Genomic DNA, 57,671 nt, shown 5'->3' with positions numbered 1-57,671 from the left:
GAAGCTCGGGGAGCACCATGCCTGCCAGGCCCGTGCCGGAGCGACGTCGCGGACGGGCCGGGGCGGATGTGGGGGTGTCGCCGGCGGCCTGGCCGTCGGAGAGGAGTTCGGTGGTGTCGCTCAACTAAGGGTCCTTCCCAGGGGTCGGGCGCCAGAATCGTGCGTCCAGGCGTCCCGGTGATGCGACCCGGCGGGACAGACCGGGTCGGGCTTCGCGAATCTCATGTGTCGGCGACCCTCGGGATTCGCGAGCGGTAGGTGCCCGGGGGCGATCCCCCGGATTGCCGCCACCGACCAGATGTCTTGGTGGTTCGAACGCGCATGTCTCCGAGCGCGCCGCCTCCGGTCATGCCACCCGAGGGTGTGCCGACTGGAAGAAACGGTTTCGGGGAAATCGCCTTGCCCGCGTCGCGGGACGCGAGACGAAGTGCAGCGATGTGCGAATGACAAGCACGCACCCAACACGGGGGCACCTGGTGCGGCTATCAGCCTAACATCACCAGCGCGCACAGCTATTCCCTGAAGGTCGAAGAAGTATCAGCGTGTCTCGGGAAACCGAACGAACGCACCAGACGGGTCGACGTTCATTGGCTGGATGTGCCAGTCATTACCCACTTCTGCCGCGATCAAATCCTTGGCATCCGTTGTCGTCAACGCGAGCACCGTCGGACCTGCCCCCGAGACGACGGCGGGCACCCCCGCCGTACGGAGCCGTCGCACCAGGTCGGCGGTGCGCGGCATCGCCGGCGCTCGGTACCTCTGGTGCAGGCGATCCTCGGTGGCGGCGAGCAGGAGGCCGGGTTCCGGTCTCTCCGTGAGCGCCGCGACGAGCAGAGCCGCCCGCCCCGCGTTGGCCGCCGCGTCCGAGTGCGGTACGTCCTTCGGCAGCAGCCCCCGTGCCTCCTCCGTGGACAACCGGAAATCCGGGATCAACGCCACCGGCCGGACGTCCTCGTGCGGAGTCAGTTTCACCATACTCGCCGCCCCCGACTGGTCGGTCCAGGCGATGGTGAGCCCGCCCGCCAGGCAGGGCGCCACGTTGTCGGGATGCCCTTCCAGCTCGGTGGCCAGCGCGAACACGTCAGCGTCCGGAAAATCTTCCGCGCCGCGCCCCCGCGCGAGGGCGCGGGCGGCGAGGATGCCCGCGCAGATCGCGGCGGACGACGAGCCGAGCCCCCGCGCGTGCGGGATCCGGTTGCGGCACCGCAGTTCGATGCCGCCGGGCTGGGCGAACCCCATGCGGTCGAAGGTCGCGCGCATGGTCCTGACGACGAGATGGCCCTCGCCGTCGTCGAGTTCGCCGGCGCCCTGACCCTCCACCGCGATCCGCACGCCGGGCGAGTCGGAGATCGCCGCCTCAACCTCGTCGTACAGGTCGAGGGCGAGGCCGAGGCTGTCGAAGCCCGGGCCGAGGTTGGCGCTCGTCGCGGGCACGCGTACGACGACGCCGTGACTGTCGGTCAATTCGTCACCTGGAGATGTGCTGAGTGTCAGAGGGAGGGTCAGGCGAGTCCCAGCGCCGCCGCGGCCGCGTAGGCGTCGGTCGGGATCGTCACCGGAGCGGGAGCGCCGGAGATGGCCCAGTCCGGGTCCTTCAGGCCGTTGCCGGTCACGGTGCACACGACCCGCTGTCCCGGCGTGAGCAGGCCCTGCTCGTGGGCCTGCAGCAGGCCGGCGACGCTCGCGGCCGAGGCGAGCTCGACGAAGACGCCCTCCTCCTGCGCGAGCAGCTTGTACGCCGCGGCGATCTGGCGGTCGGTCACGGCCTGGATGTCGCCCCCGGACTCGTCGCGGGCGGCCTCGGCGAGCCGCCACGAGGCGGGGTTGCCGATCCTGATCGCCGTGGCGATCGTCTGCGGATGGGTGACCGGCGAGCCGCCGACGATCGGCGCCGCGCCGCTGGCCTGGAAGCCCAGCATGCGGGGCCGCTTGGTGGCCACGCCGTCCTCGGCGTACTCCTTGTAGCCCATCCAGTACGCCGAGATGTTGCCGGCGTTGCCGACCGGGATGCAGTGGACGTCCGGCGCGTCGCCGAGCGCGTCGACGATCTCGAAGGCCGCCGTCTTCTGCCCCTGCAGGCGGTGCGGGTTGACGGAGTTGACCAGCGCGATGGGGTAGGTCTCCGCGAGCTTCCTGGTCATCTCCAGGCAGTCGTCGAAGGAGCCCTCCACCTGGAGCAGCTTCGCGCCGTGGACCAGCGCCTGGGCCAGCTTGCCCATCGCGATCTTCCCGCGCGGCACGAGGACGGCGCAGGTCAGCCCGGCCCGTACGGCGTACGCGGCGGCCGAGGCGCTGGTGTTGCCGGTCGAGGCGCAGATGACCGCCTGGGCGCCCTCCTCGACGGCCTTGCTGATCGCGAGGGTCATGCCGCGGTCCTTGAAGCTGCCGGTGGGGTTGAGCCCCTCGACCTTCAGATGGACGTCACATCCCGTGATCTCGGACACCCGCCTGGCGGGGACGAGCGGCGTACCGCCTTCGAGCAGGGTCACCACGGGCGTCGTCGCGGAGACCGGCAGACGGTCGCGGTACTCCTCGATAAGGCCACGCCAAGCCCTGAACATGGTTGCTCCTCCCACGCGTGCGTACGCGTGTCACCAGGGGTATCGGTCACCGAGTCTACGGCCAACCGTTTGACGTGCGGACTCCGTTGTCCACCGACTGGACATATTGGGCGTCACCTTAGGGAACCGTCAGTGGCTTTCGCTAGTGTGGGCGAGCCCTTTGACCATCGCTGTGAAGGATGAGGCGTGGCCCACCTGACGGGCGTCGAGCCCCGGCCGAGGATTCGCCACAACGACTACTCTCCGCTCACGCCGCCGCCCCTCGGCGGTTGGAGCCCCACGCTCGGCGCGAGTGTCGTGATCCCCGCGCACGGCGGGCAGCACCGCCTCGATCTGACGCTGGCCGCGCTGGCCGCGCAGACCTATCCCGCGCACCTCACCGAGGTGATCGTGGTGGACGACCGCAGCGATCCCCCACTGCGCCTGCCCGAACTGCGGCCCGAGAACACCAGGATCGTCTCCGTGCCGGACGGCGGGTGGGGCGCCGGGCACGCGATGAACGCCGGCATCGCGGCGGCCGAGGGGGAGATCGTGCAGCGTCTCGACGCCGACATGGTGATCTCGCGTGAGCACCTGGAGGCGCTGTTCCGCTGGCACCACCTCACCGACTACCTCGTCACCATCGGCGGCAAGAGGTTCGCCGAGGAGCCGGCGCTCACGCCCGGCCAGGTCCACGACGCCGTACGGCACGGCTCGCCGGAGGACCTGTTCGACCCGTCGGCGCTGGTGTCCAGTTCGACCGAGGAGACCATCCGCCGCCTCGACGGCCTGCGGGCGAGCAAGAACCCCTACCAGGTCTGCACCGGGCCGACGGTCTCCCTGCGGCGGGCCCTGCTGGACGAGGTGCGGGGCTTCGATCCCGAGGTCGTGCGCGGCCAGGACACCGAGTTCGCCTACCGGCTCGCCCAGGCGGGGGCCGTCTTCGTCCCCGACCCGGAGGCCCGCGCCGTCCACCTCGGCCTGCCCGCGCAGCGCGGCGAGCACGGCAGGGCGATCGTCCGGCTGGTCGAGGCTCATCTGGCGCACCGGGTGCCGCTCCGCCGCGATCTGCGCAAGGAGCCCGGCAGGCGGTGGCGCGTGCCGTACGTCGAGGTCGTCTTCGACGTGACCGGGGCGGACGAGCCGCGGATCGTCGCGGCGGTCGACGCCGTGCTGCGCGGCACGCTCATAGACGTCGCCGTGACGCTGACCGGCCCCTGGACGCTGCTCGACGGGGGCCGCAGGTGGGCGCCGGGGACGGAGGCGTTCGACCTCGCCCTGGTGCGGGCGGCGTTCGGGCACGACGCTCGGGTGCGGTTCGCCGAGAGCGCGGCGCCGACGGCCGCGCCCGTCCCCTTCCGCTACACCGCGCCGATCGACGCGCCGCCCGCCCCGGCGCTGCTGGAGCGAGCGGTCAAGGCGATGCTGGAGGAACGCATCGGCCTGCTGGTGCTGGAGGCGCCCGACGGCCTTACGGCCACGCTGGAGCGCACCGAGGCCGCGGCCCGCGCCCGCCTCCTCGCCGCGCCCGGAGAGGCGATCGCCGACGTGATCGCGCAGACCCACGGCGTACGGCACGCCGCGCCGGGCGAGTTCGACGGGGCCTCGACGACCGGCCGTGAACCGGCCGCGCGACCAGCCGCCCGATCCGCGCAGCCCGCCCAGCCCGCGCAATCCACGCAGCCCGCGCAGTCCACACAGTCCACGCAGCCCACGCAACCCGCCGGGACGGCGCGGGCGGGGAACGGCACGCCGGGCGGGAGCGACGGCGCGGGCGGGAACGGCGCGGCGCGACCGGAGGACCGGGCGCCGCGGCAGCGCCGCGGTCTGTTCCGCCGCTCCTGACCACCGCGCGTCCTGCGCCGTTCCGCCGCGCGGCGGATCAGCGGGCGGCAGTTCGGCGGGCGGCAGTTCGGCGAGCGGCAGCCCGGTGGACGACGGCTCGACACGCGACGGCTCAGTGGGCGACGGCTCGGCGGGCGGCAGCCAAGCGGGCGCGGCGGTTCAGCGGGCGGCGGTTCTGGAGGCGGATCAGCGCGGCGGGGGCCGCGGTCAGGACTTCTTGAAGGTGAAGGGCCGGCTCAGGCCCCGGGCGATGCCGCGCAGGCCCTGACCCTGGTTCTGGCCCTGGGCGCGGCGCAGCGCCGAGATCTGCTTGCGCAGGGCGCCGATCTCCCGGCGGAACTCGACGGCCGACTTGCGCCACCGCCCCGCCTCCTCGCGCCACTTGGCGACCTGACCGCGCAGCCGCTCGACCTCCTTGGTGAGCCGCTCGACCTCGGCCTGCGCCGACACCCTGGCCCGGTAGGCCGCACGGGGGTTCAGGTACGGCGCGGCCTCTCCGAAGGCGCTGAAGCCGAAGCTCTCACCGTCGACCCAGTAGGTGCCGAACATCTCGTCCACGAGGTCGTCGGCGTTCTCTCCCTCGGCCGCGATCAGAGCGGCGCGGGCGAAGGCCTCGGTGCGCTCCAGGCGGGCGGCGACGATCCCCTCCGCGTCCTCGGCCAGGAGCACGCTGACCAGCCCGCGCTCCCGCCCGCGCAGCACTTCGAGCAGCCGGCCCAGGGTGTCCTCACCCGGCGACCAGCCCGGCGGGACGCGCAGGCGGTACGGCGACGTGGTGTCGGGCGGCGTCGTGGCGAGCCGTACGCGGCCCTCGTGCGCGTAGTGCGCGCGCAGCAGCACCAGATCCAGGCGCGGGTCCCTGAGCGGCGCGCGCTGCTCGGGCGCGAGTTCGTCCCACGGTCCGGTCATGACCACGGCGAGGTCGGTCACGGTGCCGGCCAGCACGCCGTCCACGGTCGCCCGGACCTCGTCGTACGACCCCGCCGTCGCGTCGACGACGACCTCGACCTGCGGGACCTTCCACTGCCGGGAGGGATGGGTGCGCAGCCACCGGTAGCCGGGGACGCGGTCGGTCACCAGGGCGTGGCTGACCCGGTTGATCCGCTCGCTGTCGCGCATGCGCATGGACGGCCCGAGGTGGTACGCCCTGGCCTCGGGGTCCGGGATGAAGACCGCCCCCGCCTGCGCCAGCCGGTAGCCCATCTCGGTGTCCTGGCCGAGGATCATCTCGGGGTCCATCGCCCCGGCCCGCTCGAACAGCCTGACGTTCGCCGACGACGCACCGCCGATGTGGATGCTGAACGGCCGCGGCGAGCGGGTCAGCCCCTGCGACCGCGCGACCAGGTCCTCGATCCAGGCGTGCGGCTCGGCGGGCTCGAAGAGCCCGGCCAGGTCGTCCGCGCCCACGACCTCCTCGGGAGCGGGCAGCGCCGCGGTGCTGAAGCGCAGATAGGAGGTGACCGACAGGTACGGCGCGAGGTGGTGCCAGCGCATGTGGGCCTCCACCTCCGCACGCTCCGGCACCACGTCGGAGTCCATCCAGTGGATGACGTCCCCCGTCGCGGCGGCCAGGCCGGCGTTGCGCGCCCTGGCCCGGCCCGGCGCCTCGCAGACCAGCAGCCGCGTGCCGCGCGGCCGGATCTCCGGCAGGCGCAGCGGCGGGTCGCTGCCGTTGTCGACGACGATCACTTCGAGCAGGTCGGCCGGGTACGTCTGCGCGGCCAGCCCGGCGAGCGTGAGGTCGAGCTTCGCCTGGGCGCCGTACGCCGGGATGACGACGCTCGCCCGCAGGCTCGGCGTCCACGCCGATCCGAGCGCGGGCGGCTCCAGCACGGTGTAGTCGTTTCCCCTGATACGTGGCGTCATGGCGTGTCCAGCAGCAGACTCGGGCGAAAGCCGCGCCATTGGTTCGTCGCGACTCGCAGGAAGTGGGCAAGGGGAAGGTTCCAGGTGTGGTCGGCGCTGAGGGACCGCCGCAGGACGTAGCCGAGGCCGTGCGTGCGGTAGATCCGCCCGCCCGCCTCCTCGACGGAGCGCCGCAGGTGGGCGTCCTCACCCCGGTCCTGCGGACCGAAGCCGCCGACCTCCTCCAGCAGGGCGCGGCCGAGCAGGATCGTGCCTCCCGCGACGTGGTCGGTCCACACCTCGCTGCTGTAGTCGGTGCGGCGGATCGTGACGTCCAGAGGCTGGAGGTAGAAGAACTCGGGAGCGGTCCCGACCAGGTCGGCGCCCGAGTAGGTCATGGCCAGCAGCAGGTCCGACAGGTGTTCGGGGCCGTACCAGTCGTCGTCGTCCCATTTGGCGACGATGCCGGTGGACGCCCGCGCGGCGGCCTCGTTGAGGACCGTTCCGAGCGCTGTCTTCTCGGCGGCCTCGACCACGGTGACGGGGCGGGGGAACTCCTCGATCGCGGACCGCACCCGCGCCGCGGGGAAGCCGTGCAGCGCGACGACCACCTCGAAGTCCACCCCGCGCTGGCGGGCCATCTGCCGCAGCGCGTCGCCGACGTACTGGGGCCGCCGCGTGGCCATGACGACGGTGACCGGCGCCGGGTTCACGGCCACTCCCCCGGCGCGCAGCGCGTGCCTGCGCAGGCGCACGCTGTGCTCCTCCCGGCGCAGGTCGGCGACCGACGCCGGAGTGCCGTCACCGGGCTCGGGCGTCCAGGCCGCGGCGAGCCCGGCGAGGACCGGATCGGCCTCGCGTACCCAGGCGGGCGGGTCCGGGCAGGTCAGCGGCACTCCCGCGGCGGCGAGCGCGATCACCGGCTCCAGGGCCGCGGCGACGGGCTGCGCGGGCCACTCCACCGTCAGCCCGCGCAGCGGCCGCAGCTCCTCGACGTCGGCGGGCCGCGGCGGGCCGGGCAGCGGGCGATCTCCCACCGTCCAGCCGCCACCGCTCCAGGACAGCGTGGCGGACTCCTGGGTGGGACTGCGGGTGAAGCCGTACGGCGAGCACATCTCCGTCGCGACCGTCACGTGTCCCTCCCGCTCGTCTCTTTACGAGGTTTGTGGACTTATATCATCAGAAGCTGGTAAGAACCTGTGACTTTGAGTACTCGGACCGTCTCTCACATGTCGTCGGGGACCGGCCAGACCTTTCCTCCGACGAGGTCGCCCAGCGCCCTCACCTGGATCTTCCCGGCCTTCCGCTGCCGCGCCACCCAGTCGACGAAGGCGGCGAACTCCTTCGGCGCGGTCGCGTACTGGTCCCGCGGGTTGTTCTTGATCTCGTGGAAGACGAAGGTGACCAGGCCGCGGCCGCCCTCCTCCTGCGCCCGGGTGACGAAGCTCTCCAGCGTGCGGGCCGTACGCGGCAGGCGGGTCTGGCTCGTGGCACGCACGGCGGCGAGGTCCACCGGCGGCAGCTTCTCGGCGATCGGGCACGATTGGCAGCTGTCGGGCCGGTACAGGCCATTGATGCCGCGTGCGGTGGTGTAGCCGCACCGCATGGCGAGCTGCTTGGTGGTCTCGTCGTAGTCGCCGAAGGGATAGGCGAACGAGCGGGGGGCGAAGCCCAGCTTCAGCAGCGCCCGCCTGTCGTCGCAGATCTCGCTCTGCTGCACGGCCTCGGACTCGTCCGACAGGTGCGGATGACGGAGGGTGTGGCCGCCGATCTCGTGCCCGGCCCGCGCGATGGCGCGCAGCGCCGGCACGCTCAGGTATCTGCCGGAGGTGCCGAGGCGCGCGCTGTTGACGTAGAAGGTGCCCTTCAGGCCGCGTTTGCTCAGCATCTTCGCCACGGCCAGGTGGTCGGCCGTCCCGTCGTCGAACGTGAGCGCCACGATGGGCACCGCGCTCCTGGCCGCCTTCCGCGTGCCGTGAGCGGGGGCGGCCGCCTGCCGGGCGGCGTGCGCGGCCGCCTGCCCCGAGGAGGGAACGCCGGCCGCCCCGGCGGGGGCCTGCTGAAGCCCCGCGACCGACGCCGCGGCGACGAGACAGACCGGTACGAGTCTCTTCACCGTAAGTCGCATAGGCGAAGACTTTACTTGCATCGGGCAATTACTTTGCCGTCACCCTGACGATCGGGTATCGCCCCGGCGGTCAGTCTCCGCCCCGGCCCCGCTCGAACAGCGCGACGGTCAGACCGGGGAGTTCGGCGGAGTGCCAGGCGCTGGACAGGCGATATCCCGCCGCGCGTACGGCCGCCACCCGCCGGATCTTCGTACCCTCCAGGCCCGCCTGTTTCGTCCCCCGCCAGACGACCCAGACCCGGCGGCGCCCGGCCAGGGCGCCCGCGAGGCCGGGCTTCTCCGCGTACTCGAAGGCCGGGCCGGGCCCCGCGAGGAGCACGTCGTCCGGGAGCCCGTCACGGCCGTAGTAGCGGAAGCCGGTGCGCAGCCTGCTCTGGCCGTACACGACGGCGTCGCCGGGGCGCAGCTCCGCCCTGATCACCTCCACCGCTCCGGGGAAGTCCTCGTAGTGGCCGTTCTGCCGCCGGTAGTCGGCCTGCGCGGGCAGCCCCAGCGCCGCGACGGCCAGTACGGAGGGCACGGCCACCAGCGCGGCGGGGAGGGCGGCCGGGCGCACGGAGGCCAGGGCCACGCCGGCCGAGAGCGCCAGGGCGGGCGCCGCGACGAACACGTAGCGGTCCACGTAGGCGGGGGTCACCAGCGCGTCGACCACGAGCAGCAGCAGCGGCGGGAGGACGAGCCATCCGCCGACGAGCACACCCCAGGGGACGGACGCGCGCAGCAGGATCACCACCCCCGCGACGGCGAGGGCGAACAACACCGGCCCGGCGAGATCGGAGCCCGCGACGTGCTTGGGCACCTTCAGCAGCACCTCCGGCCCGTGCGGCTGAATCCAGCTGATCGCGGCCCGCTCGCCCCATCCCACCAGCCCGAGAACCACGACGGGGACGCACCCCGCCGCCATGGCGGGGACGACCCTGGTCCACGCCGTACGGCCTGGCAGCGCGAGCAGGGCGGCCAGGAGCTGGGCCGGGAGCACCAGGACCGAGAACAGGTGCGTGCAGCCGAGCAGGGCCACCGCCGCCGCGTACCCGCCCGCCCGGCCCCAGGTGGGCGACTCGGCGACCCGGTGCAGCGCCCAGGCCGAGACGACGGCCGCCGCCGCCGCGAACGCGTACGGCCGGGCGTTCGCTCCGTGGAAGGACACCGACGGCAGCACCGCGAACAACGCGGCGGCCACGATCCCGGCCCACGGACCGGCGAGCCTGCGGCCGAGGTCGGCGAGGAAACCGGCCGCGACGCCCGCCGCCAGGGCCGACGGCAGGCGCAGCCACCACTCGGCCTCACCCAGGAAGGACCAGAGGTGGATGAGCAGGTAGTAGGGCAGGAAGTGGCCGTCGACGTGCTGGACGAGCACCAGCAGGCCGCTCAGCGGCCGGGCCACCGCGGCACTGTAGGTCGCCACCTCGTCGCCCGACAACGACGCCGTACCGCCCGACACGGCCACGCCCGTGGTCACGACGCCCGCGACGAGCGGCGTCCACCGCGTTCGCCCTGTCCACCGCGTTCGCCGGGGCCGTCCGGACCATCCTGTCGCGGCCTGGGCCGCGCCGTCGTCGGCAGTACGGGCCACTTCGCCCGTAACCGCGCTCTCCCCCGAGGCAGCGATCATTTCTACGAGATTAGGGTCATCCCGTTTCCACCGCCGCGAAGATCCAACTGGTCGTTACCGGATCGAGTCGTGCCTCAGAGGCCGGTCCCCCGAGGGCATCCGCCGGACGGATTCCGAAGACGGGATGGGACACAAACTGTTTGATTGTTATAGTCATATGCAAACAGTCGGAGGTGGTCCCATGAACGGCTACCCGCACCGCGACGCCGGTTGGCTCCGTCGGTTGATCCTGACCGTGGCGTCGCCGCCCCTGATCCTTCTCGTTCCGTTGCTGCTCTTCGCGGTCTTCCGGGACCGGCTGCCCCACCTGGCGTACGTTCCGGGTGCCACAGGAGAGCACAGCTCCGAATGGGGCCGATGGCTGCGAATGGCGCTGTTCCCCGTAGTGTTCGCCGAGGTGGTGTTCGTCGCCATGTTCGCGCACTACCAGCGCTGGCCGGAGCTGCAGCGCCTGCTGGCCGTCTTCGGCTTCAGCCAGAGCGTCCTGGCGGCGGCGGGGAACGGCGTCGCGGTGGCGGCGCTCATCGACGCGGACGGCCCGGCTTCCCAGCCGTCGTGGGCGATTCCCACGGAGATAGTGCTGGCGGTTCTCGCGGGAATCGCCGCCTGGCGTCTGTCGGGGCCGCTGCCCCCTGCCGCGCCCGCGTACGGCACGCCACCCCCGGACGTCCCGCTCCTCCCGCTGGCGCCGGGCCAGCGGGCCGTCTACGCGGTGTCCGGCTGGAACCGTCTCACCCTGTTCCAGGGGGCGGTGTTCCTCGCCTTCGCCTGGTTCTCCGCGCCCGACTTCGCGGAGCGCTGGCAGGCGACCACGATAGCCGCGCTCCTGGGGATCTTCCTGATCCTGCAGGCCCGCAGCCGGCTCCGGATCGACGGACGGGGCGTGGAGGTGAGCCTGCCCTGGCTCGGAGGGCTGCGGCGGGCCGTGCCGTACGAAGCGGTGGTCTTCGCCTCGGTGCGGCTGAAGACGTCCGGCAGGGGGCTCGGCGGCATGCTCGGCGGCAGCAGAGGATGGGGTTACGTCGGCGGCGGGGATCCGGTGCTGGCGCTGCGGCTCACCGACGGCCGGGAGTTCCTCTACTCGGCCCGGGACGCCGAGGCCGCCGCGGCTCTGGTCAACGGGACCCTCACCCGCATGCGGGCAGGCACCGGATGCTGATCGTCGTCGACCCGTCCTCGGTCCAGCCCCTGGCCGACCAGGTGGCGGCCTCGGTGCGCGGGGCGGTCGCCAGGGGCGAGGCGGTCCCCGGCGACAAGCTGCCCTCGGCGCGGGCCGTCGCCGCCGCGCTCGGCATCAACCTGCACACCGTGCTGCGCGGCTACCAGCAACTGCGCGACGAGGGCCTGGTCGAGCTGCGCCGGGGCCGTGCGGCGACGATCACGGAACTCGCCGCACAGGGAGGTCGCCTGCACCTGCGCGAGGCCGCCGAGGAGTTCGCCGGCGCCGTGCGGCAGCTCGGGGCCTCCGAGGAGGAGGCCCTCGACGCGGTCCGCCGAGCCCTGGCGGACCGCTGACCCGCCGTCCACGAGGCCGATACGGGGCGTACGGCGTGCCCGCTCGGGCCGGGCAGGCCGCCGGGTCAGGCCGCTTCGCCGCGCATGGGACGGCGGCGGAACCGGCGCAGGCCGGCGACCAGGAGCCCCGCCGCGGCCACGGCCGCCGCGCCGCAGGCCGCGAGAACCGGCACCGAGGGACCGTTGTACGCCGCCGCACGCTCACCGGCCGCGGGGAAGGTGATCGTGCCGGTGGCCGTACGGCTGACCCGGCCGCTGCGCAGGGTGAGCCGGAACCTCCAGGGCCCGGCGGGCAGGTCGTGGCCCAGCAGCACGGTCACCCGGCCGTGTCCGCCGGGAGGCAGGGTCGTGGCGCGGGCGCTGCGGAACGGCCCGGCGCTGAGCGCGCTCGGCCCCTCCGACAGCCGCACCTCGCCCTCCAGGTCGACGGCGCGCTCCCCCGTGTTGCCGACCTCGGCCACCAGGCGCGGGGTCGCGTCGTCGGTGCGCCCGGCGGTCACCTCCCCGATCCGGAAGCTCGTCGGCGGTTCGCCGCCCGGGCCCACGTCGAGGTAGGTGCGGACGCCCACCCGGTTGACAAGTGCGACGTTGCCCGACGGGCCGGGCGAGGCCGAGGAGATCTCCGCCCAGATGACGGCGTAACGCTCGCCCTTGGAAGCCGTCGGCGGCACCGCGACGGTGGCCGTCACCGGGACGTGGCCGTGCGGCGGCAGCTCCACGGCGGTCCGGTCGAGCCTCATCCAGGAGGTCAGCTCGTTGGGCGTGCGCGCGGGGGCGAACCTGAATCCGGCGTCGCCCACCTGTGCCGCCGCGGCGTAGAGGTCCACGTGCTGCCGCGAGGAGGAGGTGCTGAACACCTCCAGGCGCCTGGTGAAGGTCGTGCCGGGATTGACGTGGTCGACGATGAACGCGTGCGAGCGCGGGTCGTCCAGGCGGTTCTCGGGAATCTCCAGCAGCCGGATCCCGAACCTCCCCTGGCGGTTCCCATGGGCGTCGTCGCCGGTGGCCGCCGCGGCGGCCACCGGCGCGAGCACCGCGGTCACGAACAGGCCGGCGGCGGCGAGCCCCCGGAGACGGCTAGGCAACGGAGTGGTTCACCGTTCCGGTGTAGGTGCCCGCCACGGCCGCGGCGGGCACGTTGACCACGATGGTCGGATTCCAGGTCGCCGAGTTGTCGCCTGAGCCGCTCGTCTTGCTGAACGCGGTGCGCGGCACGTCGAGCGACTGGGCGGCCGCCGCGTTCGCCTGACCCGGCACGAACGTGCCGGTGCCCGTGGTGGACGTCGCCGCGCCGGACCAGTAGAGGACGGCGCTGTTGGGAACGGTCTCGGCGGCGGTGCCGCCGCCGGTGGTGAAGCCTCCCGAAGCGGCCGACACCGTGGCCACCCATGTCGCGGTGAGCGCGGCGCGCTGGTCGGACACCGTGACCGGACCCAGCAGGCCGCTGATCTGAGTTCCCGGCGCGCCGCTGCCGATGTTCACCGGCCCGTCGGGGACGGTGATCGTCAACCCGTCAGGGGCGGTGACAGTGAAGGTGACGGTCGTGGGACACGTGGTGGACGCCGGACACGTGGCCGCCGCGGCGGGTGACGCGGCCGACGCCACGGACAGCGCCGCCGTCAGCGCCAGCACTGCCACGCCCGCCGACGGCGCGGCGACACTCCTCTTGCACACAGCCGATCTCCTCCGTGGATACGCCGCCCCGTCCGGGCCGCGGTCGGTGACATAGTGGCCGGTCGGCGGCTCGCGCCGAGATCACGCCCAGCGGCGTCTGGAAAGCCTTTGTGATCAAATGACGAGCGGCGGGGACGCGTGGCCCGACGCCCTGCGGTCACGTGGCGTCACGGCGTGGCGACGGCCGCGGGCCGCGCCGATGACCTAGCCTGCCGTGGATCGTTCACGGCGAAGATCGGCCGCACGGAGGCGACTCATGCGGCAGGGGCGGCGAGGAAGGCCATATGCGCAAGGTCCGTGCGGATGCCCTGGTCGTCGCGGCGCTGGCCGCGTCGGCCGCACTGCCGATCGCGCCGCCGATCGCACTGCCGATCACGACGTTCAACGCTCCGCTCGCGCTCGCCGCCGGGCCCGGCGCACGACAGGCGGAACGAGACGGCGTGGGTGGAACCGGGCTGGTCGCCGTGCGGGTCGACCCCCTGACGATCACTGTGCCGGGCTCGGCCAGCCTCGGCAGCGGAGCCCGGGGTGGCACCATCAGCGCCTCCATGGGCACGGTGACCGTGGCCGACCAGCGCAACGGCATCCCTCCCTGGACGGCGACCGTGTCCGCGACGAGCTTCACCACCGGCAGCGGCACTCCCGCGCAGACCATCACGACCGCGAACGTCGCCTACTGGTCGGGGCCGGTCACCGCGTCGTCGGGCGCCGGAACGCGCTTCCCGGGACAGCCCACCGCCGCCGACCGGGTGCCCCTCACCTCTCCGGTCGTCGCCTTCAGCGGACGCAAACAGGTGCCGCCGATGTCGACGAGCTGGCAGCCCACTCTGGTCATCACCATCCCGTCCGGCGCCGCCACCGGCGTCTACACCGGGACCATCACCCATTCGGTGGCCTGACCACCCCGATCCGTCCAGGAGTTGGGTCTCCCGTGACCCGCCACGGACGCGGCGGAGCGGCCTCCGGCGAGGCGGCTCGGACATAGTGAGGCCTCGCCCCCGGCCCCTCATGTCTCCGCTCAGCCGAAGGGATGCCATGCCCCGCTTCTCACGACACCTCCGCCGTCCACTCGCGGCGATGGCGCTGGCTCTGGTGACGGCCGCGCCGTTGTGCAGTGGCCCGCCCGCCACCGCCGACACTCCGGGCCAGCGTCCCAAGCCGCTGCCCCCGTGGGTGCTGATCTGCAAGAAACTGAAGCGGATGCCGGAGCACCGCCACATGCGGTGTCCCGTCCAGCGGCCGCGCCCGCCCGTCCGGCCGTTCCGGTCCGGCGACGTCACGAGGGTTCCGACCGTGACCGAGTTGAACATCCCGACCGGCACCTCGGGCCCTGTCGGCATCACCTCGGGTCCGGACGACGCGCTGTGGTTCGCCGAGAACTACGCCGGCCAGATCGGCCGCGTCACCACGGACGGCGACTTCACCGAATACGCCGTGCCGACCGAGGACGCCGAGCCCGCCCACATCGCCACCGGCTCGGACGGCGCCCTGTGGTTCACCGAGTCGGCCGCCGACAAGATCGGCCGCATCACCACCTCCGGAGTCGTCACGGAGTACGCGCTGCCCAACACGGGGTCCTTCCCCTGGGGCATCACCGCCGGCCCCGACGGCGCCCTGTGGTTCGTCGAGATGACCGGCAACAAGATCGGCCGGATCACCACGTCGGGGACCATCACGGAGTACGCCCTGCCGACGAGTAGCGCCTTCCCGGTGCGGATCACGACGGGGCCGGACGGCGCCCTGTGGTTCACCGAGTCGTTCACCGGCAAGATCGGTCAGATCACCACGTCGGGGACCATCACCGAGTACACCGTCCCCTCCTCGGGGGCGACGCCCATCGGGATCGTCACCGGGCCCGACGACAACCTGTGGTACACCGACGCCAACGGGAAGGTCGGCACCGTCACCACCGGTGGCGACTTCACCGAGTACCCGCTGGACGACCCCAACGCCTTCCCGTGGGGCATCACCAGCGGATCCGACGGCAGGCTGTGGGTGGCCGAACAACTCGGCAACGCGGCCGCCACCGTCACCACCTCGGGGATCATCATCGAGTACAACATGCCGACCGTCCTCGCCGGGCCGTTCGACATCACGAGCGGACCGGACGGCAACGTCTGGCTCACCGAGGACTACGTCGACCAGATCGCCAAGGTGACCCTCTGACCGGCCGACCCGGTCCCCGACGGGCCGCCGCCGGGAGCGGCGGCGGCCTCCGCGGTCTCACGACCGCTCAGGGCGCCTCGTCGCCCTCCACGCGCATCACGCTGGCGACCGCCCGGACGGTGTTCAGTTCGCGCAGATCCTCGATCGTGCCGGACAGGGCCGCGTCGCTGGCCCGGTGGGTGACCAGCACGAGCCTGGCGTCGTCGCCCCGCCCCTCCTGCCGCACCGTCTGGATCGACACGTCGCGCCGGGCGAAGATGTCGGCCACCCGGGCGAGCACGCCGGGCTTGTCCGCCACGTCCAGCGACACGTGGTAGCGGGTGACGCTGTCGCCCATCGGGTGGACCTTGAGGTCGGCGTACGTCGACTCCTCGGGGCCGCGGGTGCCGGCGAGGCGGTTGCGGGCCACCGCGACGATGTCGCCCAGCACGGCGCTGGCGGTCGGCGCGCCGCCCGCGCCCGCCCCGTAGAACATCAGCCGCCCGGCCGACTCGGCCTCCACGAAGACGGCGTTGTACGCCTCCCGGACCCCGGCCAGGGGGTGGGACCTCGGGATCATGGCGGGGTGCACGCGGACGCCGGCCGACCGGCCGTCCTCGGAGCGGGCGCAGATGGCCAGCAGCTTGATGACGTACCCCATGCCCTTGGCGGAGGCGACGTCGGCCGCGGTGATGTCCGTGATGCCCTCACGGTAGACGTCGGCCGCCGTCACCCGGCTGTGGAAGGCGATGCCGGCGAGGATCGCGGCCTTGGCCGCGGCGTCGAAGCCCTCGACGTCCGCCGTCGGGTCCGCCTCGGCGTACCCCAGCGCCTGGGCCTCCTCCAGGGCGTCGGTGAACGAGGCGCCGGTGGAGTCCATCTTGTCGAGGATGTAGTTGGTCGTGCCGTTGACGATGCCCAGCACCCGGCGCACCCGGTCACCGGCCATCGACTCGCGCAGCGGCCGCAGCAGCGGGATGGCCCCGGCCACGCTCGCCTCGAAGTACAGGTCGGCGCCGTTCTCCCGGGCGGCCCGGTGGATCGTCGCGCCGTCCTCGGCCAGCAGCGCCTTGTTGGCGCTGACCACCGACTTGCCCCGCGCCATGGCGGCGAGGATCAGCGAGCGGGCGGGCTCGATGCCGCCGATCACCTCGACCACGATGTCGACGTCGTCACGGGTGACGAGGGCCTCGGCGTCGGTCGTGAGCAGCGCGGGGTCGACGTCGGCGTCCCGCTTGCGCCCCAGCCTGCGCACGGCGACGCCGGCCAGCCTCAGCGGCGCTCCGACGCGGGCGGCGAGGTCGTCGGCCTGCTCGCCGAGCAGGCGTACGACCTGCGACCCGACGACGCCGCAGCCCAGCAGCGCGACCCCGAGCGCCGGTTTGGCGTTACTCACGACCCCTCCTCGCTCCGCCGCCGGACCGCCGGCGGCGGCTGGTCACAGCTGCCCCCTGAGCAGGTCGTCCTCGGTCTCCCGGCGGATGATCACCCGCGCCTGGCCGTTGGACACCGCGACGACGGCGGGCTTGGGCAGATAGTTGTAGTTGCTGGCCAGGGACCGGCAGTAGGCGCCGGTGCCGGCGACGGCGATCAGGTCGCCGGGGGCCAGGTCGCCCGGCAGGTGCAGGTCGCGCACGACCATGTCGCCGCTCTCGCAGTGCTTGCCGACCAGGCGCGACAGCATCGGCGCCGCCTGGCTCTCGCGGGAGGCGAGCACCGCCGTGTACTCCGCGCCGTACAGCGCGGTGCGGACGTTGTCGCTCATGCCGCCGTCGACGCTCACGTAGGTGCGCAGGCCCTCCACGTTCTTGACGGTACCGGCCTCGTACAGGGTCACGCCGGAAAGGCCCGCGATCGAACGGCCCGGCTCGACCGTGAGGCGCGGCACCGGAAGCCCGGCCGCCTCGCAGACCTTGGTGACGATCTCCCGCAGGCCGTCCGCGATGACCTTGACGTCCAGGGACTCGTCACCCGTGACGTACGGGATGCCGTATCCGCCGCCGAGGTCCAGCTCGGGGAGCACGACGCCGTGCTCCTCCTTGATGTCGACCAGCAGGGTGGCGAGACGGCGGGCGGCGACCTCGAAGCCGCCGACGTCGGTGATCTGCGAGCCGATGTGCGAGTGCAGGCCGACCAGTTCGAGCTGCGGGAGCGCGAGGATGCGGCGCACCGCCTCCGCGGCGGCGCCGCCGCTCAGCGACAGGCCGAACTTCTGGTCGTCGTGGGCGGTCGCGATGAACTCGTGGGTGTGCGCCTCGACCCCGACGGTCACCCGGATCATGACCTTGGGCCGTACGCCGTGCTTCTCGGCGAGGAAGCCGAGACGGGCGATCTCCTCGTACGAGTCGACCACGATGTGGCCGACGCCGGTCTGGACGGCCCGCTCCAGCTCCGCGAGCGACTTGTTGTTGCCGTGCAGGGTGATCCGCTCGGGCGGGAAGCCCACGCTGAGCGCGACGGCGAGCTCGCCCGCGCTGCACACGTCGAGGCCGAGCCCCTCCTGGTCGATCCAGCGGGCGACCTCCCGGCACAGGAACGCCTTGGCCGCGTAGTGGACCTCTCCGTCGTGGAAGGCCGACCGGTACTCGCGGCAGCGGGAGCGGAAGTCCTCCTCGTCGACGACGTACAGCGGTGTGCCGAACTCCTTCGCCAGGTCGCGTACGTCGATGCCGCCGATGGTGACGGCTCCGCCGGTGCGGCCCGACGTTCGCGGCCAGATGGCCGGTTCGAGCGCGTTGAGGTCGGCGGGCGTGTGCGGCGGACGCTCCTCGGGCGGTCCGGCGGTCACGGCGACGATCGAGGAGGCGGCGTGCAGGTCGCCGGCTGGGTGGGCGAATCGACTCACCCGCACGAGGCTAGCCGACCCGGCGATTCTCCCGCGCCCACTGCTCACCCTGCGAGACAACGTGTGGAAGATATTCTGGATCCCAGGTCATCATACGTACTGTTTCCGGCTGTCTTCTGGTTTTGCTCACATTTTGCAGCCCTAGATTTGGCGGGGCGGGGTGAGGCCGAGTTCCCGCAGGCCCGTGGCGAGCACCGCGCGCACCGCGTCCCCCATCCGCACCCGCGCGGCGTGGACGTCCGACGGCTCCTCGTCGCCCCGGGGGATCGGCGAGGCGTGCTCGAAGGCGTCGTGGTAGGCCGCGGCCAGCCGTTCGAGATACGCCGGCCAGCCCGGATCACGGCTCTCCCGCCTGCTCGGCAGCTCCGCCAGGACCCGCAGCACCGCCCGGTCGTACGGGCCGGTCAGCCGTCCAGGCCGCACGCCGGCCCCGGTCGCGACGCCGAGATCGCGCGCCCAGCGCCGTACGGCCTCCGCCCGCGCGTACGCGTACCTGACGGCGAAGCCGGGGTTGTCCCACGTGCGGGGGAAGTCCGGCCACGGCCCCGCGCCGTCCGCCGGGCAGGACGGGGCCGTCTCCACGGGTTCGGTGGACGGGACGTCGTCGAGCACGTCTTCCGGTCCGGTGACAGCGATGACGAGGAAGCCGTTCGGCCGGACGTCCACCCGCCCGACCCCCGGGACGGCCCGGAGCCGTCCGGCCAACCGCTCCGCCGTCTCCTTCGTGGGCGCGCCGCTCCCCCGCAGCGCCGCCGCCGAGGCGAACGTCGCCTCCCGTTCCCACGACCCCTGGGGCACGGGCGGCGAGCCGAGGACGGCGGCCAGCGCCCTGACGATCATTCGCCGGCCTCCACGGGCGGCGTCCGGCGCCCGTGGTCTCGTTCGGCATGGCCGGCGGTGGTCATCGCGGCCAGCCTAACGCCGGAGCCGGGGGCGGTCAGAGCAGGAGGGCGAGGGGCTCGGCCGGGACGTACCCCTCCAGGCGCGCCGAGGAGAGCAGCGCGCCCTCCGCCGAGTCGCGGACGCAGACGTAGGAGTAGCGGTCGGCCGAGTAGACCCGCACCCCGTCCGTGCGGCACTGCCGCATCAGGACCTCGCCCCACTCCTCCGAGACGTCGGCGAGACCGAGGTCGGTGAGGGTCTGGCGGCGGGCCAGGACGGTGCCCCCGGCGACCTCCGGCAGGAACCGGTGCTCGGCCCCCGGCTGGCGGAGCAGCGTGGCCCCGGTTCCGGGCAGGTGCGCGTAGAAGGACGCCTTTCCCAGCACCTCGGCGTCGGTGGAGGCGAAGTGCCTGACGAGGTCGGCCAGGTAGTGCTCGCCGTACAGGTCCCTGGGGTCGAGCACCGCCACGTGGTCGCCGTCGGCCAGCCGGACGGCGCGGTCGAGGGCGGCGCCCCGGGTGATCGGCTCCTCGGTGACGCGGACCACGACGTCGAGGCCGGGGCACGCCTGGCGGACGGTCTTGTCCACCAGCCCGGCGTCCAGGCCCTCCGCGACGATCACGAGCTGGCCGGGCCGGTCGATCTGGCGGGAAACCTGGGCGAGCAGGTGGTCGAGCTCGGCCTGACCGGCGACCGCGGCGATCGCCGTGATCACGCCGCTGCCCCGCACGCTGGGCACGCCCAGCGTGTCGAGGATCGGGTCGAGCAGCGGCGTCACGCCGGCGCCGGCCCGCCAGGCCAGATGGGCCTCCCTGGCCAGCCGTTCGGCGTCCGCCATGAACATCTCGGCCGCCGCGACGATCTCCTCGCCCTTGGCCCCGGCCCGCACCTGGAGCACCGGGGTGCCGCAGGCCGTGACCTCTCCTATCGTCCTCGGCTCGGCGTCGGCGCCCGCGATCACCAGGGCCGGCTGCCGGTAGGCCGTCAGCACGTCGTCGTACGGCGTGTCGTCGTCGCCCTGACCGGCCAGCGGCCTCCAGGCGGCCGATCCGTCGCCGGGAGGGGTGACGGTGCCGAGGGTGACGATCTCCCCCGTACGGCCGCCCTCCGCCGGGATGGGGTTGTGCACCCGGGGCTGGATCGCGTGCGGGAGCACGCCGATCCGGTCGTGCCGCAGCGCCGAGCGCCACTCGCGGGCCCGGGCCTCGGTGGTGGTCAGCACCCACTCGAAGTGCTCGGCCGCCGGGACCCCCCGCGACACCGCGCCTCCGGAGTGCCAGAAGACCGTCTTGATCCCGCGCTTGCGGCAGGCCGCCACCAGGTCGCGCAGCGCCCGCGTCTCCCCGGCCAGCGCCTCCAGCCAGCGTCCGCCGTTCCCCTGGCGCGGGCCGGGCCGTACGGACTCGACGAACAGCACGTGCGGCCGCTGCTGGTCGAGCATGGCCTCCCAGTTGTCCGGGCCGAAGTTGGTCACCAGCCGCCACTCGTACCGCAGCAGGGCCTCGGTCTGCCGGTCGACGATCGCGGCGACCGTCATGTACGGCCGCGCCGTCGGGCCCTTGGGCACGACGAAGTGCTCGGCGAGCGGCGCGGAGACCTGCGGGGGCTTCGGCTGGGGCGCGGCCGGAATGGCCTTCGCCTCGTCGACGACGGGGATCTCCGGCTTGAAGTCCGAGCGCCTGGGCGCCGGGCGCTTCCTGGTCGGCGCCTTCAGCGTCTTGGCCACCGAACCGGGGTTCTTGCTGTGGATCGCGTCGCCGAGCTTGCTCCACCGGCTGTCCTGGAGCGAGGCGAGCTTCCAGTTGGCCACCTCGGTCTGGTAGCGCTGCTCGGCGAGTTGCTTGGCGAGCTGCCGGTTCTGCCGCTCCGCCGTCTTGAGCCGCGCCTCGGCCTCGCGCGTCTTCGTCACGGCCTCGGCCTCCGCGCGCGCCACCTCCTCCAGCCGCCGCTGGTAGTCGGCGATCAGCCGGGTGAGCTCCGCCGCTCCGGCCGCCCGCTCCACCGCCTCCGCCAGCGCCCGCCGCAGCGCCGCCGGGTCGCTCCGCTCAGGCTGTCCGGCTGCCGATTCGCTCAGCTCGCTCATAAGGGGTGACTCCGCGGTAGGCCATCAGGACGCAAGTCACAATATTCGCAGAACCCCCTGATCATTCTCAGCCGGAGGCGACGCCTCGTCCCTCGGCGAATCATCGTGACCGGCGACCGGCCGACCACATCCCCCGCGACCACTCCGCCAGCGAACCCACACTCGCCGGCACCACGCGCCAACAAAGAAGAATCTTGAGCCGCTTCACCAGCCGAGAGACACGACACTTGCATCACTTATAACGTTCATGTTATGAAGTGGGGAGAGGTGGAACTGGAGCTCGAGGTCGACGAGTGGTTCGACTCGCTCAGCCAGGACGACCAGGAGACCGCCGTCTTCTATGTCGATCTGCTGGCCGAGCGGGGCGTGCTTCTCGACGAGCCGTACACCCGGCAGCTGTGCGGCAAGCTCAGAGAACTCCGATTCCACCTCTCCCGAGACGCGGTTCGCGTCACCTATTGGATCGCTCCGGGAAGGCGCATCATTTTGCTCACGGTCTTCCGTAAGCAGCGGATGCGAGAGACCGCCGAGATCGAGCGAGCTGTGCGCGCCATGCGGCGTTGTATCGCGGAAGCTCACACAGCAGACGAGGAGTGATCGATATGGGTGAGCGCACGGCATGGTCGGACAAGCGCGCCGAGATTATGGATCGCCCCGGTGCCGGAGCCGCCTACGAGGCGGCTCGCCTCCGCTTCGAACTCGGCGACGCGGTGCGGCGACGTCGCGAGGAACTCGGCCTGACACAGACGGAGCTGGCAGATCGGGCAGGCCTCAAACAACCCGCGGTCGCCCGCTTCGAGGCCGGTGGCACCATGCCGACCATTCCCATGCTGGAACGCCTCGCCGAGGCACTCGAGGTACGGCTCAGCGTGCAGTTCCAGCCTTTTCGAAAGGCAAGTTGACCGGCACCACCAGGGCCGCGTCGCCTCTGCGCCGGAACACAGGCCCTCCTGTTCCGCCCACGTATGCGCGCCGGGCCGGTCAGCGCCCTATGGCTGCCCCGACCGCCGATCGGTGATCCCTGGGCATTCGTGCCTTCGGCGGCCGGGAGGTCCGTAGACTCGGCTGCGGTTCAAGGGAGGGCAAACCGTGCGCAAGGGTGAGTGGCCGCGATTCCAGGCCAGGCCGTACGTCTGCGGGGCCGTCGGCCCCTACGAGCAGGCCAGGCTCGACCTGCTGGCGCGCTCGGGGCCCGCCGTCCAGGCCGCGCACACCGCGCCGGAGGCCGCGCTGCTCGCCTCCGCCCCCCTGGCGCCGTACGCGTCGGGTCCCGAGGCGACGGCGTACGCCTGGGAGGGCCGGCGGCCGGAGGCCGCGCCGGGCGCGAACGCGTGGCTGCGGGTCGCGGAGACGTACGAGGCTCCGGGGCTGGTGGACGGCCCGGAGACGGTGGTCCTGCACACCGGCGGGCTGGGCCTGATCGACGTCTACTACCTCTCCGACGGGGACGCGGTCTACTTCTCCTCGCTCATCGAGCCGCTCCTCGCGCTGGCCCGGCGGCCGTACGAGGTGAACTGGGACGCGTGGGCGGCGATCCTGCGGCTGACCTACCCGCTGCTGGAGGACACGCCGTACCGCCAGATCCGGCGCCTGCCGGGCGCGACCGCGCTGACCTGGTCGCGGCGGGAGCGCACGCTGCGCGTCGACCGGCGCACGCCGCGCTGGGTGCGGGAGGAGCCGGTCGACCGCGGCGTGACGGCCGGCGACCTGGTCACGTTGCTGCACGACGCGCTCGCGCCGTACGAGCGGGTGCTGGTGCCGGTGAGCGGCGGGTACGACTCGCGGCTGCTGGCCAGCGTCGCGATGGCGCGGAAGATGGACGTCGAGTCGTGGACCACCAGCCCCGACGACGGCCTCGACCACGACATCGACTTCGCCCGCTACATCACCCGTGAGCTCGGCATCCCCCATCGAATCGTCCCGCAGTACCCGGAGAGGTACCCCGACGAGGCGCTGTGGGCGGCCCGCCGCCTGGAGTACCTCACCAGCCACCACGCCTGGTACTCCCCCTTCGCCAGGGAGGTGCACGCGGCGGGCCGGGCGCTGGTGGACGGCCTCGCGGGCGGCCCGCTGATGAAGAACTTCCTGATCACGGCGGACGCCGTCGGCGCGGGGACGGGCGCGTCCCGCCGCGCGGCGCTGCTGAAGGCGCTGGCGACCGGCGACGCCCACATCCCCGTGCTGGGCGAGCAGGCCGCCGCGTGGATGGACGACCGGGTGGGCGCGGCCTTCACGCGGGCGACCTCGATGCTGCACGGCCACCGGGCCGAGCTGCCGCTGAGCGTGCTCCACACCCGGACCGTGCGGGGCATCGCCCGCTCCCCGGTCAACCTCGTCGGCCCCGAGGCCACCCCGGTCTTCCCGTTCCTGCACCCGGAGTTCTTCGACGCGGCGCTGTCGGTGCCGGTCGCGGCGAAGGAGGGCGGGAAGTTCTACCGGGAGGTCCTGCGGGCCGCCAACCCCCGGGTGGCCGCGCTGCCGTCCACGAACACACCGCTGCTGCCCAACCGCCGGGTGCCGCTGCGCTCGAACGGTCCGGCCGCCCGCGAGTGGAACCACAGAATGCTGGTCAAAGCCACGGAAATCCCGGGCCTGATGTCGCCCCAGATGCTGGAGGCGGTCGCCGCCGGACCGGACGCGCTGACCGCCTTCGGCTCGTGGAACTCGCGGTTCTGGCTGCGGGCGCTGGTGGCGTTCGGGGCGTGGCTCACCGACTACGAAGACCTGCTCGGCGACCTCACCCCGCCCTGGAGCCTCCGCCCCGCGGCCGCCGTACCCACCCCGTCGTAGAAGCTCACCCCTATAGGGGTTACGGCCCCGCACAGTTCGGATACGCGGGTTGTGATCGCCGTACGTGATCACCTGTAAGCAGGTAAAAACCGCATGTTAGGGGGGTGTCAGGCTTTCCAGTCAGGCCTATACCGATGGTACTTTTGGCCAAATAGAGCCAAACAACACGGCGTGAGCTTCAAAGCTCGGGTGTGACCTGACCACGCGCCCCTTCTTTCCTCAAGCGAGAACCGAATGAACGCTGCTGCGCCCTGCCCTGACCCGGTTCCCGGGTCGTCCGGCGATCTCCCGGAGATCACCGACTTCGCCTCGCAGGACCCCCGCTGGTACAAGCGCGCGGTCTTCTACGAGGTACTCGTACGCGGCTTCAAGGACTCCAACGGCGACGGCACCGGCGACCTGCGCGGGCTGACCGAGAAGCTCGACTACCTCTCCTGGCTGGGCGTCGACTGCCTCTGGCTGCTGCCGCTCTACCAGTCCCCGCTCAGGGACGGCGGATACGACATCGCCGACTACCTCAAGATCCTTCCGGAGTTCGGCGACCTCGGCGACTTCGTGAAGCTGATCGAGGCGGCCCACGAGCGGGGCCTGCGGGTCATCACCGACCTCGTCATGAACCACACCAGCGACCAGCACCCGTGGTTTCAGGCGTCCCGCACCGACCCCGACGGCCCGTACGGCGACTTCTACGTGTGGTCGGACGACCCCACGAAGTACTCCGGCGTCCCCATCGTCTTCGTGGGCACCGAGGAGTCGAACTGGACGTACGACCCCGTGCGCAAGCAGTACTACTGGCACCGGTTCTTCCACCACCAGCCTGACCTGAACTACGACAACCCGGACGTCCAGGCGGCGATGATGGAGGTCATCCGCTTCTGGCTCGACCTCGGCGTCGACGGGTTCCGGCTGGACGCGGTGCCGTACCTGTTCGAGCGCGAGGGCACCTCCTGCGCCGGGCTGCCCGAGACGCACGCCTACCTCAGGAGCATCCGCGCCGAGGTGGACCGGATCTACCCCGACCGGGTGCTGCTGGCCGAGGCCAACGGCTGGCCGGAGGACGTGGTCGAGTACTTCGGCGACCCCACCCGGGGCGGCGACGAGTGCCACATGGCCTTCCACTTCCCGCTGATGCCGCGGATCTTCATGGCCGTGCGCCGGCAGAGCCGCGAGCCGATCTCCGAGATCATGTCGCGGACCCCCAAGCTTCCGGAGAGCGCCCAGTGGGGCATCTTCCTCCGCAACCACGACGAGCTGACGCTCGAAACCGTGACGGAGGAGGAGCGCGACTACATGCACGCCGAGTACGCCAAGGATCCGCGCATGCGCGCGTACCTGGGCATCCGGCGGCGTCTGGCCCCCCTGCTGGACAACGACAGGGACCAGATCGAGCTGTTCACCGCGCTGCTGCTCAGCATGCCGGGCTCGCCGGTCATGTACTACGGCGACGAGATCGGCATGGGCGACAACATCTGGCTGGAGGACCGCGACGCGGTCCGCACGCCGATGCAGTGGACCCCCGACCGTAACGCCGGGTTCTCCGAGGCCGACCCCGGACGGCTGTACCTGCCCGTGGTCATGGACCCGGTGTACGGCTACCAGGCGGTCAACGTGGAGGCCCAGATCAAGAGCGAGTCGTCGCTCCTCCACTTCACCCGGCGGATGCTGCAGATCCGGCGCGAGCACCCGATCTTCGGCACCGGCGCCTACACCGAGCTGTGGTCGCCGAACCCGAGCGTGCTCGCCTTCCTGCGGGAGGAGGGCGACGACGTGGTCCTGTGCGTCAACAACCTGTCGCGCTTCGCCCAGCCGGTCGAGCTCGACATGCGGCGTTTCGCGGGGGTCACCCCGGTGGAGTGCCGCGGCGGGGTCGCCTTCCCCACGATCGGCGACCTGCCCTACCTGCTCACGCTGCCGGGGTACGGCTTCTACTGGCTGTCGCTGCGCCGGGCCCCGGGCGACCACGCCCCGGACGCCTGAGCCGTACGCTCAGCGGGCGGTGACGGGCACCTGGGCCCGCGCCGCCCGGCGGGCGGGGATCAGGGCCACCAGCGACGCGGCGCCGATCGCGATCAGGAGGGCGGCGGCGAGCATCCCGGGCGTCGGCGCGCGGCCGATGCCCGCCCCGACGCCGCTGCCCCGGCCCTCCAGGTCGATCAGCGCCCGCGACCAGAACGCCCCGCCGCGGCCCCGGCCACGACCCCCACCGCGGCCGGCAAACCGGCGGCGGTGACCAGGGTGGCCGTGACCTGGCGGGGGGTGAGGCCCATGGCCTTGAGCACCGCCAGGTCGAGAAGGTGGTCGCGCAGGCCGAGGGCGCTGGCCGTGAGCAGGTTGGCCAGCCCGATCAGGGCCAGCACGACGACCAGCGCGACGATGATCACCCGGACGACCGCCAGCCGCTCGGCCGGGTTCACCGCCCGGGAGACCTCCAGCCCCTGCTCCTGCAGGCGTGCGCGCACCTGCGCCGCGTCGGCGCCCGGCCGCAGCACCAGGGCGTAGAACCCGGGCGGCAGCGCGTCCTTCGCCGCCAGGCTGTCCAGCCCGAACGACAGCACCTCGCCGTCCTGCTCGGGCTCGATCACCCGGCCCACGATCCGCACGATCAGCGGCGTGCCGCCGATCGTCATCCGGACCCGGTCGCCGACCCGCACACCGAGCAGGTCGAGCAGTCCCTGCCCGGCCACCGCCTCGCCCCGGTCGGCGAACATGCGGCCCTCCACGACCGGGAAGGGGTACGGGTCGGAGGAGAGGCCGAGGGCCCGGGTCCGCACGGTCCTCGTCTGCCAGGGCACGAGCGCGTCGAGTTCTGCCCCCGGATACGCCGCGACCACGTCCGGGTCGGCCATCACCCGCTGCCGGGCCTCCTCCGCGGTCATGTCGCCCGGCCGGATGCTCAGCGCCGCGGCCTGTCCCACCCTCTCCGGGTGGCGGCCGAAGTCGTCCAGCGTCGCCCAGCAGCCGAGCCCGATGGTGATCAGCATCATCGGCAGGGCCACCCCGCAGGCTGTGAGCGCGGCGGGCGTCCTGCGGGTGAAGGCGTCCCTGGCGCCGAGGACGAGCGCGGGCGGCAGCCGTACGAGCAGGGCGACCCTGGCCAGCCGGGACAGGCGCCCGCGCGGCGGCGCGGCGGGGGCGGCCGGGAGCGGCGGGACGCGCCCGCCTCGCCAGGCCGGGACCAGGACCGCCACCAGCACCGCCAGCGCCGTCCCCGCGACGATCGCCGCGAGGGGCCCGGCCGACAGCGGCACCGCGACCGTCTCCCCCATCGCGTACGCCGTGACCAGCCGGGCTGCGAGCACGCCGAGGGCGATGCCGAGCAGCCCCAGCGTGCCGTGCTCGGCGAGGAGCATCCGGACGACCTGGCCCCGGGTGAACCCGAGCGACTTGAGCGTGGCGATGTCGCGTGACTGGGTCAGCACCCGGCCGCCGGCGGCGTTGGCAAGCGCGAGCGCGGCGGCGACCAGGCCGGCGGCGCCGAACAGCGCGAGCAGCAGGCCGAGCAGCCGGTCGTCCAGCTCCATGGAGGCGCGCACCTCGCGCCAGGTCGTCACCCGCTGCACCTGGTTGCGCAGCGTGAAGACCGCCCGCTGGACGACGAGGTCGGTGTCGGCGGGATCGGCCAGCCGCAGCCCGGTCACGGCCTCCGTACGGCCGGGCGCGGGCTCCACGACGTCGAGGGTCTGGCCGAGCGTCCAGGCCAGGCCGGGGGTCCACTCGGGGTAGAAGCCCTGGTCGCCGCTCTCGGCCAGCCCGGCGACGGTCAGCCGGTGGGTCGCGCCGTTCAGGCCGGTGACGGTGAACGGGCTGCCGGGCCGCAGGCCGAGGGCGCGGGCGAACGACCGCTCGACGACCACGCCGTCCGGGCTGCGCGCGTCGAGCCAGCGGCCCTCGCGCGGCAGCGGGCGCGCCACGGAGGTGAAGGCGGCCGGGGTCTCCCGCAGGGTGATCGGCACCCGCCGCCCGCCGGTGGCGAGCGTGGCGGGCGCGCTGCGGTACGGCCCGGCCACGTCGGTCACGCCGGGCAGCTCGCGCAGGGCGGACACGTCGGGGACGTCCTTGCTGTGGATCCAGATGTGCGCGCCGTGGCCGCGCTCGAACAGGCCCCGCCAGGGGTTGGTGCCGCCCTCCAGCAGCGTGGCCGCGACGATCAGGGCGGTGACGATGCCCGCGACCGCGAGCACCGTGAGCGCCGCCTGGCCGCGGCGGGCCCGCAGGTCCGCCCGGATCCAGCGCAGCTCCGCGCTCCTCGGCACGGTCAGGTCACCCCTTCGCGGTCGTCTCGTGGCTGCTCGGAGCGCATCCGGTTCAGCTCCGGAGTTCGACGACGTCCCCGGCCCCGCCGGGCGGCCGCCGGCGCACGCGGGGGATGGCGCCGTCGTCGACGATCTGGCCGTCGAGCAGGCTGACGACGCGGTCGGCCATGCTCGCGACGCGCGCGTCATGGGTGACCAGCACGATCGTCTGCCCCTGGCGGTGCACGCGCCCGAGCAGGCGCAGCACGTCGCGGGTGTTGCGGCTGTCGAGGTTGCCCGTGGGCTCGTCCGCGAGCAGCAGCCGGGGCTGGTTGGCGAGCGCGCGGGCCAGCGCCACCCGCTGCTGCTCGCCCCCGCTGAGCTGCGCGGGCGCGGCGTCCGCCCGGTCGGCCAGGCCCAGCTCGCCGAGGAGGTACTCGCGCCGCTCGCGGGCGTGCCGGGGCGAGGCGCCGCCGAGCAGCGCGGGAAGCTCGACGTTGTCGGCCACGGTCATGTTGCCGACGAGGTTGAAGAACTGGAAGACGAACCCGATCTGCTCCCGGCGCAGCACCGCCCAGCCGCTCTCCGACAGCGTGTCCGCCCGCCTGCCGTCCAGCCAGATCTCGCCGCTGGTCCGCGTGTCCAGGCCGCCGATCATGTGGATCAGGGTGGACTTGCCCGATCCGGACGGCCCGGTGACCGCGACGAACTCCCCCGCCTCCACCGTCAGGTCGACCCCGCGTACGGCCGGCACGGGCAGCCCGCCGGTCTGGTAAATCTTGACCAGGTTGACCACCCGGACGACGGGTGTGTCCGACATACCGCCCACCCTAACCGCGTCGCGCCGCCGCCTCGCCCGCGTCGCGCCGCACCGGATCGTGATTGGGCGCGCCCGGCCGCGGGATCACTGCAGCTCCTCCTGGCAGCGCTCCAGCCAGTCGAGGTCGGCCTGCAGGTGGAGCATGGCGCCCTCGATGAGCAGGAGGGCCGCGCGGTTGGCCGGATCGGTCCGCTCGGCCAGTTCGGCCAGCTCGCCCAGGTCTCGCATGAGCGAAAGGTAGTGCCGGCGCTGCCGGTTCACCAGGGCCATGCGGTCGGCCAGTCCCGTCAGCGGGGCGAGCACGAGCTTCATGAAGAACTCGTCGCGTACCCGGGGGCCCTCGGTGGGCTCGTCCACCCAGGTCTCCAGCGCCTCCCGCCCGGCCGCGGTGATGTAGTAGACCTTCTTGTTCGGCCGGTTGGCCTGCTCCACGTCGACCGCGCGGACGTACCCGTCCTTCTCCAGCCGGCCCAGCGTCACGTAGATCTGGCCGATGTTGGGCGAGGGATAGGCGATGCCGAAAATCGTCTCAAGTGCCTGTTTGAGCTCGTACCCATGGGCAGGTTCCTTCGCCAGGAGCGCCAGCAGCGCCTGCCGCACGCGCCCACCCCCAGACCGTCAGCAGTTACCGGAGCGTTACCCGCCCATCCGTTGACGGTCACATTATCGCTATGCATAACATGCATGCACCTACCTAACACGTATGTAACCGTTTTTTCACGCGGAGGCCATATGGTTCGCCGAGCCGTCGCCGTCCTGGCCGCCTTCCTGGTGGCCGGATGCGCGGGGCTCACGGACACCGGAGCCGGCCCCACGACCGGCACCGGCGGCACCGGGCCGATCACCCTCGCGATCGGCCGCGACACCACCGCCTACCTCCGCCCGCTGCTGGACCGGTGGAACCAGGGCCACCCGGACGAGCGGGTCACGCTGCTCGAACTGCCCGAGGCGTCCGACGAGCAGCGCGCCCAGATGGTGGCGAACCTGCAGGCCCGCAACGACGTGTACGACGTGCTCGCGCTCGACGTGATGTGGACCGCCGAGTTCGCCGACGCCGGGTGGATCGTGCCCCTCGACCGCAGCCTGTTCCCCCTCGACAAACTGCTCGGAGGGGTCGCGGACACCGCGATCCACCGCGACCGGCTGTGGGCGGCGCCGTACACGAGCAACGCCGGGTTGCTCTACTACCGGTCCGACATCCTGAAGAAGGAGCACCTCAAGCCGCCCAGGACCTGGGCGGAGCTGCGCGACCAGGCCAGGCGCCTGGGCGCGAAGTATCACATCGGGGGGTACGCCGGGCAGTTCCTGCCGTACGAGGGGCTGACCGTCAACTTCGCCGAGGCCGTCCAGTCGGCGGGCGGGTCCATCCTCAGCCCGGACGCCCGCACGGTCACGATGGACCTCGGCAGCGCGCGGGCCGCGCTCGGCTTCCTGGTCGGCGGCGTCAAGGAGGGGTGGATCCCCCGCGAGGCGCTGACGTACAAGGAGGAGGAGTCGCGGCTCGCCTTCCAGGAGGGGCGGCTGCTGTTCGCCCGCAACTGGCCCCACGCGTACGGACCGGCCACCCACTCCCCGCTCGCCGGGAAGTTCGCGGTCACCCGCCTGCCCGGCCTGAACGGGCCCGGGTCCAGCTCGCTCGGCGGCTACAACCTCGCCGTCAGCGCGTTCTCCAAGCGGCAGAAGTCGGCCCTCGACTTCATCCGCTACTTCACCGGCCGGGACAACGAACGGCTCGTCCTCACCGAGGGGTCGTTCCCCCCGGTCTGGGCGGACCTGTACGACGACCCGGAGCTCATCAGGCGGTTCCCCTACCTGCCCGTGCTCAAGGAGGCCATCCTCTCGGCGCGGCCCAGGCCGGTCACCGCCGGTTACAACCAGGTCAGCCTGGTCATCTCCAGCGCCGTGTCCGGCGCTCTCGCACTCGCCAAACCCGTAGACGAGACCGTCGCCGACCTGAAACAGGGGCTCGGCGAGGTCATCCAGCCCGGAGGATAGATATGCGGAAACTTCCCCCCATCATGGTCGCGTGCCTCGCTCTCGCCGCCGCCGCGGCGTGCGGCAGCGACTCCGGCGGCGACACCGGCTCCGGCAGCGCGCCGGCGGCCTCGGGCGCCCCCTCGGCCGCCGGAGGCGACAAGCCCCTGGCGGGAGAGAAGATCGAGATCGCCGCGAAGTGGACCGGTGACGAGCAGGCCAACTTCGAGAAGGTGCTGAAGGCGTTCGAGGAGAAGACCGGCGCCACCGTCACCTACGCCTCCACCGGCGAGGACACCGGCGCCTACCTCGGCCCCCGCATCGAGGGCGGCAACCCTCCGGACGTCGCGATCCTGCCCCAGCCGGGCCTGGTGCAGCAGTACGCCGACGAGAACGCGCTGAAGCCGCTGAGCCCCGAGGTGCAGGCGCAGATCGACCAGAACTACACGCCGTACTGGAAGGATCTCGGCTCGGCCAAGGGCCAGGTCTACGGCGTGCTCGTCAAGGCGGCGCACAAGTCGCTCATCTGGTACCGCCAGGGCGCCTTCGACGACGCCGGGGCGCAGCCCGCGTCCACCTGGGACGACCTCATCAAGAACGCGCAGACGCTGAGCGACTCGGGCGTCGCGCCGTTCGCCCTGTGCGCGGCCTCCGGCTGGACGCTCACCGACCTGTTCGAGAACGTCTACCTCTCCTCCGCCGGCCCGGAGAACTACGACAAGCTGGCCAAGCACGAGATCCCGTGGACCGACGCCTCGGTCAAGACGGCCCTGGAGAAGATGGCGCAGATCTTCGGCAAGAAGGAGTTCATGCTCGGCGGCTCGTCCGGCGCGCTGCAGACCGACTTCCCGACCTGCGTCACCCAGGTGTACGGCCAGAAGAAGGCCGCGATGGTCATCGAGGCCGACTTCGTCGCCGCCTCCGTCGGGCAGTCGGGCGCGAAGGTCGGCGAGGACGCCAAGATCATGCCGTTCCCCAAGGCGGGCGACACCGCACCCGTCGTCCTCGGCGGCGACGTCGGTGTGGCGATGAAGGACACCAAGGGCGCGATGGCGCTGCTCGAGTTCCTGGCCAGCAAGGAGGGCGGCGAGGTCTGGGCCAAGCAGCCCGGTTACCTCTCCCCCAACCGCAACGTCTCCCCCGACAACTACCCCGACGACCTCACCAAGCAGCTCGCCCAGACGATCATCTCGGCCGGTGAGTCGGTGCGGTACGACATGTCCGACCTCGCCCCCAGCGCCTTCGGCGGCACCGACGGCAAGGGCGAGTGGAAGGACCTGCAGGACTTCCTCCGCAACCCCTCCGACGTGAAGGGCGCGCAGGAGAAGCTCGAGGCCGACGCCGCCAAGGCCTTCAAGAAGTAGAGGGGGGACGGCCGTGACCGAACGGTTGGACGGCCCGCAGGCCTCCGGCGGCGACGACTCCGCCGCCGGGGCCTCCTCCGGACCGCACGACACCCCCGCGGAGTCCGTCCAGGGCTCCGCCGACCCGGCCCCGGCGGAGCCGTCCGCGCGCCTGGGGACGGCCGAGGCCGCGCCGGACGAGCCGCCCGCGGGCCCCGCGGCGGCGGGCTTCCCGACCGCCGCCCCGCCCGGCGCCGTCGCCACGACCGGCACGGCGACGTCCCCGCCCGCGCGGCTGGGACCGTCGCCGCGGCTGGCGGTGATGTTCCTGCTGCCCGCGGTGCTGCTGCTCGCCGCGTGGATGATCTATCCGCTGATCTACTCGATCTGGCGCAGCCTGTACGACGCGACCGGCGGCACCTTCGTCGGGCTGCGCAACTACATCTCGATCTTCACCGACTCCGGGACGCTCACCACGATCAGGAACAACATCATCTGGGTCGTGGTGGCCCCCGTCATCGTCACCGCGCTCGGCCTGATCTTCGCGGTGCTCACCGAGCGCATCCGGTGGTCGACGGCGTTCAAGCTCGTGCTGTTCATGCCGATGGCCGTCTCCCTGCTCGCCGCGGGCGTCATCTTCCGCCTCGTCTACGAGCAGGACCCGGACAAGGGCGTCGCCAACGCCATCATCACCACCGTCCACGACACGTTCTCCGCGAGCGCCGGCTATCCCGGCGCCCGGCCCCGGGACAACGACCAGGCGCCCGCGGTCGCGCAGGGCGGCGCGGTGGTGACCCGGCAGCCGGCGCGGCCGGGGACCCCGGTGCTGATCCCGCTCGTCGGCCTGACCCAGGACGTGGTCAAGGACGCCGCGCCCGCCAAGGCCGCCACCGGCGGAGACGGCCTGAGCGGCACCGTGTGGCTCGACGTCGTACGCGGCGGCGGAGGCACGCTCAACCAGGTCGACCCGCAGGAGAAGGGCCTGGCCGGCGTGACGGTCGAGGCGGTCTCCGGCGGGGTGGTCAAGGCGACGACCGAGACGGCCGCCGACGGCACGTTCCGCTTCGCCGGACTGCCCGCCGGGTCCTACGACGTACGGCTGCCGCAGTCGAACTTCACCGCGCCCTTCAACGGCATCACCTGGCTGGGGCCGTCGCTGATCACTCCCGCGATCATCGGCGCGTACATCTGGGTGTGGGCCGGCTTCGCGATGGTGCTCATCGCCGCGGGCCTTTCGGCGATCCCGCGCGACGCCCTGGAGGCGGCCCGCATCGACGGCGCCACCGAATGGCAGGTGTTCCGCAGGATCACCGTCCCCCTGCTCGCGCCGGTCCTGCTGGTCGTCTTCGTCACGATGATCATCAACGTGCTGAAGGTATTCGACCTGGTGTTCATCATCGCGCCCGGCTCGGTGCAGCCGCAGGCCAACGTGATCGCGCTGGAGATGTGGCGGGTCTCGTTCGGCGGCGGCGGCAACCAGGGCATGGGAAGCGCGCTGTCGATCTTCCTGCTCCTGCTGGTGGTGCCCTTCATGATCTTCAACATCCGCCGGTTCAGGAGGGACGAGCGATGACGACCCTGGCCGAGCCGGCCATCGAGCCGAACCCCGCCTCCTCGATCCGGCGCGGGGTGGTGTCCCGCGTCGCCGACCGCCTGGGCGGCGGCCTGGTCCAGGTCTTCCTGATCCTGGTCGCGCTGTTCTGGCTGCTCCCGACCCTGGGCCTGCTCGTCGTGTCGCTGCGCGGCGAGACCGACAACAACTCGTCGGGCTGGTGGACGCTGTTCACCAAGCCGGCCCAGCTCACCGTCGAGAACTACTCCAACCTGCTCGCGTCGGGCTTCGGCTCGTCGTTCTGGAACACCGTGCTGATCACGGTGCCCGCGACCCTGCTGGTGATCGGCATCGCCGCCATGGCGGCGTACGCCTTCGCCTGGATCGAGTTCCCCGGCAGGGACACGGTGTTCCTCGTGGTCATCGCCCTGCTGGTCGTGCCCGTGCAGATCGCGCTGATCCCCATCGCGAAGTTGTACGGCCTCCTGGGGATCTTCGGCTCGATCCTCGGGGTGGTGCTGTTCCACGTGGCCTTCGGCCTGCCGTTCGCCATCTTCCTGCTGCGCAACTTCTTCGCGGGCATCCCGCGGGAACTGCTGGAGGCGGCGCGGATGGACGGCGCGCCGGAGTGGCGGATCTTCGTCACCGTGGTGTTCCCGCTGGCCAAGCCCGCGATCGCGTCGCTCGGCATCTTCCAGTTCCTGTGGGTGTGGAACGACCTGCTCGTCGCGTTGGTGTTCGCCGACACCGACAACCAGCCGATGACGAAGGCACTGCAATCCCAGATGCGGCAGTTCGGCACGAACGTGGACATCCTCGCGCCGGGTGCGTTCCTGTCGCTCCTCGTCCCGCTGGTGCTGTTCTTCGCCTTCCAGAGGTACTTCGTGCAGGGCATGCTCGCGGGTTCGGTCAAATAAGGCCGGCCGGAGGCCCCTTCCGGGGCCTCCGGAACCCCCGCATCAGATCGGCATACCGGGGAAACGTCCCATCTGTGGCAGGCTGTACGAGAAGAACGTCGGATGCCCGCTTCACGGGGGTAGGCGGGCATCCGATCTTTCCGCCGCCGGGCCGTACGGGGCCGGAAAAGCCGATAGAGTCCGCGGACATGTCAGGACGTCCGTTGCAGGAACTCGTGGAAACCGGATGGGCCGAGGCCCTCGAACCCGTGGCCGGGCGCATCGCCGCCATGGGCGACTTCCTCCGGCAGGAGATCGCGGAAGGCAGGCAGTACCTCCCGGCGGGGGACAACGTGCTCCGCGCCTTCCGGCAGCCGCTGAGCGAGGTCCGGGTGCTGATCGTCGGCCAGGACCCCTACCCCACCCCCGGCCACCCCGTCGGCCTGAGCTTCTCCGTGGCCCCTGACGTGCGGCCGCTGCCGGGCAGCCTGGTCAACATCTACAAGGAGTACACGGCCGACCTCGGTCATCCCCTGCCGTCGAACGGCGACCTCACCCCATGGACCGAGCAGGGCGTGCTCCTGCTCAACAGGGTGCTGACCGTGATGCCGGGCAAGCCCGCCTCGCACCGGGGCAAGGGCTGGGAAGAGGTGACCGAGCGGGCGATCACCGCCCTCGTCGAGCGCGGCGGCCCGCTCGTCGCGATCCTGTGGGGCCGTGACGCCCGCAATCTGCGCCCCCTGCTCGGGCAGGTGCCGTGCGTCGAGTCGGCCCACCCGAGCCCGCTGTCGGCCCGCAGCGGGTTCTTCGGCTCCCGTCCGTTCAGCCGGGCCAACGCCCTTCTGGAGCAGCAGGGCGGAACACCGGTCGACTGGAAGCTGCCGTGACGGCCCACCGATAGGATCACCACCATGAGCGATGGAACGGACACCGGTCGCTATCTGCGGCTCACCGTCGACCTGGTGGTCGAGGTCCTCGACGTGGACGCGCTGCAGGCGGCGGCGCTCGCCGAGATCCGCGACCCCCAGGCCGAACTGGACGACGCCGAGCGGCAGGAGCAGATCGAACTGGTCAACTCCGACGAGACTGGCGCGGCGGCCCTGCAGTGGCTGATCGAGCCCGATCACGTGCTCGGCCTGGTCGAGCACGTCACCGAGGTCGAACCGCGGGAGGCGATGCTCGGGGTCGAGCCGTCGGACGGCATGCTGGAAGACGAAGACGACCACGATCACGATCACGATCACGACGAGCCCGGCCACTGATCAGCCGTACGGCTCACGGCGCGGGCCGCGCCCGTCTCCCGGCGCGGCCACGGCGCGGTGAAGGACGACGACGGGCGTCAGGGGGAATGCGGTTGCCCGGCGGACCGCGTACGTCGTAAGGTCGGGCCACTCTGAACCGGGCACTCCCCAGAAGTACGCCGCAGAACGGGGAGCGTATCGCGAAGGCCCTGAGAGGGCGGCACGTTCTGTCCGCACGCCCTTTCGGAGGCAACTCATGAACGTGGGTCTCGGCCTGCCCGTCACCGATCCCGAATCCCTGCTCGACTGGGCCCGGCGCGCCGACGCCGGTCCCTTCACCACCCTCGGACTGCTGGACCGTCTGGTCTTCGACAATCCCGAGCCGCTGGTCGCCCTCGCCGTCCTCGCCGGCGCCACCTCCCGCGTGCGCCTGCAGACCGAGGTGCTCCTCGCGCCGCTGCGCGAGACCGCCCTGCTCGCCAAGCAGGCCGCGACCCTCGACCGCCTCACCGGCGGGCGCCTGGTCCTCGGGCTGGGCGTCGGCGGCCGCGAGGACGACCACCTCGCCGCGGGCACCGACATCCGCACCCGGGGCCGCCGTCTCGACGCGCAGATGGCCGTCCTGCGCCGCGTCTGGGCCGGTGAGCCGTACGGGGAGGGGGCCGGTCCCATCGGCCCCGCGCCCGCCCGTCCGGGTGGCCCGGAGATCCTTTTCGGTGGGTTCAAGCCCGCCGCCCTCCGGCGGGTCGGCCGCTGGGGTGACGGCTTCCTCTGCGCCGCCGCGCCCTCCTGGGCCGGCCCGCTGTTCGAGACCGTCCGTACGGCGTGGCGGGAGCACGGGCGGGACGGCGCCCCGCGCATGGTCGCCCAGATCAACGCCGCGCTCGGGCCCGAGGACGTGATCGACGAGGCGCGCCGGGCCATGGCCGTCTACTACCGGTTCACGGAGGCGGCCGACCACATGGTCGCCGGCATGCGCACCACCCCGGCCGAGATCCGCGAGGCGATCGCGCGGTTCGAGGACCTCGGCGCCGACGAGGTCATGCTGTACTGCCACGGGCGCGACCCGGACCAGGTCGGCCGCTTCGCCGACATCCTCTGACCGGCCGGCCTCCGCCGGGCGGCGCCGGTGATGGCGGGGCCCGGCGATGCCGCAGGGTGTCGCACCCGCTTAGGCCGGCGGGCGAGCCGGAGGCGTCAGACCGGCTGGAGCGGGTGGTGGGGACCGGCGGGCAGCTCGACGCGGATCGGGTCGCCCGGCCGGACCTCGCCGCCCGTCACGACGACGCCCATGATCCCGGCCTTGCGCACCAGGTTGCCTTCCTCGTCCCGGTCCAGCACGGCCTTCATCAGCCCGTCCTGGAAGCCGTTGAGCTGGCCGCAGGGGTTGCGCAGGCCGGTCACCTCCACGACGGCCGACTCGCCGAGGTGCAGCCGTGTCCCGGTGGGCAGCCCGAGCAGGTCCACGCCCCTGGTCGTGACGTTCTCCCCCATGTCCCCCGCCCGTACGGCGAAGCCCGCGTCACGCAACTCGTCGTGCAGTTCGGCGTGGACGAGATGCACCTGGCGGAGGTTCGGCTGGTCCGGATCGCGGGCCACCCTCGACCGGTGCTTGACCGTGGTCCCGGAGTGGGCGTCCCCCTCGACGCCCAGCCCGGCCAGCAGCCTGACCGAGTCCAGAGGCGCCTTGCTGAAGGTGTGGGTCGCGCTGCGGCTCACCGCCGTGACACTTCCGGTCATCTCCGTTCCTCCTTCGCTCACCCGAGCATGTCCTCCTTCGCTCACCCGAGCATGCTCGCATCCGTGTGCGGGCCCGGGAAGCCGGTCGGACCGCCGCTCCTCGCCCCGCGCCCGTTTCCCGGTGTGCGCCAATCGTCCCGGCTTCGCACGACGCGCCACGACCGGGCGCGCAGCGATCGGGAGCGCGGGCGTCAGGAGCTCAGCAGCTCCTCGCGGCGGCGGGCGAGGGACTCCTGCTCCCGCGCCAGGTGACCGCACCGGGCGGACAGTTCGTCGACCATTCCCCCCACCCATTCGGCCACCTCCCGCACCGCCTCCCCCGTACGCGCGATCCGCTGGTGCTTGATGGCGTCGGTGATGATGTTGTCGAAGAAGACGTCGGCGAACCAGCGGGTGTCGACCTTCGGCAACTGGGGCGCGGCGGCGACGCCGATGTCGGCGAGCTCCCGCGAAAACCGGTCGAGCGCGCCCTGCGCGTGCCAGGCCGCCTCGTCGGCCTGACGCAGGTGCCCGTGCTCGACCATGTCGGCGAAGCCGCCGCCGCTGAACATGTCCCAGGTCGAGGCGCCCCGCGCGCCCCCGAGATGCCGCAGGACGTAGCCGACCGCCTGGCCCGCGGCCGCCCCCGCCTGCCGCGCCTCCTCGTGCTCGCGCAGGTCCGCGGCTACGTTCGCGAGCCGCGCGGCGACGTCGGAGAGCTCCCGTCCGCGCGGGTCGCCCGACTCGACCAGCATCCGTTCCTTCCGCGCGAGCAGCACCTCCAGCTCGTGGTGGGGGTTGCCGAGCTCCGCGAGCGACTGGTCCGTGGTGCGCAGGTCACCGCTGAGCCACTCCAGGCGGGACCGCTGGCCGCCGACCCGCTGGCGGGCCGCCACCGCCTCGGCCCGTTCCCGGGCGAGGCGCTCCTCCTTGTTCCCGGTCAGACCGGCCAGGAAGCCGGCGAAGCCGCCCTGCTCCAGCTTGGCGACGTCCCGGTCCTCCTTGGCGAGCTGCCGTTCCAGGTCCGCCAGGACGCCACGGACCTCCTCGATCTGGGTCAGGAGAGTCGCACGCTGCCGCATGAGCTGATCCCGGCGGCGGGCGCGGTCCCTCGCGTCACGGATCTCGTCGTCGATGGCACCAAAAGGAATCACATCTCACAGACGTACGAAAACCGCCCTGATGTTCCCACCCCGGCACCGCGCCGGTCACCAGGCGTCAGGGGACCAGCACGATCTTTCCCGTGGTCCTGCCGGCCTGTCCCTGCTCGTGGGCCCTCGCCGCCTCGGCCAGGGGCACGGTCAGCTCCACGTGGACCGTGAGCCGGCCCCCCTCGACGAGTGCGGTCAGCTCCGCCAGATCGGGCGCCGAGGGACGCACGGAGACGATCTGAAGCCGGACGCCGAGCGCGGCCGCCTCCTGCGGGGTGATGCCCGGGTTTCCGCCCACTGCCGAGACCAGCAGGCCCCCGGGCTTCAGGGTGGCCGCGGAGCGCTGTCCGTACTCACCGCCCACCAGATCGAAGACCACGTCAACCGGCCGGGCGGCCGTCACGAAGTCCTCCGCGGTGTAATCGATCAAGGCGTCGGCGCCCAGACCACGCAGGAACTCGTGCTTGTCCGCCCGGGCGGTGCCGAGGACGTACGCCCCGCGCGCCTTGGCGATCTGGACCGCGAGGTGACCCACTCCCCCGGCGGCGCGGTGGACGAGCACCCGGTCGCCCTCCTTGATCCGGGCGATGCCGACCAGCGCCTGCCACGCGGTGAGACCGGCCAGCGGCAGCCCCGCCGCCTGCGGGGCCGTCAGCCCGGCCGGCCTGCGGACGATCTCGTTGTGCGAGGCGAGCACGTACTCCGCGTACGCGTTGCCGGCCGCGGGGAAGCCGAGCAGCCCGAGCACCTCGTCTCCCGGAGCGTAGGCGGACACGCCCGGCCCGGCCTCCTCGACCACGCCCGCCACGTCCCAGCCCACGGTGAACGGCGGGTCGCCGAGCAGGGGGAAGGCTCCCGCCCGGACCGCGGCGTCGACGGGGTTGTACGCCGCCGCCTCCACTCTGACCAGGACCTGCCCCGGGCCCGGCTCCGGCCGGTCCACCTCGGTCACCCGCAGGACGGACGGCTCCCCGAAGGCCGACTGCGTGACTGCTCTCATCGTCTTCTCCTCACTGCCGCATCGGCCGGGGGCCGACCTGCGTGGCCGGTCCCCTCATCGCGATCAAGCGTGGACGACCCCGTATCCCATGGAAAGAAGGCACCTTTCCGGTATATAGGTACCTCGTGGAAACCATGTCACGACTGCTTCCCCGGGGCGCGGCAGACGCGTACCTGCGCGACTGCGCCTCCCGGAAGGTCCTGGACAGCATCGCGAACAAGTGGACCTGCCTGCTCGTGGACGCCCTGCGCGACGGCCCGGTCAGATTCGGGGCGCTGCGGCGCAGGCTCGACGGGATCACCCAGAAGAGCCTCACCCAGACGCTGCGCGCCATGGAGCGCGACGGGATGGTCGTCCGGACCATGTATCCCACGATTCCTCCCCGGGTGGAGTACGAACTGAGCGACCTCGGGCACAGCCTGGTCGTGCTGATGGAGGGCATCCGGGTGTGGTCGGAGACGCACGTCGGCGAGATCGAGGCCGCGCGGGCGGCCTTCGACAGCCGGGCCGCGGAGGAACCGCAACCGGTCCGGCCCGGCTGACCGCGCCCACGCGGTGGTCGCATGCCCCGGCCGGCCCGGCGCGCTCCACATGTCAGGCCACCAGCAGGCCGGGCGTGTGGTGCGGATGGCGGTTCCCCTTGTCCCGACCGCTGTCCTGACCGCCCGACCGGCCGGGCCTGAGGCAGGAACAGGCCGCGGCCTCCGAGGCGAGCCGCACACGCAGAAGGCCGCCGTGGCCCGGCCCGCCGAGCGAGGCGTCGGACTCGGCCCCGGCCACCACTGGCGGTTGCCGCCGCCCGCCTGCCTCGTCCCACCCGGCCGAGACGACCGCGTATTCGGCCCCGGCCACGCGCAGGCGCTGATCGATGCTCCGGAAGGGCGCCGCAGGACTCGTCGAGAGCCAGGTGAGGTGACCCTCCAGCAGCGCTTCGGCGGCGGTCCGCAGCGCGGTGACCGCGCAGAGGCTGTGCACGCAGGCGAGCCCGGTCAGCGTGATCTCCGGAAGCCCGAAGCGTCGCAGCCCTCGCGACACGGCGACGAGACAGGCGCATCCGCCCGCGCCCGCGTCACCATCGGCACCCGGACAGACGCCGTCGCCCGTGCCCTCACCCGTGCCCTGATCCGTGCCGTCGCCGGGATCGGCAGCGCCACCGGCGTCGAGCGCGCATCCGGCCGCGGATTCCGCGCACGACAACCTCCAGCCCAGCCAGTCGTCACCGAGATCGAAGTCCTCGCGCTCCCCCGGGCACTCGGCGCAGTGGTAGACCGCCCCGCCGACGAGCGGGTCGTACAGCGTGCCGTGGCAGGCCTCCGCGATTCCGCGCGCGGCCGCCCGGGCGACCTGCGCGGCCTCGGGTTGTTCCCCGACGGGGGCCGTGCTCGTCACCACCACGTGGTGACGAGCACGCCGTACCCGTTTCAGATCGTCGCGGCCCAGGTCCATCCGCCGCCAGGGAGACCGTGCCGAACGGAACTCCGCCAGCTCCAGCCGGGCGGTTCCGAGCGCCTCCCTCGCGCTCCGCCGATGGGCCGGGCCCATCCGCCAGGGCACGACCGACGACAGGTCGGCCGGCGTACGGTCGGTGACCACGACGAAGACCGACGAGGTCTGCGCGGGTACGGGATAGGTGAGACGCATGGCTCCTCCTCGAAGGGTGCTGCGTACGCGGACCGCTGAACGGCCGCGATCTGCCGCGGGAAGTGCCGGAGGAACGGCCGCACGCCGCGCCGGCCGCTCCTCCGATCGCCGCGTGCACAGCCTGCGCCATTTCCGCGGCACGCGTCGCACCCGAACGCCGCTCTGTGGATAACCGATCCATCGAGCCGATCGTGGCGGCCCGTATGGCTGGATTGGTCCATAGATCAGCGGCGTGACCCGCCACAGGGACGTCCGCTACTCGGCACAGAGGTCCCTGAGCAGCACGTATGGCTCGACGCCGCGCCTCTTGGGGCAAACATTACCCTTAATGTCACAAACTTGGACGATTCGATGACTTGAACTGTTCATGTTTAGGGAGATAGGTTGGCGTCATGACCGCACCCAGGACTCCGACCGCCGCCGAGGAGCTGCGCGGTGCCGGCCTGCGGGTGACGGCCGCGCGCGTCGCACTGCTGGAGACGGTCCGGCACGGTGACCATCTCGACGTCGAGACGATCGCGTCAGGAGTCCGCGACCGCGTCGGCCACATCTCTCTCCAGGCCGTCTACGAGGCCCTCCACGCGCTCACCTCGGCGGGCCTCATCCGTCGCATCGAACCGGCCGGCAGCCCGGCCAGATTCGAGGGGCGCGTCGGGGACAACCATCACCACCTCGTGTGCCGGTCCTGCGGTGTCGTCGCGGACGTCGACTGCGCGGTCGGCGAGGCCCCCTGCCTGACCTCTTCCGACGACCACGGCTTCGCCATCGACGAGGCCGAGGTCATCTACTGGGGCCTGTGCCCCGGCTGTTCCAGCGCACGCAGCTCCTGAGCCCCATGATCCGCTGATTCAGAAGGATTTCCATGACTGAGAACCATGACGCGATCGTTGTCGACCCGAAGACGGAGGGCGAGGGCGGCGGCTGCCCGGTCGCGCACGAGCGCGCCCTGCACCCCACCCAGGGCGGCGGCAACCGCCAGTGGTGGCCGGAGCGGCTCAACCTGAGGATCCTCGCCAAGAACCCCGCCGTGGCCAACCCCCTCGGCGAGGAGTTCGACTACGCCGCGGCGTTCAACTCCCTCGACCTCCCGGCCGTGAAGCGGGACATCGCCGAGGTGCTGACCACCTCGCAGGACTGGTGGCCGGCCGACTTCGGCCACTACGGCCCGCTCATCATCCGGATGGCCTGGCACAGCGCGGGCACCTACCGCATCAGCGACGGCCGCGGCGGCGCCGGCGCGGGTCAGCAGCGTTTCGCCCCGCTCAACAGCTGGCCCGACAACGCCAACCTCGACAAGGCCCGCCGCCTGCTGTGGCCGGTCAAGAAGAAGTACGGCAAGAACATCTCCTGGGCCGACCTCATGATCCTCGCCGGCAACGTCGCGCTGGAGTCGATGGGCTTCAAGACCTTCGGCTACGCGGGCGGCCGTGCGGACGTGTGGGAGTCCGAGGAGGACGTCTACTGGGGTCCCGAGACCACCTGGCTCGGCGACGAGCGCTACACCGGCGACCGGGAGCTGGAGAACCCCCTCGCCGCGGTGCAGATGGGCCTCATCTACGTCAACCCGGAGGGCCCGAACGGCAACCCCGACCCGCTCGCCTCGGCCCGCGACATCCGTGAGACGTTCCGCCGGATGGCGATGAACGACGAGGAGACGGTCGCGCTGATCGCGGGAGGCCACACCTTCGGCAAGACCCACGGCGCCGGCCCGGCCGACCACGTGGAGGTCGACCCCGAGGCCGCCCCGATCGAGCAGCAGGGTCTCGGCTGGAGGAACACGTACGGCACCGGCAAGGGCGGCGACACGATCACCAGCGGCCTCGAGGTCACCTGGACGCCCACCCCGACCACGTGGGACAACAGCTTCTTCGAGGTCCTGTTCGGCTACGAGTGGGAGCTGACCAAGAGCCCCGCCGGCGCCAACCAGTGGAAGCCGAAGGACGGCGCGGGCGAGGGCACCGTCCCCGACGCCCACGACCCGTCGAAGCGCCAGGCGCCGAAGATGCTCACGACCGACCTCGCGCTCCGGTTCGACCCGATCTACGAGCAGATCTCGCGGCGCTTCCTGGAGAACCCCGACGAGTTCGCGGACGCCTTCGCCCGGGCGTGGTACAAGCTGACCCATCGCGACATGGGCCCGGTCGTGCGTTACCTCGGCCCGGAGGTCCCGTCCGAGGTGCTGCTGTGGCAGGACCCGCTCCCCGAGCGGACGTACGAGCTGGTCGAGGCCGCGGACATCGCCTCCCTCAAGGAGCGGATCCTCGCCACCGGCCTGCCGGTGTCGCAGCTGGTGTCCACCGCCTGGGCGGCGGCCGCGTCCTTCCGCGGCAGCGACAAGCGCGGCGGCGCGAACGGCGGCCGCATCCGCCTCCAGCCGCAGAGCGGGTGGGAGGTCAACGACCCCGACCAGCTCGCGACGGTGCTGAGCGCCCTGGAGGGCGTCCAGCGGGAGTTCAACGCCCAGAGCGGTGACAAGCAGGTCTCGCTGGCCGACCTGATCGTGCTGGCCGGATGCGCCGCCGTCGAGAAGGCCGCCAAGGACGCCGGTTTCGACGTCGAGGTGCCCTTCGCGCCGGGCCGCGTGGACGCGTCGCAGGAGCAGACGGACGTCGAGTCGTTCGCCGCGATCGAGCCGAGCGCGGACGGCTTCCGCAACTACTACGGGAAGGGCAACCGGCTGCCCGCCGAGTACCTTCTGATCGACCGGGCGAACCTGCTGAACCTCAGCGCCCCCGAGATGACGGTCCTCGTCGGCGGCCTGCGCGTCCTGGGCGCCAACCACCAGCAGTCGAAGCTGGGCGTCCTCACCGAGACCCCCGGCGTGCTGACCAACGACTTCTTCGTCAACCTGCTCGACCTGGGCACGGAGTGGAAGTCGACGTCCGAGGACCAGACCGCGTTCGAGGGCCGCGACGCCGCCACGGGCGAGGTCAAGTGGACCGGCACCCGCGCCGACCTCGTCTTCGGCGCCAACTCCGAGCTGCGCGCGGTCGCGGAGGTCTACGCGAGCGACGACGCCAAGGAGAAGTTCGTGACCGACTTCGTCAAGGCGTGGGACAAGGTCATGAACCTCGACCGGTTCGACCTGCGCTGATCACGACCGTTCAGGCCGGCCCCACTCGGGCCGGCCTGAACGTTTTCCGTCCAAAGCCCAGCCGAGCAGCCATGCCGGCCAGAGTCGTGATGACGCACCCTCCGAGCAACCCCGGAACATCCCGCCCGGCTGAATCACCGTGCGAGCCGAGGCGTTGACAGACGGCGATCATGTGATTTATAGATTGACAGGAGGACATGACTCCCAGAAAAGGAGAGGTTGACGCCTGTGTGGAAGTCAAAACGCCTGTTGGGTGTTCTCGCCGCCTGCCTCACGGTGTCCACGGTGCCCCCAGCGGCTGCGGCGGCGAAGGCAGGACCCGCACAACCCGCTCGCGCCGCGTGCTCGACCTGGCAGTACATCACCGATTCCGGCATGCCCATCTACAACGGCGCAGGGACGGGTACCGGGGTCAAGGACTACACGCGCTCGAATGGATTCGTGAACATCACGCAGTTCAACGGTGACTGGCGCGGCGGCAACTTCTACACCGACCCGGGCCCCGTCTGGTACACCAGCGGCTGGATTCACCTCACCCATATCCACTACGTTCGATGCTGGTGAGTTTTCGATTTACCGGGTAATCCCTGAGGACCGCACCGCAACTTCGGGCTACGGAACGTGGACCCCGCGGAGTCGCGCGGCCAGATGCTCCAGTTCGCCGCTCACGGCCGGCGGGCGGGCTCGCCCGGCCGGACGACTCCGTGGGTGAGGCCGTCGGCCACCAGGCGGGCGAGATCCTCGCCGAGCGCCGCGGCCTCGCGCAGGGCCGCGCGGAAGTCCGCCAGGCGCCGGAACGCCTCGCCGTACCGGCGCTGCTCGGCCATCGGCAGCAACGGCACCTCCGCGCGCCGCACGTCCACCCGGTAGCGGGAGGACATGGTGCTGTAATGACGCACGTTCATGGACGCGCACACGAACCCGGCGAGGAAGTAGGGGTCGAGCGCCTCCGGGTCCGGCCGCAGCAGGGAGAGGTACGGGCCGAGCAGGGCGTCGCCGGTCGTCAGGACCCGGGCGACCGGGGCGGCGACGACCTGCGGCACCACGACGTCACCAGGCCGCGTGACGATCGCCTTCTCCACGGCCCGCTGCACCCCGGTGGCCGCACGTCCCTCCATCACGTCCTCGGCGGTGAGGACGGGCAGCCCGTACGGCGGCTCCGGTCCCTCCGGCACACCCGCGGGCCCCAGGGCGAGCATGCCCCGCCGCACCAGCTCGGGCAGCGGGACCAGCACGAGGTCCTCCGGCGGCCGCCCCCCGGCGCCGGGCATGAGGCCGGAGACCCGGTCGATCAGCCCGCCCAGCCGGTCACGCGCCCCGGTGATGCGTTCCGGTGACACGTCGTCGGCGGCCGTGGACAGATAACGGGCCGGGGTGAGGTCCACGTCCTCGTCGAGCAGGTCGACGAGCGGGACCGACCGGCTCACCTCCGGCTCGTCCAGCTCGCGCCCCTCGCCGAACTCCCGCCACGCCTCGACGGCCACCCTGGCGTAGTCGTCCTGCCTGCCCGAGGTGTCGACCATCAGGACGTGGCTCGGCGTGCCGCCCTCCGCCGGCTGGCGGAGGATCCACAGCGCCAGCCCGACCGCGACGTTGGGCACGACGCCCTGCGGGAGCGCGATGACCGCGCGCAGCGCGCCGCGCCGCAGGAGCTGGGCCCTGATCCGCCGGCCGGACCTGCGGGCGGCGACGGCCGGCGGCATCAGCAGCACCGCCACGCCCCCGGGCGCGAGGTGGGCGAGCGCGTGCTGCACCCAGGCGAGTTCGGGTTCCACGCGCGGCGGCAGGCCGTACTCCCATCGGGGGTCGGCGGTCAGCTCCTCATAGCCCCAGTTGCGGTCGTTGAACGGCGGGTTGCACACCACCGCGTCCACCAGTTCGCCGGGAAAGGCGTCCGCGCGCAGGGAATCGCCCGCCCTGATCTGGACGTTGTCGCTGCGCAGCGCGAGCCGTACGGCGGTGAGCCGGGCCGACGCCGGGTCGACGTCCTGGCCGAACAGGCGGGCCCCGGGCGAGCGCTCCAGCGCGCGGCCGAGGATGCGCCCGGAACCACAGGCCGGATCGAGCACCGAGCCGACGCGGTCGCCCACGAGGTCGAGCGCGAGCAGGACGATCTCGACCGGGGTGGAGTAGACGCGCCGGGTGTGCACCTCGAAGTACCGCTCGCGCAGGAACTCGAAGGTGGCGGACGCGCCGCGCTCCGCCGCCAGCGAGGCGATCGACCTGACCAGCGGCATCCGGGCCGGCGCGAGCGCCTCCGGGAACGCCCGGTCGCTGATGGTCTTGGCGCAGGCGGCCCTGACCCTGGCCGGGATCTCACGCGCGACCGTCTCGTCGTCTCCGGACGAGAGCCTCTCCCAGTCGTCCGCCTCGTGCTGCAGGTAGACGAGGAAGGCCCCGAGGTCGGCGATCAGGTCGGCGAGTTCGTCGTCGTCGGCCGTCGTGCGCAGTTCCTGCCAGAGCCACTCGTCCGGGGGCAGTTCCCTGCCCTCCGCGTGCCCGCGCAGCCAGTCCCGGACCTCGGCCAGCGAGAACGCGGGGCTGGTGGACGTGCCGCCCACGGGCTGGGGGAAGTCGTCGTGGCGGCGTCGCCAGTTGCTCACCGCCGCACGGCCCACACCGGCCATGCGGGCGATGTCGGCCGCGGTGACGTGTACGTCTCGGCGCACGTCCACCGTCCTTCCCCCCCCGTTCTACGAACAGAGGGGACGATAACCCACACCCGAGACACAGGCAACGTCGCGTCAAAGTCTGGTTGATGGCGTCAACACATGCTTCAATGGACGGCAAGCCCCGCCACAGAAGGGACCAGGGATCGTGACCTCTCCCATCACGCGACTCAGGTCGCTGCGCCGCGGACGCGCGATCCATCTCCTGGACATCGAGAACCTCGCCGGGTCCCCCCGGCCCACGACGTACGACGTGCGGCAGACGATGGGCGCCTACCGGCACGCGGTGCCGATCGGGCCGCTCGACCAGTTCATCGTGGCGGTCAACCACAACGCGCTGGTGCCGGTCGGGGTCGCCATGGGGCTCGCGCTCGGCGGCGTGCAGCTGCTGGTCCGCTCGGGTCCCGACGGCGCCGACCAGGCCCTCGACGAGGCCGCCCGTACGGACCGGGTCGACCTGCGCTTCGAGCGGGTCGTGATCGGGTCGGGCGACGGCTACTTCGCCGACCTGGCCGGGTGGCTGGCGGGATGCGGCCTGCACGTCACCGTCGCCTCCCGGCGCGACCGCCTGAGCTGGCGGCTCTACACGGCGGTCCCCGACACCGTCACCTTCTCGCTTCCCGTTCCCCAGGCCGCCTGACCGCGTTTCGATTTCGAGGGAATTCATCGGCCGGTCCGCCCGGGAGACATTTCGGCGGCGGATACGCAAAGGGAGTTCCACGGTCGGGGCGAATCTGGGAATATTGCCGGGCCAGCCGAGTACGGCAGAGCTTCGGGCACGGAATGCGAGATGACGCATGAACGTCGAGCCATCCGGCACCTCCCCCCAATCGCCTCTCAGAGCCGCGTCGGCCCTGCGACGCACCCAGGCGTTGTTCGACGCGATGTCGGGCGACCATCTGTTCCGCGAACAGTTCGTGACCGATCCGGCGCAGATTTATTCGGAGTACGTCCAGAGCGCGCCCCTCGATCGGCATCGGGCGGACGTCATCAACCAGTTCGTCTACGCCGTGCTGGCCAGCGACGAGCTGATGCAGTGGATCATCCGTTACCGCGGCGAGCGGAACGGCGTCGCGCCATCGGACGGTGAGCTCGCGACACAGTTCGCCCGCGCGGTGGTCGACACGAACGCGCACCACGTGGCGCTCGCCCTGATGCGAGCGGCGACCGAGCAGCAGCCGATCTTCCCGCTGGACAGGTCGATCAAGGATCTGATCTTCGGTGGCGTCGGGATCGGCCAGGGCGGTACCGGAATCCAGCTCACCGGAACCGCGGAAGGCACCGGCACCGTCACCGCCGAGACCAACACGGGTACCGGCACGGAGATGAGCACCGGCACCGGAACCGGCACAGAGATGAGCACCGGGACAGGCACCGGCACTGGAACGGAGATGAGCACCGGAACCGGCACAGGTACCGGAACGGAGATGAGCACCGGAACCGGCACAGGTACCGGAACGGAGATGAGCACCGGAACCGGCACAGGCACTGGAACGGAGATGAGCACCGGAACCGGCACCGGCACCGGCACTGGAACGGAGATGAGCACCGGAACCGGAACCGAGCCAGGGACGGAAACCGGAACAGGCACCGGGACAGGGACGGGGACGGGAACAGGCACCGGCACCGGCACCGGCACCGAGACGGGCCCCCCGGCCACCATTCCCGGCACCGATGTGACATTCACCTTCGGAAGCACTGAAGAGCACACATTTCCCCCAATTACCCATACGACCGAAATCACGTCAATCACCCAAATCACCACGCTGACGCCGCCGAGCACGTCCCCCGGGACATTCGGCGGAACGTCCCCGGGAACGTTCGGCACATTTGGCGGGACATTCGGTGGCACCTTTGGGGGAACGTTCGGGCACTTCAACATCAACGCCCTCGACTCGGGCGCGGCGCAGGTCACCCTGGAAACCCTGCGTGAATTCGCCGCTCAACTCCGCGATTCCGGTGTGCTCGACGAGATCGGGGGCGGCGGATGACCACCACCGGCACCGGCTCCCTGCGACAGACGACCCGGGCACTGCTGGAAGCCGGCCACCAGAGCGAGGCCTTCGCGCTGTGGTCAGGCGCGGACTTCTCCGACGACGACCTGGGCTGGCTGTCCGAACAGACCGGCGAACTGATGCGGTCCACGGATCTCACGCTCGCGGGCGAGTTCGCGCACCTGCTGGCGTCCATCCGCCGGGGCAGCCGGTGGTTCCCCGTCCGGAGCGCGGACGGCGCCACGCGCCCGGTCAACCGTTTCATCACGATCCACAAGTTGCGGCACGACATCGAGCAGTTCACCTACCTGCTGGAGTCGGGCATCCTGGGCGGCGAGTTCGGGGCGGTCGTCCAGGCCTACGCGGACACGGCCGACCGCCTGCTGGAAGCCGGCGTCGATCCCGACCAGCACGTGCCGTTCGACGAGCAGGCGGAGGCGGCGATAGGGGACGTCTTCAACCGCATCGTCACGCTGCAACCGGCGCCGCGCCTACCGCGGGCGCTGTCGGCTTCGTGGAACGGTCGGGAGGTCACCGAACGCTACCTGGCCAGTCGTGCCGGGCTGGTAGTCGTGGACGACTTCCTCTCCCCGGCCGCGCTGGACGCCGTCCGGCGCTTCTGCCTCGGGTCGACGGTCTGGTTCGGCAACCGCTACGCGAACGGCCGGCTCGGGGCGTTCTTCCACGACGGCTTCAACTGCCCGCTGCTCCTGCAGGTCGCGGAGGAACTCCGCGGCACGCTGCCGCAGGTGCTCGGCCCCTATCCGCTCCGCCAGCTGTGGGGATTCAAGAACAAGGACTACCTGCCCGGTGACACCACGACGCACGCCGACTTCGCCGCGGTCAACGTGAACTTCTGGATCACACCGTCGGAGGCCAACCTGGACGAGAGCAGCGGCGGCCTGATCGTGTACGGGGTCGACGCGCCGCCCGACTGGAACTTCCACATGTACAACGGCCGCCAGGACCTGATCAAGCCCTTCCTGGCCCAGCGGAAGGCTGAGGCGGTGCGGATTCCGTACCGCGCCAACCGGGCGATCATCTTCAACTCCGACCTGTTCCACGCGACCGCCGAGGTGCGCTTCCGGCCCGGTTACGAGAACCGCAGAGTGAACATCACCATGCTCTACGGCGAACGGGCCGACGACGTCCACCACCCCAGCCTGTCGCGGCAGGCGACGCCGAACCAGCTCCCCTACCGTCCGGCGTGGCGCTCCAACGCGCTGACCCGGCGGCGAGCGGGACGTTGACGTCGCAAGGTGACGTCGCAAGGTGACGTCACAACATGGCCAGGACGCCTACGTGCTCGCCGCCCTAGGGCACAAGCGGGCGGGATACTTCCTGGATTCGGGCGCCTCGAATGGGGTCCGATGCAGCAACACCAGGCTGCTGGAGCAGGAATACGGCTGGACGGGAATCTGCGTCGAGCCCAATCCGCACTACTACGCGGAGCTGACGGCGAACCGCCGCTGCCTCTGCGTGAACTGCTGCCTGTACGACCACGACGGCACGGTGGAGTTCGTGGAGGCGGGCACCATCGGCGGGATCCCCGGCGAGTACTCCCCGCAGCTGATCCCGTACGTGCGCCGGGCCCTGGACCTGCCGGACGACGCGCCGATGCCCGCGACGGTCGTGCCGTGCCGGACGGTCGGCTCGCTGTTGCGGCAGTTCGACGCTCCCCGTGTGATCGACTACTGGAGCCTGGACACCGAGGGTTCCGAGCTGGCGATCCTCCGCACGTTCCCCTTCGGCCGATACCTGCTGCGGATGCTGACGGTGGAGCACAACTGGGGGCCCCAGCGCCGCCCCATCCACGAGCTGCTGGCGCGGCACGGCTATCTGCGCGTCGCCGAGCTGGGCTGCGACGACGTCTACGCGCACCGGTCGGTGGTGTCCCGGAGCGGGGGCGGGGTGTGGCGATCACGGGCGTCGCCGGTCCGCGGACGCCCCCGCTCGTCCTGATCCCCGCCCCGGCCCGGCTCTCAGATCTCGGCGACGGCCAGGGAACGCGCCGGCAGGTCGAGGACGTGATCGGTCAGGCGGGCCGACTCGTCGGAGGCGAGCAGGAGGCGCGACGCGGCGAGCCGTACGGAGACCGGGTCGAAGGCGAGGTTGGCGGCGACCCGCAGCGAGCCGCGCTCGATCACCACGACCCGGCGCTCCTCGTCCACGTCGACCCGAACCCGGTCCATCCGGGGGTCGGTGAGGTCGGAATGTGACCTGCGCAGGGCGATCAGGGCGCGGTACCAGCCCAGCAGGGAGGCGTGCTCGTCCTTCGACAGCTCCTCCCAGTCGAGCTTGGACCGCAGGAAGGTGTCCTCCTCGCCCGGCTCGGGGGCCTTCCAGTCGTAGCCGAAGCCCTCGAACTCCTTCCTGCGCCGCTCGCCCTCGCCCTCGGCGAGGTGCCGCTCGAAGTGGTCGGTGAAGAAGTAGAACGGCGTCGTGGCGCCCCACTCCTCGCCCATGAACAGCATCGGCGTGAACGGCGAGGTCAGCAGCAGGCCGGAGGCCAGGCGGAGTTGGTCGGGCCGCATGCGGTCGCCCTCGGGCCGGTTGCCGATCTGGTCGTGGTTCTGCGCGCAGCAGACGAACCGGTGCCCCGGGATCCCGGCCGCCGGACGGCCGTGCGAGCGGCCCCGGAAGGACGAATAGGTGCCGTCATGGAAATATCCGGAGGTGAGCACCTTGGCCAGGGACGACAGCGTGCCGAAGTCGCCGTAGTAGGCGTTCGTCTCCCCGGTGACGTTCGCGTGGATGGCGTGGTGGACGTCGTCGTTCCAGCTCGCGTGCATGCCGAGGCCGCCCGCCTCGCGCGGCGTGACCATGCGGGGGTCGTTGAGGTCCGACTCGGCGACGAGCGTGAGCGGACGGCCCACCGCGGTGGACAGCGCGTCGACCTCCACCGACAGCTCCTCCAGGAAGTGGACGGCGCGCTTGTCGTGCAGCGCGTGCACGGCGTCGACGCGCAGTCCGTCGACGTGGTAGTCGCGCAGCCACTGCAGGGCGTTCTCGATGAAGTAGCGCCGCACCCCGTCCGAGCCGTATCCGTCCAGGTTGACCGCGTCGCCCCAGTAGGACCCCTTCGCGTCGTGGAAGTACGGCCCGAACTTGGCCAGGTAGTTGCCCGACGGCCCGAGGTGGTTGTAGACGACGTCGAGGATCACGCCGAGACCGGCCCGGTGACAGGCGTTCACCAGGCTCTGCAACCCGTCCGGCCCGCCGTACTCCTCGAAGACCGCGTACAGCTCCACGCCGTCGTAGCCCCAGTTGCGGGTGCCCGGGACGGGCGGGACCGGCATGAGCTCGACGAAGTCGACGCCGAGGTCCACGAGGTGGCCGAGCCGGTCGGCCACCCCCTGGAAGGTGCCCTCGGGCGAGAACGTGCCGACGTGCAGCTCGTAGATCACCCCGCCGCGCAGGTCCCGGCCGCGCCAGTCCTGGTCGGTCCAGGCGAACCTGTCCTGGTGGTAGACCCGGCTAGGGCCGTTCACGCCGTACGGCTGCCGCCGGGTCCTGGGGTCGGGGAAGGGACCCTCGCCGTCCACGTGGAAGGCGTAGTCGCGGTCGTGCTCGTCACCGGGCGCGGTCCACCAGCCGCCCTCGCCCGGCGACATCGCGTGCCGGGCGCCCTCGTACTCGACCTCGACCCGCGCCGCCCCCGGCGCCCAGACCTCGAACATGCCTCTTCTCCCCTTACCGACCAAGCCCCTGCTGACCAGCCCTGCTGATCACGCTTCGAGAATCGCGACCGGATGAACGGACAGCAGGTCGGCCATCCGCACCTCCCCGGTGTGCTCCGCCCCGGTGAGCAGGTCACGCCAGCGTCCCGGCGGCAGCGTGATCTTCTCACTCCCCCAGCCGCCCCGGCGCTCCAGCCCGGCCGGCAGCCGGGTCGCGACCACGGCCGCGGCCGTTCCCCGCCCGGGAACGCCCCTGGTGAACGCGACCGCGTGCTCCCCCGCCTCGATCGGCGCGTACGGCGCCTCGGGGTCGAGCCGTCCCCGCAGGCCGAGCGCGGCGGCGGTGACCCGGATCTTCTGGCCGTCCCAGCTGTCGTCGGGCTCGGCGAGCAGCCGGCGGCGGCGCTCGAAGTCCACCGGCCGCCGGTTGTCCGGGTCCACCAGCGAGAAGTCGGTGATCTCGTTGCCCTGGTAGACGTCCGGGATGCCCGGCATCAGGAGCTGGACGGCCTTCTGCCCGAGCGAGTTGACCCGGGCGTACCGGTCGACGACCTCGGTGAACGAGGCGACCGAGTAACCGCAGGCGTCGATCGCCCGCCGGGCGAAGTCCCTGATCCCCTCCTCGTACGCCGGGTCCGGGTCGACCCAGGAGATGGCGGTCTTGGCCTCCCTGGCCGCCTTGAGCAGGTAGTCGGTGAAACGGTCCAGGCTGATCGGCCAGGCCGCCATCAGCGACTGCCAGGCGAGGTAGTCGAGCCGGGGGTCGAACGACACGGCCGCCGACCAGGAGTCGACGGCCATCGTCCACTCCTCGGGCATCTCCGAGAGCACCGCGAGACGGGCGCGCACGTCCTCCGACCGCTTGGTGTCGTGGGTGGACAGCGTGGTCATCGTCCGCGGCGGCAGCCCGGCGCAGAACTCGTGGAACTCGGCCGGCGAGACCCCGAACCGGTCGGGCTCCCCGCCCACCTCGTTGAGGCAGGCCAGCGGATACCACCGGTAGAGCGCGGTGTCCTCCACGCCCTTGGCCATGACGGGCCCACAGGTCTGCTGGAAGCGGGTGACCGCGTCCGGCGGGCCGTACAGGACCAGGTCGGCGGCCTTGGCCACCGCGTCGGGGTCGGCGCGGCCGGCGGCGAGCCGGGCCGCCTCCGCGACGATCGCCTGCGCGTCGGCGGACGGCCGCTCACCCGGGTTCACGTACGCCCGGTAGACGGGCATCGCGGCCAGCAGCTCCACGACGGCCTCGCGCAGCGCCGGGTCGCCGAGGTCGGTGGTCAGCCGGTCGACCTCCCCGCGGAAGAACAGGTCGATGACGTGCTTCTTGGCGTCGTGACGCACGGTCTCGTAGTCGTCGCGCACGCCGGTGTGGCGGCCGAAGGTCTCGACCAGCGCGTCGCGGCCCGCCGGGTCCACGAACAGCCGGGTGATCATGTTGAGCGCGTCGTAGCCGGTGGTGCCGTCGCACGGCCAGTCGGCGGGCAGCCGCTCGCCGTCGATGAGGATCTTCTCCACCCACAGCGGGCCCGGCACGTGCGGGCGCAGCCACCGGAGGTAGCCGCGGGGGTCGGCCAGGCCGTCGGGGTGGTCGACGCGCAGCCCGTGGATCACGCCTTCCTCGATGAGGCGGAAGGTCACGGCGTGGGTCTCCTGGAAGACCTCGGGGTCCTCCACCCGCAGGCCCATCAGCGAGGACACGTCGAAGAACCGCCGGTAGCCGGGGCTCTCCCGCCAGTGGGCCAGCCGGTAGTGCTGGGCCTCCAGCAGGTCCGGCAGCGGCAGGTGCTCTGTGCCGGGCCTGATCGGGAACGCGTGGTCGTGGTAGCGCAGCACCCGACCGTCCACGCCGCGTTCGACCCGGAGCGCCTCGTCGGCGTCGTCGCCGAGCAGCGGCAGGGTGACCGGCCACTGGAAGTCGAACCACCGGGAGGCCGGCGACCCCGGGCCGTCCCGCAGTGCCGCCCACAGCCGCGCGTTGTCCGACTCCGGCACCGGCACGGTCATGTGGTTGGGCACGATGTCGGACACCAGCGGCATGCCCTCGGCCGCCAGCGCCCGCAGTCCCTCCTCGCCGCCGAACTCCTCGCGTACGCGGGTGTGGTCGGTCACGTCGTAGCCGTGCAGGGACTCGCGGCACGCCTGCAGGATCGGCGAGAGGTAGAGGTGGCCGGCGCCCAGCTCCCGGAGATATCCGACGAGGCCGGCGGCCTGCGCGAAACCGAAGTCAGGCGTCAGTTGCACGCGGTAGGTAGAACTCACTGGACCGCCCTTCGAAACACGTTCCCGGCGTGGAGAACCGCCGGGCAGTGACCGTTCTTGCCCGCCTGCCCGGCGGCTCACACCATCGGCACTCTAATCGGCCGTCCTCGCTGGTCAGACCGTTCTCGTCCAGGCCGTCACGACGTACGGCGGACGCGGCGCAGGACCCGCACCGACCGGCCGGTGACCGGCACCGCCTCACCGGCCCGGCACATCCGCGACTCGCTCTGCCCGGGCATCGCCGTGTCCAGCTCGGTGCACCACAGCTCGCCGTAGTTCTTCGGCACGGTGAACTTGAGCATCTCGTGGTGGGCGTTGAACAGCAGGAGGAACGAGTCGTCGGCGATCCGCCTGCCCCTGCTGTCGGGCTCGGTGATCGCGTCGCCGTTGAGGAAGACCGCCAGCGCCTTGGCGTAGCCGTTCGTCCAGTCGGCGTCGGTCATCTCGGTGCCCGACGGGGTGAGCCAGGCGATGTCGCTGAGCTCGTCGTGGGAGCCGCGCACGGGACGGCCGTAGAAGAAGCGGCGGCGCCGGAAGACGGGGTGGTCGCGGCGCAGCCGGGCGAGGCGCCGGGTGAACTCGAGAAGCTGTCGCCTCTCGACCGTCCCCGCGTCCTCCTCGGCGGTGGCCCCGGCCTCCAGCACGGCGCCCCAGTCGACCCAGCTGATCTCGTTGTCCTGGCAGTAGGCGTTGTTGTTGCCCTGCTGGGTGCGGCCGATCTCGTCGCCGTGCGACAGCATCGGCACGCCCTGCGACAGGAACAGCGTGGCCAGGAAGTTGCGCTTCTGCCGCTCGCGCAGCTGCGCGACCGGGCCGGTCGCCGGGCCCTCGACGCCGCAGTTCCAGGACCTGTTGTCGTCCGCGCCGTCGCGGTTGTCCTCGCCGTTGGCCTCGTTGTGCTTGCCGTTGTAGGACACCAGGTCCTGCAGGGGGAAGCCGTCGTGGCAGGTGACGAAGTTGATCGACGCGGCGGGGCGGCGGCTGTCGTCCTGGTAGAGGTCGCTCGACCCGGTCAGGCGGCTCGCGAACTCGGGCAGCGCGGCGGGCTCGCCGCGCCACAGGTCGCGGATCGTGTCGCGGTAGCGGCCGTTCCACTCGGTCCAGCGGGCCGGGAAGTTGCCGACCTGGTAGCCCCCCGGGCCGACGTCCCACGGCTCGGCGATGAGCTTGACCTGCGACAGCACCGGGTCCTGCTGGACGAGGTCGAAGAACGCGCTCAGCCGGTCGACCTCGTGCAGCTCACGGGCCAGCGACGCCGCGAGGTCGAAGCGGAACCCGTCCACGTGCATGTCCCGCACCCAGTAGCGCAGCGAGTCCATGATCAGCTGGAGCGCGTGCGGGCTGCGCATGAGCAGGCTGTTGCCGGTGCCGGTGGTGTCCATGTAGTAGCGGCGGTCGTCCTCGACCAGCCGGTAGTAGTTGGCGTTGTCGATGCCCCGCATGGACAGGGTCGGGCCCAGGTGGTTGCCCTCGGCGGTGTGGTTGTAGACGACGTCGAGGATCACCTCGATGCCGGCCTCGTGCAGGGCCTTCACCATCGCCTTGAACTCCAGCACCTGCCCGCCGCGCTGGCCCGAGCTCGAGTACGCGTTGTGCGGCGCGAAGAAGCCGATCGTGTTGTAGCCCCAGTAGTTGGCCAGCCCCCGCTTCTCCAGCATGTGGTCGGTCACGAACTGGTGGACCGGCATCAGCTCGATCGCGGTGACCCCGAGCGCGGTCAGGTGATCGATGATCTCCGGGTGGCCGAGCGCCGCGTACGTGCCGCGGATGCGGTCCGGGATCTTGGGGTGGGTGATCGTCAGGCCGCGCACGTGCGCCTCGTACAGCACCGTGTCGTGGTACGGCGTGGCCGGGGGACGGTCGTGCCCCCACCCGAAGAACGGGTTGACGACCACCGACCGCGGCACGTACGCCGCCGAGTCGCTGTCGTCCCGGCTGTCCGGCTCGCCGAAGCGGTAGCCGTACACCGCCTGGTCCCAGTTGACCGAGCCCTCCACCGCCTTGGCGTACGGGTCGATCAGCAGCTTGTTGGGGTTGCACCGCAGGCCCTCGGCGGGTGAGTAGGGCCCGTGGACGCGGTAGCCGTACCGCTGGCCCGGGCCGACGCCCGGCAGGTAGCAGTGCCAGACGAAGCCGTCGACCTCGGCCAGCGACACGCGCTCCTCGTTGCCCTCGTCGTCGAACAGGCACAGCTCGACCCGCTCGGCCACCTCGCTGAAGAGTGAAAAGTTGGTGCCCGCGCCGTCGTACGTCGCCCCGAGAGGATAGGAATCCCCTGGCCAGATCTCCCTCACTGGACCTCCTCGCCGTCCGGCTCGGCGGTCCTGCCGGGAAGCCCCCGGAGTCCACCGGCTCTATTTTCGCGATCGTTCCCGGTCCGGTCCCGTCCGGGACGGCCGCTCACCCGATCGTGATGCTGAGTGTCGTTCACAAGACATCGTGCCTGCCCGCAAAAGGCTCCGACAGTCGCGCCACGTTAACTGCGTGTATGGCAAAGGGGTG

48 protein-coding genes (1 of these 48 cut by a window edge) are annotated in these 57,671 nt (G+C 71.8%); 24 read left to right on the top strand and 24 right to left on the bottom strand.

Features of this window, described 5'->3' with window-relative positions; genetic code table 11:
* From rho to thrC, 3 genes are all read right to left on the bottom strand, one after another.
* Window positions 1–124: the beginning of a transcription termination factor Rho gene (gene rho, locus HHX37_RS29105; RefSeq protein ID WP_182887518.1), read on the bottom strand. 1,850 nt of this gene lie to the left of the window's left edge; the window shows 124 of its 1,974 coding nt (coding positions 1–124); it begins with the start codon at window positions 122–124; its stop codon lies beyond the left edge, outside the window.
* A 413-nt stretch (window positions 125–537) separates the two neighbouring features.
* Entirely contained in the window at window positions 538–1,464 is a 927-nt protein-coding gene (gene thrB, locus HHX37_RS29100) for a homoserine kinase (RefSeq protein ID WP_182887517.1), read from the bottom strand.
* 38 nt (window positions 1,465–1,502) lie between these two features.
* On the bottom strand, window positions 1,503–2,561 hold the full coding sequence (gene thrC / locus HHX37_RS29095; RefSeq protein WP_111700011.1) for a threonine synthase: 1,059 nt from the start codon (window positions 2,559–2,561) through the stop codon (window positions 1,503–1,505).
* Between the two features lie 186 nt (window positions 2,562–2,747).
* On the opposite strand from thrC, the gene HHX37_RS29090 reads away from it, so the two are divergent.
* Window positions 2,748–4,385 carry a glycosyltransferase gene (locus HHX37_RS29090; protein ID WP_310740583.1) on the top strand — a complete coding sequence of 546 codons (1,638 nt, stop codon included), beginning with the start codon at window positions 2,748–2,750 and terminating at the stop codon, window positions 4,383–4,385.
* 207 nt (window positions 4,386–4,592) lie between these two features.
* Here HHX37_RS29090 and HHX37_RS29085 read toward each other — a convergent pair whose 3' ends face one another.
* The 4 genes from HHX37_RS29085 to HHX37_RS29070 all read right to left on the bottom strand — a co-directional run bounded on the left by HHX37_RS29085 (window position 4,593) and on the right by HHX37_RS29070 (window position 9,817).
* Complete coding sequence (locus HHX37_RS29085) at window positions 4,593–6,251, bottom strand: glycosyltransferase family 2 protein (protein ID WP_182887516.1); 1,659 nt, start codon at window positions 6,249–6,251, stop codon at window positions 4,593–4,595.
* The gene (locus tag HHX37_RS29080; protein WP_310740582.1) at window positions 6,248–7,363 is read right to left on the bottom strand and encodes a glycosyltransferase family 2 protein; all 1,116 of its coding nucleotides are present in this window, start codon (window positions 7,361–7,363) and stop codon (window positions 6,248–6,250) included. The genes HHX37_RS29085 and HHX37_RS29080 overlap by 4 nt, the downstream gene beginning before the upstream one ends.
* A 92-nt stretch (window positions 7,364–7,455) precedes the next feature.
* Window positions 7,456–8,346 carry a polysaccharide deacetylase family protein gene (locus tag HHX37_RS29075; RefSeq protein ID WP_182882707.1) on the bottom strand — a complete coding sequence of 297 codons (891 nt, stop codon included), beginning with the start codon at window positions 8,344–8,346 and terminating at the stop codon, window positions 7,456–7,458.
* An 82-nt stretch (window positions 8,347–8,428) separates the two neighbouring features.
* Window positions 8,429–9,817, bottom strand: coding sequence for a glycosyltransferase family 39 protein (locus tag HHX37_RS29070; protein ID WP_310740581.1), 1,389 nt, complete (start codon window positions 9,815–9,817; stop codon window positions 8,429–8,431).
* A gap of 334 nt (window positions 9,818–10,151) precedes the next feature.
* On the opposite strand from HHX37_RS29070, the gene HHX37_RS29065 reads away from it, so the two are divergent.
* Both HHX37_RS29065 and HHX37_RS29060 read left to right on the top strand, forming a co-directional pair.
* Complete coding sequence (locus HHX37_RS29065) at window positions 10,152–11,129, top strand: hypothetical protein (protein ID WP_182887514.1); 978 nt, start codon at window positions 10,152–10,154, stop codon at window positions 11,127–11,129.
* On the top strand, window positions 11,123–11,485 hold the full coding sequence (locus tag HHX37_RS29060; protein WP_117408981.1) for a GntR family transcriptional regulator: 363 nt from the start codon (window positions 11,123–11,125) through the stop codon (window positions 11,483–11,485). Before HHX37_RS29065 ends, HHX37_RS29060 begins: the two co-directional genes overlap by 7 nt.
* 65 nt (window positions 11,486–11,550) lie before the next feature.
* Here the strand turns inward: HHX37_RS29060 and HHX37_RS29055 are convergent, their stop codons facing one another.
* Entirely contained in the window at window positions 11,551–12,570 is a 1,020-nt protein-coding gene (locus HHX37_RS29055; protein WP_182887513.1) for a peptidase, read from the bottom strand.
* A complete protein-coding gene (locus HHX37_RS29050; protein WP_310740580.1) occupies window positions 12,563–13,159 on the bottom strand; it encodes a hypothetical protein in 597 nt (198 codons plus the stop codon). The genes HHX37_RS29055 and HHX37_RS29050 overlap by 8 nt, the downstream gene beginning before the upstream one ends.
* Window positions 13,160–13,443: 284 nt before the next feature.
* Here HHX37_RS29050 and HHX37_RS29045 point away from each other — a divergent pair, with 284 nt between their 5' ends.
* Complete coding sequence (locus HHX37_RS29045) at window positions 13,444–14,058, top strand: hypothetical protein (RefSeq protein ID WP_182887512.1); 615 nt, start codon at window positions 13,444–13,446, stop codon at window positions 14,056–14,058.
* 178 nt (window positions 14,059–14,236) lie between these two features.
* On the top strand, window positions 14,237–15,325 hold the full coding sequence (locus HHX37_RS29040) for a virginiamycin B lyase (protein WP_220503251.1): 1,089 nt from the start codon (window positions 14,237–14,239) through the stop codon (window positions 15,323–15,325).
* Between the two features lie 67 nt (window positions 15,326–15,392).
* Here the strand turns inward: HHX37_RS29040 and HHX37_RS29035 are convergent, their stop codons facing one another.
* The 4 genes from HHX37_RS29035 to HHX37_RS29020 form a co-directional block, all read right to left on the bottom strand.
* Window positions 15,393–16,700, bottom strand: a complete 1,308-nt coding sequence (locus HHX37_RS29035; RefSeq protein WP_182887511.1) for a homoserine dehydrogenase — start codon at window positions 16,698–16,700, stop codon at window positions 15,393–15,395.
* Between the two features lie 42 nt (window positions 16,701–16,742).
* A complete protein-coding gene (lysA, locus tag HHX37_RS29030; protein WP_182882702.1) occupies window positions 16,743–18,149 on the bottom strand; it encodes a diaminopimelate decarboxylase in 1,407 nt (468 codons plus the stop codon).
* A 141-nt stretch (window positions 18,150–18,290) separates the two neighbouring features.
* Complete coding sequence (locus HHX37_RS29025) at window positions 18,291–18,989, bottom strand: DALR anticodon-binding domain-containing protein (protein ID WP_182887510.1); 699 nt, start codon at window positions 18,987–18,989, stop codon at window positions 18,291–18,293.
* A gap of 97 nt (window positions 18,990–19,086) precedes the next feature.
* Complete coding sequence (locus HHX37_RS29020; RefSeq protein ID WP_182887509.1) at window positions 19,087–21,114, bottom strand: glycosyltransferase family A protein; 2,028 nt, start codon at window positions 21,112–21,114, stop codon at window positions 19,087–19,089.
* Between the two features lie 252 nt (window positions 21,115–21,366).
* Between HHX37_RS29020 and HHX37_RS29015 the strand changes: the two genes are divergently transcribed.
* The 4 genes from HHX37_RS29015 to treS all read left to right on the top strand — a co-directional run bounded on the left by HHX37_RS29015 (window position 21,367) and on the right by treS (window position 25,881).
* Complete coding sequence (locus HHX37_RS29015; RefSeq protein ID WP_182887508.1) at window positions 21,367–21,711, top strand: type II toxin-antitoxin system RelE/ParE family toxin; 345 nt, start codon at window positions 21,367–21,369, stop codon at window positions 21,709–21,711.
* Window positions 21,712–21,716: 5 nt separating this feature from the next.
* Window positions 21,717–22,016 (top strand): helix-turn-helix domain-containing protein, encoded by a 300-nt coding sequence (locus HHX37_RS29010; RefSeq protein ID WP_182887507.1) that lies wholly within the window; start codon window positions 21,717–21,719, stop codon window positions 22,014–22,016.
* Window positions 22,017–22,203: 187 nt separating this feature from the next.
* Window positions 22,204–23,904, top strand: a complete 1,701-nt coding sequence (locus tag HHX37_RS29005; RefSeq protein WP_182887506.1) for an asparagine synthetase B family protein — start codon at window positions 22,204–22,206, stop codon at window positions 23,902–23,904.
* A 234-nt stretch (window positions 23,905–24,138) separates the two neighbouring features.
* Entirely contained in the window at window positions 24,139–25,881 is a 1,743-nt protein-coding gene (gene treS, locus HHX37_RS29000) for a maltose alpha-D-glucosyltransferase (RefSeq protein ID WP_117408989.1), read from the top strand.
* Between the two features lie 176 nt (window positions 25,882–26,057).
* Here treS and HHX37_RS28995 read toward each other — a convergent pair whose 3' ends face one another.
* The 3 genes from HHX37_RS28995 to HHX37_RS28985 all read right to left on the bottom strand — a co-directional run bounded on the left by HHX37_RS28995 (window position 26,058) and on the right by HHX37_RS28985 (window position 29,556).
* Window positions 26,058–28,157 (bottom strand): FtsX-like permease family protein, encoded by a 2,100-nt coding sequence (locus HHX37_RS28995; RefSeq protein WP_259406854.1) that lies wholly within the window; start codon window positions 28,155–28,157, stop codon window positions 26,058–26,060.
* A gap of 52 nt (window positions 28,158–28,209) precedes the next feature.
* Window positions 28,210–28,956, bottom strand: a complete 747-nt coding sequence (locus tag HHX37_RS28990; protein ID WP_117410234.1) for an ABC transporter ATP-binding protein — start codon at window positions 28,954–28,956, stop codon at window positions 28,210–28,212.
* 84 nt (window positions 28,957–29,040) lie between these two features.
* Window positions 29,041–29,556, bottom strand: a complete 516-nt coding sequence (locus HHX37_RS28985; RefSeq protein ID WP_138462220.1) for a PadR family transcriptional regulator — start codon at window positions 29,554–29,556, stop codon at window positions 29,041–29,043.
* A 132-nt stretch (window positions 29,557–29,688) separates the two neighbouring features.
* On the opposite strand from HHX37_RS28985, the gene HHX37_RS28980 reads away from it, so the two are divergent.
* The 7 genes from HHX37_RS28980 (at window position 29,689) to HHX37_RS28950 (ending at window position 37,064) form a co-directional block, all read left to right on the top strand.
* Window positions 29,689–30,951, top strand: coding sequence for an ABC transporter substrate-binding protein (locus tag HHX37_RS28980; RefSeq protein WP_117410236.1), 1,263 nt, complete (start codon window positions 29,689–29,691; stop codon window positions 30,949–30,951).
* Window positions 30,952–30,953: 2 nt separating this feature from the next.
* Window positions 30,954–32,294, top strand: a complete 1,341-nt coding sequence (locus HHX37_RS28975) for an ABC transporter substrate-binding protein (RefSeq protein ID WP_182887505.1) — start codon at window positions 30,954–30,956, stop codon at window positions 32,292–32,294.
* A 301-nt stretch (window positions 32,295–32,595) separates the two neighbouring features.
* Complete coding sequence (locus HHX37_RS28970; RefSeq protein ID WP_182887598.1) at window positions 32,596–33,846, top strand: ABC transporter permease subunit; 1,251 nt, start codon at window positions 32,596–32,598, stop codon at window positions 33,844–33,846.
* Window positions 33,843–34,742: a carbohydrate ABC transporter permease gene (locus HHX37_RS28965; RefSeq protein WP_117409986.1), complete on the top strand. Its 900-nt coding sequence runs from the start codon at window positions 33,843–33,845 to the stop codon at window positions 34,740–34,742. The genes HHX37_RS28970 and HHX37_RS28965 overlap by 4 nt, the downstream gene beginning before the upstream one ends.
* 188 nt (window positions 34,743–34,930) lie before the next feature.
* Window positions 34,931–35,608 carry a uracil-DNA glycosylase gene (locus HHX37_RS28960; RefSeq protein WP_117409985.1) on the top strand — a complete coding sequence of 226 codons (678 nt, stop codon included), beginning with the start codon at window positions 34,931–34,933 and terminating at the stop codon, window positions 35,606–35,608.
* A 24-nt stretch (window positions 35,609–35,632) separates the two neighbouring features.
* Complete coding sequence (locus HHX37_RS28955; protein ID WP_117409984.1) at window positions 35,633–35,983, top strand: hypothetical protein; 351 nt, start codon at window positions 35,633–35,635, stop codon at window positions 35,981–35,983.
* A gap of 235 nt (window positions 35,984–36,218) precedes the next feature.
* A complete protein-coding gene (locus HHX37_RS28950; protein ID WP_182887504.1) occupies window positions 36,219–37,064 on the top strand; it encodes an LLM class flavin-dependent oxidoreductase in 846 nt (281 codons plus the stop codon).
* Window positions 37,065–37,159: 95 nt separating this feature from the next.
* On the opposite strand, the gene HHX37_RS28945 is transcribed toward HHX37_RS28950, so the two are convergent.
* The 3 genes from HHX37_RS28945 to HHX37_RS28935 form a co-directional block, all read right to left on the bottom strand.
* Window positions 37,160–37,702, bottom strand: a complete 543-nt coding sequence (locus tag HHX37_RS28945; RefSeq protein WP_182876692.1) for an MOSC domain-containing protein — start codon at window positions 37,700–37,702, stop codon at window positions 37,160–37,162.
* Window positions 37,703–37,893: 191 nt separating this feature from the next.
* On the bottom strand, window positions 37,894–38,763 hold the full coding sequence (locus HHX37_RS28940; protein ID WP_182887503.1) for a hypothetical protein: 870 nt from the start codon (window positions 38,761–38,763) through the stop codon (window positions 37,894–37,896).
* A 136-nt stretch (window positions 38,764–38,899) separates the two neighbouring features.
* Window positions 38,900–39,832, bottom strand: coding sequence for an NADP-dependent oxidoreductase (locus HHX37_RS28935; RefSeq protein WP_182887502.1), 933 nt, complete (start codon window positions 39,830–39,832; stop codon window positions 38,900–38,902).
* Window positions 39,833–39,966: 134 nt separating this feature from the next.
* Between HHX37_RS28935 and HHX37_RS28930 the strand changes: the two genes are divergently transcribed.
* Entirely contained in the window at window positions 39,967–40,374 is a 408-nt protein-coding gene (locus HHX37_RS28930) for a winged helix-turn-helix transcriptional regulator (protein WP_117409979.1), read from the top strand.
* 52 nt (window positions 40,375–40,426) lie between these two features.
* On the opposite strand, the gene HHX37_RS28925 is transcribed toward HHX37_RS28930, so the two are convergent.
* Window positions 40,427–41,473: a hypothetical protein gene (locus tag HHX37_RS28925; protein WP_182887501.1), complete on the bottom strand. Its 1,047-nt coding sequence runs from the start codon at window positions 41,471–41,473 to the stop codon at window positions 40,427–40,429.
* A 392-nt stretch (window positions 41,474–41,865) separates the two neighbouring features.
* On the opposite strand from HHX37_RS28925, the gene HHX37_RS28920 reads away from it, so the two are divergent.
* The 3 genes from HHX37_RS28920 to HHX37_RS28910 all read left to right on the top strand — a co-directional run bounded on the left by HHX37_RS28920 (window position 41,866) and on the right by HHX37_RS28910 (window position 45,131).
* Window positions 41,866–42,303 (top strand): Fur family transcriptional regulator, encoded by a 438-nt coding sequence (locus HHX37_RS28920; RefSeq protein WP_138462226.1) that lies wholly within the window; start codon window positions 41,866–41,868, stop codon window positions 42,301–42,303.
* Window positions 42,304–42,335: 32 nt separating this feature from the next.
* On the top strand, window positions 42,336–44,567 hold the full coding sequence (katG, locus tag HHX37_RS28915; protein ID WP_182887500.1) for a catalase/peroxidase HPI: 2,232 nt from the start codon (window positions 42,336–42,338) through the stop codon (window positions 44,565–44,567).
* A 219-nt stretch (window positions 44,568–44,786) separates the two neighbouring features.
* On the top strand, window positions 44,787–45,131 hold the full coding sequence (locus tag HHX37_RS28910) for a hypothetical protein (RefSeq protein WP_182887499.1): 345 nt from the start codon (window positions 44,787–44,789) through the stop codon (window positions 45,129–45,131).
* Window positions 45,132–45,232: 101 nt separating this feature from the next.
* On the opposite strand, the gene HHX37_RS28905 is transcribed toward HHX37_RS28910, so the two are convergent.
* The gene (locus HHX37_RS28905; RefSeq protein ID WP_310740577.1) at window positions 45,233–47,236 is read right to left on the bottom strand and encodes an N-6 DNA methylase; all 2,004 of its coding nucleotides are present in this window, start codon (window positions 47,234–47,236) and stop codon (window positions 45,233–45,235) included.
* A 148-nt stretch (window positions 47,237–47,384) separates the two neighbouring features.
* Between HHX37_RS28905 and HHX37_RS28900 the strand changes: the two genes are divergently transcribed.
* From HHX37_RS28900 to HHX37_RS28885, 4 genes are all read left to right on the top strand, one after another.
* Entirely contained in the window at window positions 47,385–47,876 is a 492-nt protein-coding gene (locus HHX37_RS28900; RefSeq protein ID WP_182882676.1) for a hypothetical protein, read from the top strand.
* A 157-nt stretch (window positions 47,877–48,033) separates the two neighbouring features.
* The gene (locus HHX37_RS28895) at window positions 48,034–49,227 is read left to right on the top strand and encodes a hypothetical protein (protein WP_182887498.1); all 1,194 of its coding nucleotides are present in this window, start codon (window positions 48,034–48,036) and stop codon (window positions 49,225–49,227) included.
* Window positions 49,224–50,480, top strand: a complete 1,257-nt coding sequence (locus tag HHX37_RS28890; RefSeq protein ID WP_182887497.1) for a hypothetical protein — start codon at window positions 49,224–49,226, stop codon at window positions 50,478–50,480. The genes HHX37_RS28895 and HHX37_RS28890 overlap by 4 nt, the downstream gene beginning before the upstream one ends.
* A gap of 22 nt (window positions 50,481–50,502) precedes the next feature.
* The gene (locus tag HHX37_RS28885; RefSeq protein WP_182887496.1) at window positions 50,503–51,192 is read left to right on the top strand and encodes an FkbM family methyltransferase; all 690 of its coding nucleotides are present in this window, start codon (window positions 50,503–50,505) and stop codon (window positions 51,190–51,192) included.
* Window positions 51,193–51,212: 20 nt separating this feature from the next.
* Here the strand turns inward: HHX37_RS28885 and treZ are convergent, their stop codons facing one another.
* From treZ to glgX, 3 genes are all read right to left on the bottom strand, one after another.
* Window positions 51,213–52,910 carry a malto-oligosyltrehalose trehalohydrolase gene (gene treZ / locus HHX37_RS28880; protein WP_182887495.1) on the bottom strand — a complete coding sequence of 566 codons (1,698 nt, stop codon included), beginning with the start codon at window positions 52,908–52,910 and terminating at the stop codon, window positions 51,213–51,215.
* 48 nt (window positions 52,911–52,958) lie between these two features.
* The gene (gene treY / locus HHX37_RS28875; protein WP_310740576.1) at window positions 52,959–55,169 is read right to left on the bottom strand and encodes a malto-oligosyltrehalose synthase; all 2,211 of its coding nucleotides are present in this window, start codon (window positions 55,167–55,169) and stop codon (window positions 52,959–52,961) included.
* A gap of 137 nt (window positions 55,170–55,306) precedes the next feature.
* On the bottom strand, window positions 55,307–57,463 hold the full coding sequence (glgX, locus tag HHX37_RS28870) for a glycogen debranching protein GlgX (RefSeq protein ID WP_182882671.1): 2,157 nt from the start codon (window positions 57,461–57,463) through the stop codon (window positions 55,307–55,309).
* Window positions 57,464–57,671: the final 208 nt, after the last annotated feature.

The sequence above is a fragment of the Microbispora sp. H10885 genome (assembly GCF_014161415.1).
Lineage (GTDB): Bacteria > Actinomycetota > Actinomycetes > Streptosporangiales > Streptosporangiaceae > Microbispora > Microbispora triticiradicis.
This window is presented reverse-complemented; position numbering and strand designations above follow the sequence as displayed.

Coding starts and splice junctions, on each gene's coding strand:
- HHX37_RS28925 (WP_182887501.1), bottom strand. CDS start 41,473: ATGCGTCTCACCTATCCCGTACCCGCGCAGACCTCGTCGGTCTTCGTC.
- HHX37_RS29015 (WP_182887508.1), top strand. CDS start 21,367: ATGAAGTGGGGAGAGGTGGAACTGGAGCTCGAGGTCGACGAGTGGTTC.
- HHX37_RS28890 (WP_182887497.1), top strand. CDS start 49,224: ATGACCACCACCGGCACCGGCTCCCTGCGACAGACGACCCGGGCACTG.
- HHX37_RS28975 (WP_182887505.1), top strand. CDS start 30,954: ATGCGGAAACTTCCCCCCATCATGGTCGCGTGCCTCGCTCTCGCCGCC.
- HHX37_RS29020 (WP_182887509.1), bottom strand. CDS start 21,114: ATGAGCGAGCTGAGCGAATCGGCAGCCGGACAGCCTGAGCGGAGCGAC.
- HHX37_RS29060 (WP_117408981.1), top strand. CDS start 11,123: ATGCTGATCGTCGTCGACCCGTCCTCGGTCCAGCCCCTGGCCGACCAG.
- HHX37_RS28970 (WP_182887598.1), top strand. CDS start 32,596: ATGTTCCTGCTGCCCGCGGTGCTGCTGCTCGCCGCGTGGATGATCTAT.
- HHX37_RS28965 (WP_117409986.1), top strand. CDS start 33,843: ATGACGACCCTGGCCGAGCCGGCCATCGAGCCGAACCCCGCCTCCTCG.
- HHX37_RS29065 (WP_182887514.1), top strand. CDS start 10,152: ATGAACGGCTACCCGCACCGCGACGCCGGTTGGCTCCGTCGGTTGATC.
- HHX37_RS28960 (WP_117409985.1), top strand. CDS start 34,931: ATGTCAGGACGTCCGTTGCAGGAACTCGTGGAAACCGGATGGGCCGAG.
- katG (WP_182887500.1), top strand. CDS start 42,336: ATGACTGAGAACCATGACGCGATCGTTGTCGACCCGAAGACGGAGGGC.
- HHX37_RS28940 (WP_182887503.1), bottom strand. CDS start 38,763: ATGCGGCAGCGTGCGACTCTCCTGACCCAGATCGAGGAGGTCCGTGGC.
- HHX37_RS29045 (WP_182887512.1), top strand. CDS start 13,444: ATGCGCAAGGTCCGTGCGGATGCCCTGGTCGTCGCGGCGCTGGCCGCG.
- HHX37_RS28950 (WP_182887504.1), top strand. CDS start 36,219: ATGAACGTGGGTCTCGGCCTGCCCGTCACCGATCCCGAATCCCTGCTC.
- HHX37_RS29025 (WP_182887510.1), bottom strand. CDS start 18,989: ATGATCGTCAGGGCGCTGGCCGCCGTCCTCGGCTCGCCGCCCGTGCCC.
- HHX37_RS28920 (WP_138462226.1), top strand. CDS start 41,866: ATGACCGCACCCAGGACTCCGACCGCCGCCGAGGAGCTGCGCGGTGCC.
- HHX37_RS28935 (WP_182887502.1), bottom strand. CDS start 39,832: ATGAGAGCAGTCACGCAGTCGGCCTTCGGGGAGCCGTCCGTCCTGCGG.
- HHX37_RS29085 (WP_182887516.1), bottom strand. CDS start 6,251: ATGACGCCACGTATCAGGGGAAACGACTACACCGTGCTGGAGCCGCCC.
- HHX37_RS28945 (WP_182876692.1), bottom strand. CDS start 37,702: ATGACCGGAAGTGTCACGGCGGTGAGCCGCAGCGCGACCCACACCTTC.
- HHX37_RS28990 (WP_117410234.1), bottom strand. CDS start 28,956: ATGTCGGACACACCCGTCGTCCGGGTGGTCAACCTGGTCAAGATTTAC.
- HHX37_RS28955 (WP_117409984.1), top strand. CDS start 35,633: ATGAGCGATGGAACGGACACCGGTCGCTATCTGCGGCTCACCGTCGAC.
- HHX37_RS28980 (WP_117410236.1), top strand. CDS start 29,689: ATGGTTCGCCGAGCCGTCGCCGTCCTGGCCGCCTTCCTGGTGGCCGGA.
- thrC (WP_111700011.1), bottom strand. CDS start 2,561: ATGTTCAGGGCTTGGCGTGGCCTTATCGAGGAGTACCGCGACCGTCTG.
- HHX37_RS28895 (WP_182887498.1), top strand. CDS start 48,034: ATGAACGTCGAGCCATCCGGCACCTCCCCCCAATCGCCTCTCAGAGCC.
- treS (WP_117408989.1), top strand. CDS start 24,139: ATGAACGCTGCTGCGCCCTGCCCTGACCCGGTTCCCGGGTCGTCCGGC.
- HHX37_RS29040 (WP_220503251.1), top strand. CDS start 14,237: ATGGCGCTGGCTCTGGTGACGGCCGCGCCGTTGTGCAGTGGCCCGCCC.
- treZ (WP_182887495.1), bottom strand. CDS start 52,910: ATGTTCGAGGTCTGGGCGCCGGGGGCGGCGCGGGTCGAGGTCGAGTAC.
- HHX37_RS28930 (WP_117409979.1), top strand. CDS start 39,967: ATGTCACGACTGCTTCCCCGGGGCGCGGCAGACGCGTACCTGCGCGAC.
- HHX37_RS29010 (WP_182887507.1), top strand. CDS start 21,717: ATGGGTGAGCGCACGGCATGGTCGGACAAGCGCGCCGAGATTATGGAT.